Annotated in this window: 38 protein-coding genes (1 of these 38 cut by a window edge); 11 read left to right on the top strand and 27 right to left on the bottom strand. The window is 70.2% G+C overall.

What is annotated here, in order from left to right:
- The first annotated feature begins 9 nt into the window (after window positions 1-9).
- Window positions 10-969: an endonuclease domain-containing protein gene (locus U0R18_RS18900; protein ID WP_526371284.1), complete on the top strand. Its 960-nt coding sequence runs from the start codon at window positions 10-12 to the stop codon at window positions 967-969.
- 69 nt (window positions 970-1,038) lie between these two features.
- Here the strand turns inward: U0R18_RS18900 and U0R18_RS18895 are convergent, their stop codons facing one another.
- On the bottom strand, window positions 1,039-2,424 hold the full coding sequence (locus tag U0R18_RS18895) for a glycine--tRNA ligase (protein WP_526371239.1): 1,386 nt from the start codon (window positions 2,422-2,424) through the stop codon (window positions 1,039-1,041).
- 152 nt (window positions 2,425-2,576) lie between these two features.
- Window positions 2,577-3,227, bottom strand: a complete 651-nt coding sequence (locus U0R18_RS18890; RefSeq protein ID WP_526371237.1) for an SIMPL domain-containing protein — start codon at window positions 3,225-3,227, stop codon at window positions 2,577-2,579.
- 53 nt (window positions 3,228-3,280) lie between these two features.
- On the opposite strand from U0R18_RS18890, the gene U0R18_RS18885 reads away from it, so the two are divergent.
- A complete protein-coding gene (locus U0R18_RS18885) occupies window positions 3,281-3,631 on the top strand; it encodes an ArsR/SmtB family transcription factor (protein ID WP_526371282.1) in 351 nt (116 codons plus the stop codon).
- A complete protein-coding gene (locus tag U0R18_RS18880) occupies window positions 3,628-4,020 on the top strand; it encodes a Fur family transcriptional regulator (RefSeq protein ID WP_526371235.1) in 393 nt (130 codons plus the stop codon). The genes U0R18_RS18885 and U0R18_RS18880 overlap by 4 nt, the downstream gene beginning before the upstream one ends.
- 1 nt (window position 4,021) lies before the next feature.
- Here U0R18_RS18880 and U0R18_RS18875 read toward each other — a convergent pair whose 3' ends face one another.
- The 3 genes from U0R18_RS18875 to recO all read right to left on the bottom strand — a co-directional run bounded on the left by U0R18_RS18875 (window position 4,022) and on the right by recO (window position 6,107).
- Complete coding sequence (locus tag U0R18_RS18875; RefSeq protein WP_526371233.1) at window positions 4,022-4,408, bottom strand: hypothetical protein; 387 nt, start codon at window positions 4,406-4,408, stop codon at window positions 4,022-4,024.
- Window positions 4,408-5,292 carry a decaprenyl diphosphate synthase gene (locus U0R18_RS18870; RefSeq protein WP_526371231.1) on the bottom strand — a complete coding sequence of 295 codons (885 nt, stop codon included), beginning with the start codon at window positions 5,290-5,292 and terminating at the stop codon, window positions 4,408-4,410. Before U0R18_RS18870 ends, U0R18_RS18875 begins: the two co-directional genes overlap by 1 nt.
- A 62-nt stretch (window positions 5,293-5,354) precedes the next feature.
- The gene (recO, locus tag U0R18_RS18865; protein WP_526371229.1) at window positions 5,355-6,107 is read right to left on the bottom strand and encodes a DNA repair protein RecO; all 753 of its coding nucleotides are present in this window, start codon (window positions 6,105-6,107) and stop codon (window positions 5,355-5,357) included.
- A gap of 210 nt (window positions 6,108-6,317) precedes the next feature.
- Between recO and U0R18_RS18860 the strand changes: the two genes are divergently transcribed.
- Window positions 6,318-6,746 carry a CAP domain-containing protein gene (locus U0R18_RS18860; protein ID WP_526371280.1) on the top strand — a complete coding sequence of 143 codons (429 nt, stop codon included), beginning with the start codon at window positions 6,318-6,320 and terminating at the stop codon, window positions 6,744-6,746.
- A 51-nt stretch (window positions 6,747-6,797) separates the two neighbouring features.
- Window positions 6,798-7,370 (top strand): CAP domain-containing protein, encoded by a 573-nt coding sequence (locus tag U0R18_RS18855; RefSeq protein ID WP_526371226.1) that lies wholly within the window; start codon window positions 6,798-6,800, stop codon window positions 7,368-7,370.
- A 182-nt stretch (window positions 7,371-7,552) separates the two neighbouring features.
- On the opposite strand, the gene era is transcribed toward U0R18_RS18855, so the two are convergent.
- The 10 genes from era to hrcA form a co-directional block, all read right to left on the bottom strand.
- The gene (era, locus tag U0R18_RS18850) at window positions 7,553-8,461 is read right to left on the bottom strand and encodes a GTPase Era (RefSeq protein ID WP_526371224.1); all 909 of its coding nucleotides are present in this window, start codon (window positions 8,459-8,461) and stop codon (window positions 7,553-7,555) included.
- Window positions 8,462-8,536: 75 nt separating this feature from the next.
- Window positions 8,537-9,847 (bottom strand): CNNM domain-containing protein, encoded by a 1,311-nt coding sequence (locus U0R18_RS18845; RefSeq protein ID WP_526371222.1) that lies wholly within the window; start codon window positions 9,845-9,847, stop codon window positions 8,537-8,539.
- Window positions 9,844-10,389 (bottom strand): rRNA maturation RNase YbeY, encoded by a 546-nt coding sequence (gene ybeY, locus U0R18_RS18840; protein WP_526371220.1) that lies wholly within the window; start codon window positions 10,387-10,389, stop codon window positions 9,844-9,846. The genes U0R18_RS18845 and ybeY overlap by 4 nt, the downstream gene beginning before the upstream one ends.
- Window positions 10,386-11,420 carry a PhoH family protein gene (locus U0R18_RS18835; protein ID WP_526371218.1) on the bottom strand — a complete coding sequence of 345 codons (1,035 nt, stop codon included), beginning with the start codon at window positions 11,418-11,420 and terminating at the stop codon, window positions 10,386-10,388. The genes ybeY and U0R18_RS18835 overlap by 4 nt, the downstream gene beginning before the upstream one ends.
- A 73-nt stretch (window positions 11,421-11,493) precedes the next feature.
- Complete coding sequence (locus tag U0R18_RS18830; protein WP_526371216.1) at window positions 11,494-13,218, bottom strand: ICP22 family protein; 1,725 nt, start codon at window positions 13,216-13,218, stop codon at window positions 11,494-11,496.
- 192 nt (window positions 13,219-13,410) lie between these two features.
- Entirely contained in the window at window positions 13,411-15,096 is a 1,686-nt protein-coding gene (locus U0R18_RS18825) for a hypothetical protein (RefSeq protein WP_526371214.1), read from the bottom strand.
- Window positions 15,097-15,114: 18 nt separating this feature from the next.
- Window positions 15,115-15,849 (bottom strand): 16S rRNA (uracil(1498)-N(3))-methyltransferase, encoded by a 735-nt coding sequence (locus tag U0R18_RS18820; protein ID WP_526371278.1) that lies wholly within the window; start codon window positions 15,847-15,849, stop codon window positions 15,115-15,117.
- Window positions 15,850-15,851: 2 nt separating this feature from the next.
- Complete coding sequence (locus U0R18_RS18815; RefSeq protein WP_526371212.1) at window positions 15,852-16,094, bottom strand: DUF6868 family protein; 243 nt, start codon at window positions 16,092-16,094, stop codon at window positions 15,852-15,854.
- A 10-nt stretch (window positions 16,095-16,104) separates the two neighbouring features.
- Window positions 16,105-17,259 carry a molecular chaperone DnaJ gene (dnaJ, locus tag U0R18_RS18810; RefSeq protein WP_526371210.1) on the bottom strand — a complete coding sequence of 385 codons (1,155 nt, stop codon included), beginning with the start codon at window positions 17,257-17,259 and terminating at the stop codon, window positions 16,105-16,107.
- 27 nt (window positions 17,260-17,286) lie between these two features.
- Window positions 17,287-18,342, bottom strand: coding sequence for a heat-inducible transcriptional repressor HrcA (hrcA, locus tag U0R18_RS18805; RefSeq protein WP_526371208.1), 1,056 nt, complete (start codon window positions 18,340-18,342; stop codon window positions 17,287-17,289).
- A 154-nt stretch (window positions 18,343-18,496) separates the two neighbouring features.
- Between hrcA and U0R18_RS18800 the strand changes: the two genes are divergently transcribed.
- Entirely contained in the window at window positions 18,497-18,796 is a 300-nt protein-coding gene (locus U0R18_RS18800; protein ID WP_526371206.1) for a type II toxin-antitoxin system VapB family antitoxin, read from the top strand.
- A gap of 77 nt (window positions 18,797-18,873) precedes the next feature.
- Here the strand turns inward: U0R18_RS18800 and U0R18_RS18795 are convergent, their stop codons facing one another.
- Genes U0R18_RS18795 through U0R18_RS18760 form a run of 8 tightly spaced genes read right to left on the bottom strand, consistent with a single transcriptional unit; the run spans window position 18,874 to window position 38,444 of the window.
- Window positions 18,874-19,083: an MbtH family protein gene (locus U0R18_RS18795; RefSeq protein WP_526371204.1), complete on the bottom strand. Its 210-nt coding sequence runs from the start codon at window positions 19,081-19,083 to the stop codon at window positions 18,874-18,876.
- A complete protein-coding gene (gene mbtG / locus U0R18_RS18790; RefSeq protein WP_526371202.1) occupies window positions 19,061-20,359 on the bottom strand; it encodes an NADPH-dependent L-lysine N(6)-monooxygenase MbtG in 1,299 nt (432 codons plus the stop codon). The genes U0R18_RS18795 and mbtG overlap by 23 nt, the downstream gene beginning before the upstream one ends.
- The gene (locus U0R18_RS18785; RefSeq protein WP_526371200.1) at window positions 20,356-24,786 is read right to left on the bottom strand and encodes an amino acid adenylation domain-containing protein; all 4,431 of its coding nucleotides are present in this window, start codon (window positions 24,784-24,786) and stop codon (window positions 20,356-20,358) included. Before U0R18_RS18785 ends, mbtG begins: the two co-directional genes overlap by 4 nt.
- Complete coding sequence (locus tag U0R18_RS18780) at window positions 24,783-29,996, bottom strand: amino acid adenylation domain-containing protein (RefSeq protein ID WP_526371198.1); 5,214 nt, start codon at window positions 29,994-29,996, stop codon at window positions 24,783-24,785. The genes U0R18_RS18785 and U0R18_RS18780 overlap by 4 nt, the downstream gene beginning before the upstream one ends.
- Window positions 29,993-32,878 carry a mycobactin polyketide synthase MbtD gene (gene mbtD / locus U0R18_RS18775; RefSeq protein WP_526371196.1) on the bottom strand — a complete coding sequence of 962 codons (2,886 nt, stop codon included), beginning with the start codon at window positions 32,876-32,878 and terminating at the stop codon, window positions 29,993-29,995. Before mbtD ends, U0R18_RS18780 begins: the two co-directional genes overlap by 4 nt.
- Window positions 32,878-34,203 carry a beta-ketoacyl [acyl carrier protein] synthase domain-containing protein gene (locus tag U0R18_RS18770; protein WP_526371194.1) on the bottom strand — a complete coding sequence of 442 codons (1,326 nt, stop codon included), beginning with the start codon at window positions 34,201-34,203 and terminating at the stop codon, window positions 32,878-32,880. Before U0R18_RS18770 ends, mbtD begins: the two co-directional genes overlap by 1 nt.
- A gap of 12 nt (window positions 34,204-34,215) precedes the next feature.
- Window positions 34,216-34,965 carry a thioesterase II family protein gene (locus tag U0R18_RS18765; protein WP_526371192.1) on the bottom strand — a complete coding sequence of 250 codons (750 nt, stop codon included), beginning with the start codon at window positions 34,963-34,965 and terminating at the stop codon, window positions 34,216-34,218.
- Complete coding sequence (locus U0R18_RS18760; protein ID WP_526371190.1) at window positions 34,962-38,444, bottom strand: non-ribosomal peptide synthetase; 3,483 nt, start codon at window positions 38,442-38,444, stop codon at window positions 34,962-34,964. The genes U0R18_RS18765 and U0R18_RS18760 overlap by 4 nt, the downstream gene beginning before the upstream one ends.
- A gap of 101 nt (window positions 38,445-38,545) precedes the next feature.
- Here U0R18_RS18760 and U0R18_RS18755 point away from each other — a divergent pair, with 101 nt between their 5' ends.
- Window positions 38,546-40,201, top strand: a complete 1,656-nt coding sequence (locus U0R18_RS18755; protein WP_526371188.1) for a (2,3-dihydroxybenzoyl)adenylate synthase — start codon at window positions 38,546-38,548, stop codon at window positions 40,199-40,201.
- Here U0R18_RS18755 and U0R18_RS18750 read toward each other — a convergent pair.
- From U0R18_RS18750 to hemW, 4 genes are read right to left on the bottom strand one after another with little or no spacing between them, the layout of a single operon-like run.
- Window positions 40,188-41,936 (bottom strand): ABC transporter ATP-binding protein, encoded by a 1,749-nt coding sequence (locus U0R18_RS18750; protein ID WP_526371186.1) that lies wholly within the window; start codon window positions 41,934-41,936, stop codon window positions 40,188-40,190. The two genes, U0R18_RS18755 and U0R18_RS18750, sit on opposite strands and share 14 nt — an antisense overlap.
- Window positions 41,933-44,485, bottom strand: coding sequence for an ABC transporter ATP-binding protein/permease (locus tag U0R18_RS18745; protein WP_526371184.1), 2,553 nt, complete (start codon window positions 44,483-44,485; stop codon window positions 41,933-41,935). The genes U0R18_RS18750 and U0R18_RS18745 overlap by 4 nt, the downstream gene beginning before the upstream one ends.
- Window positions 44,485-45,825, bottom strand: a complete 1,341-nt coding sequence (locus U0R18_RS18740) for a salicylate synthase (RefSeq protein WP_526371182.1) — start codon at window positions 45,823-45,825, stop codon at window positions 44,485-44,487. Before U0R18_RS18740 ends, U0R18_RS18745 begins: the two co-directional genes overlap by 1 nt.
- A 39-nt stretch (window positions 45,826-45,864) precedes the next feature.
- Entirely contained in the window at window positions 45,865-47,013 is a 1,149-nt protein-coding gene (gene hemW, locus U0R18_RS18735; protein WP_526371180.1) for a radical SAM family heme chaperone HemW, read from the bottom strand.
- On the opposite strand from hemW, the gene U0R18_RS18730 reads away from it, so the two are divergent.
- The 4 genes from U0R18_RS18730 to U0R18_RS18715 form a co-directional block, all read left to right on the top strand.
- The gene (locus tag U0R18_RS18730) at window positions 46,970-47,227 is read left to right on the top strand and encodes an Ms4527A family Cys-rich leader peptide (RefSeq protein ID WP_526371178.1); all 258 of its coding nucleotides are present in this window, start codon (window positions 46,970-46,972) and stop codon (window positions 47,225-47,227) included. The two genes, hemW and U0R18_RS18730, sit on opposite strands and share 44 nt — an antisense overlap.
- 116 nt (window positions 47,228-47,343) lie before the next feature.
- Complete coding sequence (locus U0R18_RS18725; RefSeq protein WP_526371176.1) at window positions 47,344-49,023, top strand: nitrite/sulfite reductase; 1,680 nt, start codon at window positions 47,344-47,346, stop codon at window positions 49,021-49,023.
- A gap of 5 nt (window positions 49,024-49,028) precedes the next feature.
- Window positions 49,029-49,724, top strand: a complete 696-nt coding sequence (locus U0R18_RS18720) for a phosphoadenylyl-sulfate reductase (protein WP_526371174.1) — start codon at window positions 49,029-49,031, stop codon at window positions 49,722-49,724.
- Window positions 49,724-50,403, top strand: the 5' portion of a protein-coding gene (locus U0R18_RS18715; protein WP_526371276.1) for a sirohydrochlorin chelatase. Its footprint extends 37 nt past the window's final position; 680 of the gene's 717 nt are visible here — the first part of the coding sequence; it begins with the start codon at window positions 49,724-49,726; the stop codon falls past the right edge of the window. The genes U0R18_RS18720 and U0R18_RS18715 overlap by 1 nt, the downstream gene beginning before the upstream one ends.

Here is a 50,403-nt window from a genome sequence, read left to right as displayed (position 1 = left end):
CCGTGGCGCGTGTACAAACCCGGACGCTCGGCATTCATCCACAGGGGTGACTACCGCGGCGTCGTCATCCGGCCCACGATGCCGGTCATGGTCGAGCTGGAACGTCTGCTGAACGAACAGGGCGGGGTGGCGACATCGGGCCAACTACTGGCAGTTCTGAGCCGCCGCGGCCTGCAGTCGCGTCTGCGCACCGGTGAACTGATCAAACTGTGGCCTGGCATCTACGGCGTCGGCGAGCCCGATCTGGAGCTGCGGCTGCGGGGTCTCGATCTGCGCGCCGGTGAGCCCATCGCCATCTGCTTGACCACCGCGGCAGCCGCCTTCGGGTTCGACACCGAAGGGGACAGCACCGTGCATATTCTCGACACCGGTGCTCACCTACGAGGCTGCGACGGTCTCGAAGTGCACCGGCGGGACGGCGCACCACTGATCACAGAGCGTGGGCGGTTGACAACCTCGGCACCGTGGACCGCCATCGAAGTCGCGCGGGCACTGCCACGGCCCCGTGCACTGGCACACCTGGACGCCGCACTGCGCAGCGGCACTTGCACCCGGCAGCAACTCGCGCTCGCAGCCGACGCACAACACGGCCGCCGCGGGATTGTGACGGTCCGTGATGAGTTGATCGGTCTCGCACGACCCGAGGCCGAGTCACCGATGGAAAGCGAAGTGCGCCTGGCGATGTACGACGCCGGACTTCCGCCGCCTCAGCTGCAGTTCGAAATCGTCGATCGCTCCGGCAGAATGTGGCGGCTCGACTTCGCCTGGCCCGATCAGCGGGTGGCGGTCGAGTACGACGGATTCGAGTGGCACAGCTCGCCGGAGGCTCTCCAACGCGATCGCCAGAAGCGTGCCGCGTTGACGGAAATGGGTTGGCGATTGTTGTCGATCGTCAGCGACGACGTCCGCCGCCGAACCTGGGAGATGAACCGCCGCATCGGGTTCGAACTCGGCCATCAAGCTGCGTGAGCGTCCGCATTTGTACAGCTGCACCGGCGCGTCGCTGTACAGACACGGCCGCTCGCGGGAAACAAAGAGTCAGCTGCCCTTGAGGCGGGTCGCCAGGTAGTTGGACACCTCGGCGATGGCCACGCGTTCCTGGCCCATCGAATCGCGCTCGCGAATGGTGACGGCCTGATCCTCGAGCGAGTCGAAGTCCAGCGTCACGCAGAACGGCGTGCCGATCTCGTCCTGACGGCGGTAGCGCCGGCCGATCGCACCGGCATCATCGAACTCGATGTTCCAGGACTGCCGCAGCTCGGCCGCCAGATCCCTTGCCGCGGGCGACAAGTCGGCATGCCGCGACAGCGGCAGCACCGCGGCCTTGACCGGCGCCAGGCGCGGATCCAGCCGGAGCACGGTGCGCTTGTCCACGCCGCCCTTGGCGTTGGGGGCCTCGTCCTCGTGGTAGGAGTCGACCAGGAACGCCATGAACGAACGCGTCAGGCCGGCCGCCGGCTCGATGACGTAGGGGGTGTAGCGGGTCTCGGTGGCCTGGTCGTAGTAGGTCAGATCGGCGCCGGAATGCTTTGCGTGCGTGGACAAGTCGAAGTCGGTCCGGTTGGCGATACCCTCGAGCTCACCCCACGGGTTGCCGGTGAACCCGAACTTGTACTCGATGTCGGTGGTGCCGGCGCTGTAGTGCGACAGCTTCTCCAGCGGATGTTCGTACAAACGCAGGTTATCCGGGTTGATGCCGAGGTCGACGTACCACTTCAACCGGGTGTCGATCCAGTACTTGTGCCACTCCGGTGCGGTCGACGGCTCGACGAAGAATTCCATCTCCATCTGCTCGAATTCACGCGTGCGGAAGATGAAGTTGCCCGGCGTGATCTCGTTGCGGAAGCTCTTGCCGATCTGGCCGATGCCGAACGGCGGCTTCTTGCGCGACGTGGTCACGATGTTGGCGAAGTTGACGAAGATGCCCTGCGCGGTCTCCGGGCGCAGATAGTGCAGGCCCTCCTCCGTCTCGATCGGGCCGAGGTAGGTCTTGAGCATCATGTTGAAGTCGCGCGGCTCGGTCCACTGGCCCTTGGTGCCGCAGTCCGGGCAGACGATCTCGCTCATCGGCACCGTATCGGGGTCGTCCAGACCCTTCTTCAGGGCGAAGGCCTCCTGCATATGGTCCTGCCGATGCCGCTTGTGGCAGTTCAGGCATTCGACCAGCGGATCGTTGAAGACGTCGACGTGGCCGGAGGCCACCCACACCTCACGCGGCAGGATGATCGCGGAGTCCAGGCCGACGACATCGTCGCGGCCGGTGACCATCGCGCGCCACCACTGCTTCTTGACGTTCTCCTTGAGTTCCACACCCAGTGGCCCGTAGTCCCACGCCGAGCGGGTGCCGCCGTAGATCTCCCCGGACTGGTAGACCAGGCCCCGCCGCTTGGCGAGATTGACGACGGTGTCGATGACGGACGCCACGAGACGGGACTCCTGTGCTGGGGGGATAGTGACCGGGACAGCCTATCGGGCGCGGTCACGCTCACCGAACTCCCGGCCAGCGTCCGCATTTGTACACCCGCAGCGGCGTGTCGCTGTACAGACACGGCCGCTCGCGGAGAAGGAGGGAGGGGCTATTCGGCGACGAAGCGCGCCTCGACGGCGACCTCGAGGACGATGTCGTCGGGTCGCAGTTCCAGCGCCGGCGGGGCGGGCATGGGCGCGTCGGCCATCCGGGCGAGCATGGGCCGGGCCGCGGGCCGGTCGTCGGTCAGCATGCCCGGGTCGGCCAGCTGCACGGCGGTCACGGCTCCGCGTCCGGCGGCGGTGGCGTACGCCTGGGCCTTGGCGGTGGCGTCGGCGACGGCCTCGGCCCGCAGCGTTCCCTCGTAGCGGCGGCGGTTGTCCTCGCCGACGTCCCAGGTGGTGGCCCCCACCTCGACGCCGTCCCGGGCGGCCCAGCGGTCCAGGAACGCCGAGAGCTGCTCGAAGTCGGTGAACTCGGCCTCGACCTTGATCGCCACCCGGTACATCAGCGGCCGGTTGCCCTTGGCCGAATACGGCCGGTAGCTGAACACCCGCAGCTGATCCGAGGACCACCGGCTGACCGCGTCGGGGTGCAGACCCGTGAGATCGGCCGCCAACGGCTCCTGCAGTTCGACGGCACGCCGGTACACGCTCTCCCGGTCGGTGCCCTCGACGTCGGCGGACAACGAGACGGTGGCCCGTTCGGCGGGATAGCGACTGCGGGCCTGACCTCGAACCGTGATCTCCAGTGGCGTCATGATGCCCAAGCTAATCGAACCTTTGACATGCGTGTTCACGCATGGAAAAGTTACTGAAAACCATTTCCAATAACTGCGAGGTCGCGTTGCCCAGCCCGGTTCGGTCCGACGAGGCGCCCCCGCGCGAGATCCTCGAGGGCGCGGGCGACCTGCTGCGGGCGCTGGCCGCCCCGGTCCGCATTGCCATCGTGCTGCAGCTGCAGTCGTCGTCGCGGTGCGTGCACGAACTGGTCGACGCCCTGGCCCTGCCCCAGCCGCTGGTCAGCCAGCACCTGCGCATCCTCAAGGCCGCCGGCGTGGTGGCCGGCGAGCGCTGCGGCCGCGAGGTGCACTACCGCCTGGTCGACCAGCACCTGGCCCACATCGTGCTCGACGCGGTGGCCCACGCCGGCGAGGACCGGTGACCGGCGCCGGGGTGCGCGCCACTCGGCAGCGCGCCGCCATCACCCAGCTGCTGGACAGCCTCGGCGAATTCCGCTCGGCCCAGGAACTGCACGACGAGCTGCGCCGCCGCGGCGAGAACATCGGCCTGACCACCGTCTACCGCACCCTGCAGGCGATGTCGGCGGCCAACGTCGTGGACACCCTGCGCACCGACACCGGCGAATCGGTCTACCGGCGCTGCTCGGGGTCGCATCACCACCATCATCTGGTGTGTCGCTCCTGCGGCGCGACGGTGGAGGTGGCCGGCCGCGAGGTCGAGACCTGGGCTTCCGAAGTCGCTGCCGCACATGGCTTTTCCAACGTCAGTCACACCATCGAGATCTTCGGGACCTGCCCGGCCTGCGGCTAGATCAGGACCGCAGCGCGTCGCGGGCGTCGTCGCCGCCGGCGAGCACCATCAGGATCAGGGTGCGCAACGCATCGTCGGACATTCCGGCCGCGGGAAAGTTGTACCGCAGCAGGACGTCGGCCTTCTTGCTGTCGGGCTTCTCCACCAGCGCCACGGTGCCCAGCAGCGTGCGGACCGTCTGCTCGGCCACCCGGGCCCGAATCCTGCTGGTGACCAACACATCCCACGCCAATAGCTGCGTGAGCGAGATCAACTCGAGGTCGTCGTCGATCGGCACCACCCGCAGCGAGGCCACCGATCCGCCGTGGGTGACGGTCAGCGCGCCGTCGGCCTCCTCGACCACATCGGCGACGTCCCCCAGGACACCGGCCAACCGGGAGACCAACATCAGGCCCGCCCGAACCGGCGGTTGCGCGACACGTACTCCTCGCACGCCGCCCACAGATCGCGCCGGTCGTAGTCGGGCCACAACTTGTCCTGGAACACGTACTCGGCGTAGGCCGATTGCCACAGCATGAAATTGCTGGCCCGCTGCTCGCCCGAGGTCCGGATGAACAGGTCGACGTCGGGGATGTCCGGACGGTGCAGATACCGTTCCAGGGTGGCCTCGCTGATCCGGTCCGGGCTGAGCCTACCGTCGGCGGCCAACTGCGCGATCTGCCTTGTGGCCTCGACGATTTCGGTCCGGCCACCGTAGTTCACGCAGTAGTTGACGGTGATGACGTCGTTGCCCACCGTCATCTCCTCGGCGATGTCGAATTCCTTGATGACACTGCGCCACATCTTGGGCCGCGAACCGACCCAGCGCATGTTGACACCCATCAGGTCGAGGGCTTCGCGGCGACGCCGGACCACCTCACGGTTGAACCCCATCAGGAAGCGCACCTCCTCGGCGCTGCGCTTCCAGTTCTCGGTGGAGAACGCGTACACCGACAGGTGCTTGATGCCGAGTTCGATGGCCCCGCAGGTGATGTCGATGAGCACCGCCTCGCCCATCTTGTGGCCCTCGGTGCGGGCCAGGCCGCGCTGCTTGGCCCAGCGCCCGTTGCCGTCCATCACCACGGCCACGTGGTTGGGCAGTTGATCGGCCGGGATCCGCGGGGCCACCGCGTGCGAGGTGTGCTGTGGCGGGCGGGCGAAGCGTCCGTTGGTGCCGCGTGGAATGTCGGGGAACGCCACCGGCCAGGTCGACGTGTCCGGGAAGGCCGGATAGTCGTCGGATGCCGGCGGCAGCTGCGGGAAGGTCTCTCCCTTCTTACCTCGCAATGCCATGCGAACATCCTGCCTGACCGAGGGGCCGCGGGCGCAACCCGCACCCCGACGCGTGTCGGGATTCAGTCCGAGACCGCCACCGGCAGCCCACGCTCGACCAGGGGCAGCGTCCGCAACTGCCGTTCCAGATGCCACTGCAGGTGCGCGGCCACCAACCCGCTGGCCTGGCTGCGGTACGACGCCGGAGCCGTCTCGGCGTGCGCCCAGTCACCGTCGTGCAGGGCGGCCATCAGATCCAGCACCCCCTGCGGCGGCGTGGCCGACCCGGAGGGCCGGCAGTGCACGCACACGCTGCCACCCGCGGCGATGTGGAAGGCCCGGTGCGGGCCGGGGGCCGAGCAGCGGGCGCATTCGGTCAGCGCCGGCGCCCAGCCGGCGATGCCCATGGCCCGCAGCAGATAGGCGTCGAGCACGAGTTCGCGGGCGCGGGTGCCGTCGGCCACCGCGCGCAACGCGCCGATGGTGAGCCGGTGCAGGTCGGGCACCGGGGCACGTTCCTCACCCGCGAGGCGCTCGGCGGTCTCGAGGATGGCGCAGGCGCTGGTGTAGCGGCCGTAGTCGTTGACGATGTCGGCGGCGAACGCGTCGATGGACACCACCTGGGTGACGATGTCGAGGTTGCGGCCCGGGTACAGCTGGACGTCGATGTGGGCGAACGGCTCGAGCCGCGACCCGAACTTGCTGCGGGTGCGGCGCACGCCCTTGGCCACGGCGCGGACCAGGCCGTGCTCGCGGGTCAGCAGCGTGACGATGCGGTCGGCCTCGCCGAGCTTGTGCTGGCGAACCACCACCGCCCGGTCCCGATACAGCCGCATCCGGCCAGTCTGGCATCGCCCGGGGACATCGGCGGGGACGCGCGCCGGGTCCGATCGCCGGCAAAGCCGGGTAAGGTCACACTCATGAGGATTGCGCTCGCACTGGCCGCGGCGCCGACGTTGCTGGCCGGGGTCCTGAGCACCGCGCCCACCGCCGCCGCCAACAACGATCGGCTCAACGAGAGCATCGTGGCCGACATCCACAACGCGATGATGATGTCCGGCTGCGCCGACGACTACAAGATCGAACCCATGGTCAGGGTCAACCCCAAGCTGCGCCTGGCCGCCGAATGGCAGGCCAACGACGTGCTGAACAACCGCGCCCTGGACGGCGACATCGGCTCCAACGGATCCACGGTGGCCGACCGGGCGCGCGCCGCCGGCTATGCCGGTGAGGTTGCCGAGACCGTTGCGATCAACCCGGCGCTGGCCATCAATGGCATCGACATCATGAACCAATGGTTCAGCCGGCCCGACTACAAGGCCACGATGGAGAACTGCGGAAACATGGACATCGGGGTGTGGTCGGTGAACGACCTGGACCGCAGCGTGCTGGTTGCCGTCTACGGCCGAGGCGACGCCGCGCCACCGGTGCCCGCCGGCGGCCGGCAGTTCGGCTCGCCGTCGTCACCGCCGTAATGCTTTCCGAATATCTGTGCTTTCTCTGACACGGGCGTAGAGTCCCGGTGCATGTTGGGGAAGCGGTTCGGTGTGCTCTGTGCTGGGCTCGGCCTGATCACCGGGCTGGCCGTTCCGTCCGTCGCGCACGCCGACAATCGCCGCCTCAATGACGGTGTGGTCGCCAACGTCTACACCATCCAGAAGCGGGCCGGCTGCAACGGCACCTACGGAACGCCCAACGCCGGGATCAAGATCAATCCGAAGCTGCGCCTGGCCGCCCAGTGGCACACGGACGACGTGCTGAACAACCGCGCGCTCGACGGGGACATCGGTTCCGACGGGTCCACGGTTGCCGACCGAGCCCGCGCCGCCGGGTATGCGGGAGTCGTCGAGGAGACCGTCGCGATCAACCCGGCGCTGGCCATCAGCGGCGTGGAGATCCTGCAGCAGTGGATGGGCCGGCCCGACTACATGGCGATCATGTCCGACTGCGGCAACATCGACATCGGGGTGTGGTCGGAGAACCTGGTACCCGACCGCAGCGTTGTCGTCGCGGTCTACGGCAAGGGTGATTCGGCGGCGCCGGTGCCGGCTCCCCCGCGCCAGTTCGGCCAGCGTCCGCCGAACCAGCCCAACTTCTAGCCACCCACCACGCCGAAACGTACCAACGGGCGGGAAAGTTCGAGTAGCCGCCGCCATTTCGTCGGATTCGGCGCACCGCGGATCCGCGCCGACCACGGATACACCGACCCAGATCGACGAAATGGCGGCCCCGTCTCGACAATCTTCGCCGAAACGTACGTTTCGGCGTATGAGGGTCCGGGTTAGAAGCCGAGGCGGCCCAGCTGTTTTGGGTCACGCTGCCAGTTCTTGGCAACCTTGACCCGCAGATCCAGGAAAACCTTTGTGCCCAACAGCTTTTCGATCTGAGTGCGGGCCGCGGTGCCGACCTCGCGCAGGCGCGCACCACCCTTGCCGATCACGATGCCCTTCTGGCTGTCCCGCTCGACGTAGATGATCGCGTGCACGTCGACCAAGTCGTCACGCTGCGCTCGTTTCTCCACGTCCTCGATGACGACCGCCAGCGAGTGCGGCAGCTCGTCGCGAACCCCCTCGAGGGCGGCCTCCCGGATCAGCTCGGCCATCAGCGTTTCCTCGGGCTCGTCGGTCAGCTCCCCGTCGGGATAGAACGCCGGACCCGGCGGCAGCTGCGCGGCCAGCACCTCGGTGAGCACCTCGAGCTGCTCCCCGGTGCTCGCCGACACCGGCACGATTTCCTTGGCATGCTCACCGAATTCTTCACTGACAGCGACCAATTGGGCCACCACCCGGTCGCGGGCCACCTTGTCGGCCTTGGTCACGATGACGATCAGCGTGGTGCGCGGCGCGACGTCCTGGATCTGCTGGTAGATCCAGCGGTCACCCGGGCCGATCGGTTCGTCGGCGGGAATGCACAGTCCGATGACGTCGACCTCGGAGTAGGTGTCGCGGACCAGGTCGTTGAGTCGCTTGCCGAGCAGCGTGCGGGGCCGGTGCAGACCGGGGGTGTCCACCAGGATGATCTGGAAGTCGTCGCGGTGCACGATGCCGCGGATGGTGTGCCGGGTGGTCTGCGGCCGGTTCGACGTGATCGCCACCTTGGCGCCGACCAGCGCATTGGTCAGCGTCGACTTTCCGGTGTTGGGCCGGCCCACGAAACATACGAAGCCGGAACGGAATTCAGATTCGGTCATTCGACGCCGCCGAATGTGAAACGTACGCGAGAAATCGCGCCGTTTGTCGCCGAAGATTCACACTCGACGACGACGTCAGTCGTCACGGTCGCCATCCTGCCCCTCCTCGGGTTCGACGGTACTGACCAGCACCGTGCCGATGCGCACCCGGCCCCGGTGGTCGTGGCCACCCTCGGCGCGCAACCGCAGCCCGTGCGTCACCACCTCGGCGCCGGGCAGCGGCACCCGGCCCAGCTCGAGCGCCATCAGGCCGCCGACGGTGTCGACGTCCAGGTCGTCGTCGAACTCCACGTCATAGAGTTCGCCGAGATCCTCGATGGGAAGCCGAGACGACACCCGGAAGAACCCTTCTCCCAAATCTGCAAGCTTCTGGACGGGGGCGATCTCGTCGGCGTCGTACTCGTCGGCGATCTCCCCCACGATCTCCTCGAGCACATCCTCGATACTCACCAGTCCGGCGATGGCGCCGTACTCGTCGACCAGCAGTGCCATGTGATTGCGGGTGCGTTGCATCTCGCGCAGCAGATCGTCGAGTGGTTTGGAGTCCGGCACGAATACCGCCGGGCGCATCAGCTCGCCGACCAGGGTGTCGCGGCCGCCGTTGGTCGAGTAGTACGTCCGGCCGACCAGGTCCTTCAGATAGACCACGCCGACGATATCGTCGACGTTCTCGCCGATCACCGGGATCCGGGAATGCCCGCTGCGCACCGCCAGCGAGGTGGCCTGGCCGGCGTTCTTGTCGGCCTCGATCCAGACCATCTCGGTGCGCGGCACCATCACCTCGCGCGCCGGGGTGTCGCCCAGTTCGAAGACGGACTGGATCATCCGGCGCTCGTCGTCGGCCACCACGCCGCGCTGCTGGGCCAGGTCGACCACTTCGCGCAGCTCGATCTCGGAGGCGAACGGCCCGTTGCGGAAACCGCGGCCCGGCGTCAGCGCATTGCCGAGCAGGATCAGCAGCCGGCTGATGGGCGTCAACAGCACCGAAATGGCATGCAGCGGAAGGGCTGCGGCCAACGAGATGGAGTAGGCGTTCTGCCGGCCCAGGGTGCGCGGGCCCACGCCGATGACCACGAAACTGGTCACCACCATGATCGCCGCCGCGGCGATCAGGCCGCGGTCCAGTCCCATCCGTTCGGTCAGGTACGCCGCGAGCAGCACGGTGGCGGTGGTCTCGCAGGCGATCCGCAGCAGCACCACCAGGTTGATGTAGCGGGGCCGCTCCTCGACCATCTGCGCCAGCCGGCCCGCACCCGGGCGTTCGTCGCGGACCAGCTCCTCCACCCGCGCGATCGACGCGGTGCTGACGGCGGCATCGATCGCGGCGAACACGCCGGCCAGCACCACCAGGGCGAGCGCGCCGAGTAGCGGCGCCAGACCCGTCACGACTCGTCTGGATGCAGGAAGCGGCTGGTGTTGTCCAGCAGATGCCGGTCCCGCTCGCTCTGCCGTGTCCTGCGGTACAGCTGCGCCTGGTCGGCGTACCAGTCCTCGAGGAGACGGCGCTGCAGGTCGAACATCTCCTTCTCCTCGTCCGGTTCCGCGTGGTCGTACCCGAGCAGGTGCAGCACCCCGTGGACGGTGAGCAGCGCCAGCTCGTGTTCGAGTTCGTGTCCGGCCGCGGCGGCCTGCTCGGCGGCGAACTGCGGGCACAACACGATGTCACCGAGCATCGACGGCCCGGGCTCGGCGGCATCCGGCCGCCCACCCGGCTCGAGCTCGTCCATCGGGAAACTCATCACGTCCGTCGGCCCGGGCAGGTCCATCCAGCGCATGTGCAGATCCGCCATGGCCGCGGTGTCGAGCAGCACCATCGACAGTTCCGCACCGGGATTGACCTGCATCTGTGCGATGACGAAGCGTGCGACGCTGATCAACTCGGCCTCCGAGACGTCGATCCCGGATTCGTTGGAGACCTCGATACTCACCGAGTGCTCCCCCGACGTCGCTGCGCCCGATTACCACCGAGTTCACTTGCACCCGAAGCCTTTTCGTACGCGTCGACGATCTCGGAGACCAGCCGGTGGCGCACCACGTCGGCGCTGGTGAGTTCGGCCACGGCGATGTCGTCGATGCCGTGCAGGATGTCGACGGCCGCCCGCAGCCCCGAGCGCTGCCCGTTGGGCAGGTCGACCTGCGTGATGTCGCCCGTCACAACGATCTTCGAGCCGAACCCCAGCCGGGTCAGGAACATCTTCATCTGCTCGGGCGTGGTGTTCTGCGCCTCGTCGAGAATGATGAACGCGTCGTTGAGCGAGCGGCCCCTCATGAACGCCAGCGGCGCCACCTCGATCACCCCGGCCGCCAACAGGTTCGGGATCGCGTTGGGGTCCATCATGTCGTGCAGCGCGTCGTACAGCGGCCGCAGGTACGGGTCGATCTTCTCGGTGAGCGTGCCGGGCAGGAAACCCAGTCGCTCGCCGGCCTCCACCGCGGGACGGGTCAGGATGATCCGGGTGACCTCTTTGGTCTGCAGGGCCTTGACCGCCTTGGCCATGGCCAGATACGTCTTGCCGGTTCCGGCCGGGCCGATCCCGAAGACGATGGTGTTCGCGTCGATCGCGTCGACGTAGCGCTTCTGGTTGAGCGTCTTGGGCCGGATGGTCCGACCGCGCCGGCTCAGGATGTCCAGCGTCAGCACCTCGGCCGGTGACTCCCCCCCGGCCCCGGTCAGCATTGACACGCTGCGGCGCACCGCGTCGGGGGTCAGCGCCTGACCGCCGGCGGCGATGGCGATCAGCTCGGTGACGGCGCGTTCGGCCAGGGCGACGTCGGCGGGCGAACCCGACAGGGTCACGGTGTTGCCGCGTACGTGCAGGTCGGCGGCCAGACCGCGCTCGAGTTCGCGCAGGTTCTCGTCTGCCGAGCCCAGCAGACCGACGACGATGTCGGGCGGGATGTCGATGCTGCTTTTCGCGGTGTGGGCGGCCGGAGCGGCGGTTGTCTCGCGGGGCGTCACGGTGGGTGTTCGAGCCTGCTTTCCAGGACGGGGAGCGGTGTTGCCGCCCAAGTTTACCGTCGTGCCGGTGGCGTCACACCGCGATCGCGTCGTCGTCGACCCGGTTGGGCGTCACCGCGGCCGGCAGGACCCCGAGCACGGTGGCCGTGATGGGACCGCCCGGAGTGGGGATGACGATCGTCGTACCCGCGTCCTCGATGTACGCGATATCGCTGTGGCCGGCGTACCACCCGTTCACCGTATCGTCGGCGAACTGCTGAAGGGCCAGGATCGCGCGCTGTGAGATGTTGCCCACCAGCCAGCTGATGATGCTCTGGACCGCAGGACTGCCGGACTGTACGGAGTCGGTATGCGCTCCACCGCTGATGATCACACCGTTGAAGTGGTTCGGCCGCGCGGCCGCCAGGGCCTGGTGGATATTGCTGGGCCTGTTCCAGTCGTTCGGCGGCGCGCTGATCTCTTGCAGCGGGATATAACGTCCGGTGGCCTGCTCGTAGTCGGCGAGCCGGGCCAACCCGTCGGCGGCGGTGGAACCGGACGTGACGGCATCGAACAGGAGCAGGCCCGTCAGCTCGTCCAGGGTGTCGTTGTCCAGATGCGTGATGGCGCCGAGCAGCAGCGCCGCTCCCGTGGAATGACCGCTGAGCACGAACTCCCGCGGCAACTCGGCCAGCGCGGGATCCAGGCCGTACAGCTTGGCGTAGCCGGCGGCCAGTGCACTGGCGTTCAGTGCCGCGCGGTCGCCGTCGAAGAGGTCCGCGATGACCGGTTGCATCTGGGGCCCGCCGATCCAGAGCCCTTCGGGCGCATAGGGATTCCAGCTCATGGTGGGAACGACGACAATGCTGCCGGTTTTCTCGGCCAACTGGGCGGCGGTGTAGCTGTACATGGCGCCGACGGTGAACATGCCGTGCGACAGGAAGATCACGTGCTGGGGCGCCTGACCGGGTTCGGTGGGCTCCGGGAAGTACCAGTCCGCCGGCACCGCGAGGGAGTCCGTCAGTTGCAGTGACGAACTTCGCAGGGAGACAGTGCTTCCCGACGGCACCGATGGCGTGCCTGCGGCCGACTGAACCACCGACGTCATCATGCCCCAGAAGAGCGAGAGCAGCACGTCCAGGATCGTCATGCTGGTGGTGGCAGCCTTGGCCGGTTCGGCCCCGGCGGCGCTCAGAGGGGCCGTCGCGGTGGGTGCCTCCGGCGCCCCGTCGCCCGATGCCGAATCCGTGGAGCTCTCGGAAAAACTCAGCACCGCAACATCTTTGCGGGTTGCGACGGTCTCGTCCGCCGGTCGCGCCGACGTGCTCGGCACGTCGGGCGTCTCTGATTCGCTCGGCTCGGCCTTCACCGGATCGACGGATTGCGCCACCGTCTCGGGAGCCGCCGTCGGGTCCGCGGTCTCACGAACCGCGTGACCGTCGCGCACCGCCGGATGTTCGTCGAGGCTCGGCGCGATGTTCTCGTCGGTGGTCGCGTCGGTGTCGACCTCCTCGGCGGGCGACTCCTGGTCGATCGTGTCGGCCGGATCGGATTTGCCGGGGTCGGGATCGGCGGCGGACTCCGACGCTCCACCGCTGTCCGCATCCGGTGATTGCGGATCGGCGGATTCGGCCCCACTCGGCGTCCCACCGGTCGGATCTGCGGACTGCGTGCGACCCGGTGCCTCACCGGCCGCGGTCTGCCCGCCCGAATCGGTCGCGGGGTCCTGTTCGGCCAGGGCGACCGCCGCTCCGGACAGCAGGTTGATCGACAACCCCGCCGTGACCACGCCCGCCCCGAGCCACCGATGTCGAGCCATGGGACATCCCCTGTCGTCCACGCGCCGCACCCCTGACATGGACCACCGAGACGACCTCCGTGACCCCTGTACGGCGGTGACTGATGATAAGCCCGCAAACTACCCGTCCGTCAGTGAAATGGTCAGATCGTAACGATATCGGGCCACCGAAGCTCGGTCAGCAACAGGTCCCGACTTGGCTGGGAGGAACGCTCAGACAGCCAGGGCGACGGTTTCGCGGCGGCCGGCCACGTCCGCGGCGGGCGGGGTTCCGATCACCGTGGCGGTGGCGGGGCCCGCGGCGGTGCTGATGGTGAAGATGGAACCCGGCACCAGATCGTCGTCGGCGTCGGTCACGCCGGCGAACCACTGGGACAGCCAGGCGCCGGCCAGATCCGCCAGCGCCTGCTCGTTCTGCGGGAGCGACACGCCGACCAGCACGTCCATCACGGCGTTGATCAGTTCACCGCCGCCCTGGATCGAATCGGCGTGGGTGCCGCCGGCCAGGACGACCCCGGTGAAGTGGCCGGTGCGGCCCGTCGACAGCGCGGTGTTCACGTTGCTGGGGAAGTTCCACAGGTTGAAGGGCGAGCCGATCTCGCGGACCGGGATGAAGCGGCCCGTTCCGTCCAGCGTGGCCAGCGCATCGGCCACGGTGTCACCGGTGGTGACGGCGTCGAACAGCAGCACGCCCGCCAGATCGTCGAGCGCGTCCGCGGTCAGGTGAGCGACGGCCCCGGTGACCAGGGATCCACCGGCCGAGTGACCCGCCAGCGCGAAGGTGTGCGGCAGCTCCGCGTCGGCGGCCAGTCCGTACAGCTGGGCGTACCCGGCGGCCAGCGCACTGGCCGTCAGCGCCGCACGGTTCCCCGCGAACAGGTCCGCCACCACCGACTGCATACCCGCCCCGTTGATCCAAAGGCCTTCGGCGGCAAAGGGATTCGAGGTGATGGTGGGGACGACGACGATGCTGCCGGTGCGCTCGGCCAGCCGCGCCGCGGTGTAGCTGTACATCGCGCCGACACCGAAGAACCCGTGCGCGAGGAAGATGACCTGCTGCGGCGCCTGCCCGGGCGTGGTGGCCTCCGGGAAGTACCAGTCGGCGGGCACGCTGAGGGTGTCGGTGAGTTGCAGCGACGACGTGCGGACCGACACGTTGCTGCCCGCGGGTGCCGACGGCGGCCCGGCGGCCCACTGCTCGAGGGCGGTGAGCACGCTGAACACGACGCCGATGATGGTGCCGACGATGTCGAACGACGCGCCGCTGGCCGTGCTGCTGGCGACCGACGCCGTCATGACCGTGGCGCTGGCGGTCCGGCTCCGGTCCGTCCCGGTGTCCTCGCGCGCCACCTCCTGCACCTCCAGCACCGACGAGGCGGGCGCGGTGGAGGCAGCGCCCGACGGCTCGGGTGGTGCCACGGACTCGGCGACTTCGGCGGGCGCGGCATCGGCCGGCTGATCCTGCGCGGCAGCGGGCGCGGGGAGCGGCCGCGCTTCCGGCGCGGGAGACGCGGCCGCTGGGCGGTCCCGCTTGGTGTCGGCCTTGTCCGCGGCGGTCGGTTCGGGATCAGCGCTGGGTTCGGGATCCGCACTCGGCTCCGGGTCGGCCCTGGGCTCGGATTCGGCGCTGGGTTCGGGGTCGGCGGCCGGCTCAGGGTCCGTCTTGAACTTCGAATCCGGCTCTTCCGCAACATCTTTGGTCTCAGTGAGCTCGGTCGCCGCGGCCTTCTGGGGCGCTTCGGACGCCTTGGGTTCCGGGGCCGCGGCGGCCGACGGGCCGTCGGCGGTGTCGTCGGAGGCCCACGCCATCGCGGGTCCGGTCAGCACCTGCAGTGCGAGTCCCGCGCCGAGCGCACCGACGCCCAGCAAGCGTGTCGCAGAGCCGTTCCAGATGGCCATCCGCGCCACCCCTTTCGATCAGTCCTGCCACCGCCGGGTCAGGGCGCCGAGCGCACCCAACGCCACCGCCGCGGCCGTCGAGGTTCGCAACACCGTCGGCCCGAGTCGCACCGCGTGCGCACCGGCGTCCGTCAGCGCCCCGACCTCCTCATCCGACAGGCCGCCCTCCGGCCCGACCACAAGGGTGACCGATGATACGTCCGCAAACTCCAGTTCCGTCAATTTCGTCGTCGCGACCTCATGCAACGCCAGCGTCAGAGAGCCGGGAACCCGGGCCAGCAACTCCGGCGTGGACAACACGCCGTCGACGTCGGGGATGAACGCGCGCCGGGACTGCCGCGCCGCCGACCGGGCCACCGCACGCCAGCGCCGCAGCCCCTTGTCCGCCCTGGGCCCGTCCCAGCGCGCCACGCACCGGGCGGCCTGCCAGGCCAGGAAGGTGTCGGCGCCGGCCTCGGTGGCCAATTCGATCGCCAGCTCGGACCGCTCGGATTTCGGAATGGCCTGCACGACGGTGACCGCCGGCACCGGCCGCTGCGCACTGCGGCGCGCCAGAACGGTGGCGGTCAGGTCGCGCTTGCCGGTGGCCGCGACCTCGCAGTCGGCCAGCTCGCCGTTCCCGTCACCCAGCACGATGCGCTCGCCGACGCGCAGCCGGCGCACCGTGGCCGCGTGGAATCCCTCGTCGCCGTCCAGCACGGCCAGGCCGCCGACGCCGGGCAACTGTTCGGCATAGAACAACGGGTCGGACACGCTCAGCGGACCACCCACAGCGCGATCAGCGGCCCCAGGTTGAACAGCACGATGGCGAGCTTGTAGAAGGCCATCCCGCCGTAGTGGATGGCGTCGAAGGTGTTGTCCGACAACCGGAACCATCGGCCATGCAGGCGCTGGATGCGGTCCCGGCCGACGGCGAACGCGACGAACCAGACGATCAGGACGGCGTAGTTGACGACGAGTGACCACAACAGCACACGGATCAGCAGCACGGTATCCATGCCGCTGAATCTAGCGACCGGAGAACGTCTCGCGCAGGCGACTGAACAGTCCCCCGTTGTTCCCCGCGTGCACGTTGGCGTGGGCGGACCGCACGGCCGCGATATCGCGGTGCCGGTTGGCCTTGATCTCGCGCAACAATTCGGCGTCCTTGGGCTCCAGCTTGGCCGGGACCACCACGTCGACGTGCGCGTGCAGATTGCCCCGGGCCTCCGAACGCAGGTGCGGCATGCCGTGCCCGCGCAGGGTCAGCACCGCCCCGGGCTGGGTGCCCGGCGGCACGGTCAGTTCGATCGGGCCGTCGAGAATGCCGTCCACCCCGATGGCGGTGCCCAGCGCGGCGTCGACCATCGGCACCTCGATGGTGCAGTGCAGGTCGTCGCCGTCCCGCAGGAAGATGTCGTGGGGCTGCTCATGGACCTCGACGTAGAGGTCGCCGGCCGGCCCCCCGCCGGGACCGACCTCGCCCTGGGCGGCCAGCCGGACCCGCATCCCGTCGCCGACACCCGCGGGGATCTTCACACTGATCTCGCGCCGGGAACGGACCCGCCCGTCGCCGCCACAGCGGTGGCAGGGATCGGGAATGACCTCGCCGACACCCCGGCAGGTGGGACAGGGGCGGGCCGTCATGACCTGCCCGAGCAGCGAGCGTTGCACGGACTGCACCTCGCCGCGCCCGCCGCAGGTGTCGCACGACACCGGCCGCGAATCGCCGTTGGTGCCCTTGCCCTGGCAGCGATCGCACAATACGGCGGTGTCGACGGTGACCTGCTTGGTGACGCCGGTGGCGCACTCGGTCAGATCGAGCCGCATTCGCAACAGCGAATCCGAACCGGGCCGCACCCGGCCGGTGGGCCCGCGGGAGGCGGTGCCGCCGCCGAAGAACGCCTCGAACACATCGCCCAAGCCACCAAAGCCCGCGAAGCCGCCGCCACCGCCCAGGCCGGAGTTCTCCAACGGATCGCCGCCGAGGTCGACGATGCGCCGCTTCTCCGGGTCGGTCAGCACCTCGTAGGCGACCGAGATCTCCTTGAACCGGGCCTGCGCCGTCTCGTCGGGGTTGACGTCGGGGTGCAGTTCGCGGGCCAGCTTGCGGTAGGCGCGCTTGATCTCGGCGTCGCCGGCGCCCTGGCTGACCCCGAGCAGACCGTAGTAATCCCGTGCCACTTCGTTCTCTTTCCCTGCCGGACCCCGCTAGCGGGTGCCCAGAACTTCACTGATGTAGAGGGCGACCGCGGCGACGCTGGAGATTGTTCCCGGATAGTCCATCCGGGTGGGCCCGAGGACCCCCATGCCGCCATAGACCGTATCCATTGTGCCGTAGGTGGTGGTGACCACTGACGTCCCGGCCATCTGCTCGGCGCCGGAGGCGATCTCGGCCTCGTGCCCGATCCGGACGGTGACCTTGCCCGCTTCCTCCTGGGCGGCCAGCAACTTGAGGACCACCACCTGCTCCTCGAGCGCTTCCAGCACCGCTCGCAGTGAGCCGCCGAAGTCGGCGGTGTTGCGGGTCAGGTTCGCGGTGCCGCCCATCAGCAGCCGCTCCTCGCGGTGCTCGACCAATGTTTCCAGCAGGACCGTCGCGGCCCGGCCCACGGCGTCGCCGAGGCCGTCCGGCATCGGGCCGACATCGCTGAGATGGCCGGCCAGGTCCGCGACCGCGATCGAGGCGGCCGCCAGCTTCTTACCGTCCAGCGCCTGACCGAGCAGTTCGCGCAGCCGCGCCTGCTGCTGCTCGTCGAGCGGGTGGCCGAGCTCGACGATCCGCTGGTCCACCCGGCCCGAATCGGTGATGACCACTAGCAGCAGCCGGACCGGCGAGAGCACTACCACCTCGAGGTGCCGCACCGTCGACGACGACAGCGTCGGGTACTGCACGACCGCCACCTGCCGGGTCAGCTGGGCCAGCAGCCGGACCGCGCGGCGCAGCACGTCATCGAGATCGACGCCGGATTCCAGGAAGGTCAGAATGGCCCGGCGTTCCGGCGAGGACATCGGCTTGATGCCGTCGAGCCGGTCGACGAACTCGCGGTAACCCTTCTCGGTGGGAATGCGACCCGAGCTGGTGTGCGGCTGGGCGATGTACCCCTCGGCCTCGAGCACCGCCATGTCGTTGCGCACGGTGGCGCTCGAGACGCCGAGGTTGTGGCGATCCACCAGGGACTTCGACCCGATGGGTTCCTGGGTGGCCACGAAGTCGGCGACGATCGCGCGTAACACCTCGAAACGACGTTCGTCGGCGCTGCCCACGTAGCCTCCTCCGGAGCGGGTGTTGATTCGCAATGTTGAGCCTCAGCGGCTCCAGTTTACGTTGGCCTGGACGTTGCCAGCGCGGTCGGCGGCACCAGCGGTTAGCCTTTGCTGATGGTCATGTCCAGGCAGGGATGCGGGCGGTGATCCAGAGGTGATTTTCAAAGGCGTCCGCGACGGCAAGCCCTACCCCGATCACGGCCTGTCCTACCGCGACTGGTCCCGGATCCCGCCCCGCCAGATCCGGCTGGACGAACTGGTGACGACGACGACGGTGCTGGCACTGGACCGGCTGCTGTCGGAGGACTCGACGTTCTACGGTGACCTGTTCCCGCACGCGGTCAAGTGGCACGGCATCGTCTACCTCGAGGACGGGTTGCACCGGGCGGTGCGGGCCGCGCTGCGCAACCGGACCATCCTGCACGCCCGAGTGCTCGACATGGACGCCTACTAGAACTTCTTGGTGCCGAGCGTGCACCCATGTGTATTTCCGGTGCCTCAAAACACATATGGATGCACCCTCGCGCGGTACTACTGCAGCGACTCCCGCAGGCTGCGGGGCCGCAGGTCGGTCCAGTTCCGTTCGACGTACTCCAGGCACTCCGAGCGGCCGGCCGCGCCGAACACCACCCGCCAGCCCGCCGGCACCTCGGCGAACACGGGCCACAGGCTGTGCTGCTCCTCGTCGTTGACCAGGACGTAGAACGTGCCGTTCTCGTCATCGAAGGGGTTGGTGCTCATGGCTTCTCCGTTCTCGGGTGTCTTCTCGGGTGTTGTCGGTCAGCTCGGCGCCCAGCACGCGGTCGGACAGCAGGCCCAGGCAGCTCAGGTTCGGGAATCCGGGCCCCTGCTCGAGCCAGGACAGGTTGGGCAGGAACAACTTCGGTGTCAGGCCGACGACCGCCAGATCGTCGCCGATCGATTCGGCCAGTGCGTCACCGCTCAGCGGTCCGCCGAGCCCGAGCTCGAGCAGGTCCAGGGCCGCCTGGTCGAACAGGTCGGTGAACCACAGCACATCGGCGCCGGAGCCGTCGATGACGAGGTCGAAACCGTGCACCGTCTCGACGTGCTCACCCCCGCGGTTGGTCGACAGGGTCAGCCGGATCCGGCCGTCGCGGCCCACGGCGTGCGCGACCCGGCCGCGCAGGTGCCGGATGCGGTCGTCGGCCAGCAACGCGTCCTGCACGCGGGCCGAGAACACCCCGCGATCGGTGCGGGCCATCGCGTCGCGACGCTCGGCCGGTGTCAGCACCCGCCAGTCGGTCGGGTCGGAGAACAGCGCGTTCTCGAAGAAGCCCTCACCGCGAGTGAACAGCGTGACCTGGGGCGATATGACGGTGATCGTCGAAACCCGGTGTGAGAAGAGCTCATTGAGCATCGCCGCCGCGGTCTCACCCCCGCCGATCACCGCGACGCGGTCCGCGGCGATCCGCTCGTGCTGGGCGGCCCGGTGCCAGAACTGGGCGATCGAGAGCACCCGCGGATTGCCCGGCAGCAGCGATCGTTCCGCTTGTCCGGGGCCGGTGATCAGCAGACCGTCCGCGGCGATGTCGGCCTCCCCGGTGCGCAGCGTCCAGCGCCCGTCGGCGACCGTGATCCGCTCGACCTCGCCCCGGACCACCGTCATCCCGACGGTGTCGGCCACCCATTGCAGGTACTGCGCCCACCGGCGGTGCGCGGGTGCGGGCCGGCCGCGGTCGATCCACTGCGCGAACTGGCCCGTGGCGATCAGATAGGACTGCCAGCTGTGCCGCATCATCGCGGTGTCGAGTTCGGCGTTGCGCCGCGGCACCAGCGCCGAGCGGTACGGGAAGCCGACGTCCTTCTCCGGACTGGTGCCCAGCCGGTGCTCGCCGTCGGTCCAGCCGCCCGCGGCCGTCCAGTTGGCGCCGACGCCGGTCCGCTCCACGACGACGACGTCGGGCGCAGGCACTCCCATCGCCCGCAACTCGGCCGATTTCGCGGCCACGGCAACGGCTTTCGGGCCCGCGCCCAGGACGGCCAGGGTCGGCGTCATGCCAGCACCTCCGACAATGCGTTCTGCCACAACGACTGCAGGGCGGCGACGTCGTCGGCGGTCAGGATCGCCGGCAGGGTGCGCCACTGGGTCACCAGCACCGGGCCGTCGGCACCCTCGACGACGGCTGCGGCCAGGGTGATCTCGTGGCGCACGGCAAGATTCGGCTCCGGAAGACCGGATACCCCGGCCAGCAGCGCCCGGTCCGGCAACAGGCTGGGCGACGCGCCGGCGGCCGACGCGTGGATCCGGCCCAGGAAGTTCAGCAACACCTGCGGTTCGGGATGGGCCCGCAGCGTCGCGGCGGTGTCGTCGCGCAGATAGCGCAGCAACCCGTAGTCCACCCCGGTCGCCGGATCGATCGCCACGCCGCGCGCGCCCGGGTCGACCCGCACCGGGTAGATGGCGCTGAGCAGCCCGACGGTGTCCCCGGTGTCGACGTCACCGCCCAGGGTTGCGTCGGCGCGGCCGTGGGTCTCGAGCGCCAACAGTGGTGTCGGGGTGGGCTGTCCGCGGCGCTGCCGCCATGCCGTCACGGTGCGGGCCGCGGCGACGGCCAGCAGATCGGTGGCCGGCGTCGCGCCGCTCAGCAGCCGGGCCGTCAGTTCGGCGGAGGTGGCCGAGAACGTGATCGACACGTCGGCGGCCGTGTCGGTGTCCGGGTCCAGCCGGCGCGCGCCTATTGCGGGGTCGTCGCCGGCGAGTTGCCCCGACCAGAAGTCGACGGTGTCCAGTGCCGCGGCACGCTGCCGCAGGCGCTGCGACCACTGCCGGTAGCTGGTCTGCTCGCGGGGCGGTGCGGGGTCACGACCGGCCGCCACGGCATGCCAGCCGGCGTCGAGTTCACCGAGCGCGATGCGCCACGACGCTGGGTCCATCGCCAGCACGTGCGCGGTGAGCAGCAGCACGCCGGGTCCCGCCGACGGCCGCAGCCACGTGGCCGCCAGCAACCGGCCCCGTTGTGGGTCAAGGCTTTCCACGCCGCGGCGGGTGTGTTCGGCGACCGCCGCGACGAGCTCGCCGGTGATGTGCACCTCGATGACCTCGACACCGGGGTTCTCGTGGGCTACCAGGGTCATGGTGTCGCGGTCGAATCGGGCACGCAGCACCTCATGGCCGGCCACCAGTGCGTTGACCACCGCGCGCAACCGTTCGGCGGTCACGCCGTCGGGCAAACGGAGCGCCTCGGTCTGGGCCAGCCGCCGCGGGTCGCCGTGCCCGTAGAGCCAATGCACGTTCGGCAGCACGGGGATCGGGCCGCCGGTGGGCCGGCCGCCGGTGTCTGTTTCGGTTCCGGACCGGGCCTCGGCGTCCAGCGCCGCGGCCAGCTCTCGGATGGTCACGCAGTCGCGCAGCAATCGGGCCCGCAGCGGCAGACCGCGCCGGCGGGCGAGCTGCACGAGCGACAACGCGACGATGCTGTCCAGGCCCAGTTCCAGGAAGTCGGCGTCGATGTCGGGAGACTCGGTGCCCAGCAGCTCGGCCAGCGCCGCGGCCAGTTCGGCCTCCGTGGGCGTCTCCGGAGCGGCGGCCGCCGACCCGTCCGAATCCAGATCCGCAGCGGCCAAGGCGTTTTCGTCGATCTTCCCGTGACCGGTCAACGGCAGCGCGGGCACGGTCACCACTCGGTGCGGAATCAGATAGCGCGGCAGCCGCTCGACCAGCCCGGCCCGCAGCTCGGGTACCGTGGGCGCGCCATCGCCGGTGCCGACCGCCGCGAACGCCGTCAGCCGGGGTCCCCGCGGGCCGCGCCGCACCGTCACGTGCGCGCCGTGCACCCCCGGGCGGGCCGCCAGCACCGCGGCGATCTCGCCGGGCTCGACCCGGAAGCCCCGGATCTTCACTTGGTCGTCGGATCGACCGAGGAACTCATGACCGCCGTCGCGATTGCGGCGCACGACATCACCGGTGCGGTACATCCGCTGCCCGCCGGGAGCGGCGACGAACCGGCCCGCCGTCTCCCCCGGCCGGCCCAGATAACCGCGGGTCAACTGGTCCCCGGTCAGGTAAAGCTCGCCGGCCACTCCGGCGGGTACGGGCCGCAGCCAGGAGTCGAGCACCAGCGCGACGGTCGAATCCGTCGGGGTGCCGATCGACGGCCGGGCATACTCGGTCAACGGGGCGACCAGCGCCTCCACCGTGGTCTCGGTGGGCCCGTAGCAGTTGTACGCCGTCATGGAGGTGGCTCCGCAGATCTCTCGGATCTGTTGCCAGGTAGATGATTTCACCGCTTCGCCGCCCATCGCGAGGACGGTCAGCGGCACTTCGGTGAGCAGCCCGGCGTGGTGCAGCTGGGCGAACATCGACGGCGTGGTGTCGATCATGTCGATCCCGGCTCGCCGGATCATCCCGACCAGCGCCTCGGCATCGCGCTGTGCGTCGTCGCCCACGATGTGCACGCAATGCCCTTCGAACAGGGCGATCAACGGCTGCCAGGCCGCGTCGAAGGTGAAGGACCAGGCGTGCGCGACACGCAGCCGCCGGCCCAGCCGCTCGGCGGCCGGGCCCAGTACGTGCCGGATGTGGTCATCGCCGTAGGCCAGCACCGCCCGGTGCGTACCCACGACGCCCTTGGGGCGACCGGTGGTGCCCGAGGTGAACACCGCGTAGGCGGCCTGCCCGGGCGCGATCGGAACGGGCCGGAATGCGTCTCCCGCAGCCCCTTTCGCTGCCTCCGCCTGGAACACGATCGCGTCGTCGACGACCATCGGATCCCCGGTCTGCGCGAGGATGTCGGCGATCCGGTCAGCGGGCATGGTCGGGTCCAGCGGCACGATCATCCCGCCGGCCGCGAGCACCGCCAGCATGGCCACCACGTAGCGCGGTCCCCGTGGCAGTTGGATCGCCACCGGGTCTTCGGCCCGAATTCCCCGTTCGGTCAGCAGCGCGGCCAGCTGCCCGGCAGCCTGAGTCAGTTCGAGATAGCTGAATTGGCCGCCGTCCCAACTCAATGCGGGTGCATCAGGCTGCCCGGAGGCGACCGCGGCGATACGCGCGGTGATGCCCTCCTGATCTGTTCCGCGCTCACAGCGTGATCTTCTCGCACTTTCGCGCACTGGCGGCAGAACAGATCCAGTGACGTCCTCCTCGTCGAGCAGGATCGAGACCTCGCGCAGCGGCCGATCCCAGCCCTCGATGAGACGCTGCGCCACGGCGATCACCCGCCGGCCCAGCTCGGCGGGATCCAGCTCGCCCAGCGCGCCGTCGAGTACCTCGACCAGCACGACCAGTTCGCCGGCGGACAGGTGCGCGGCGATGGTCACCGGGAAGTGCGACAGACTCTCCAGCGCCGTGGGGCGGAAGGTCGCGCCGTTGGCGCGGAAGCCGTCGGCGCCCACCACCGCTCCGGCGGGGAAGTTCTCGTAGACCAGCAGGGTGTCGAAGAGCTCGCCGACTCCCGCCAGCGCACGAAGCTCCGCGTGCGGCAGGTAACTGTGCTCGCGCAGCGCGGCGGCGCTGTGCTGCAGCCGGACACACTGCGTGCCGGCGGGTTCCATCGGGCTCAGCCGGACCCGGAGCGGAATGGTGTTGACGAACAATCCGACCATGGTCTCGACGCCGGAGAGTTGTTCGGGTCGGCCCGACACCGTCACCCCGAAGGTGACGTCGTCGCGGTCGGTCAGGACGGAAAGAATTGTCGCCCAAGCGAGTTGGACCACCGCGTTGAGCGTCACGCCGCGCACCCGGGCGGCCTCGGCCAACTCCGCGGTCGGGGCGGCCGGTAGCCGGATCTCGGTGCGCTGCGGCAGCCCCGGCGCCGGCGCCGTGCCGGTCAGGGCCGGCACGAGCAGCGTGGGTCCGTCCACATTGGCCAGGTGTTCGCGCCACATTCCGCGCCCGTCGTCCGCGTTGCGGCCGGCCAGCCAGCCGATGTAGTCGCGGTAGGGCCGCGGCGCCGGCGGCAGTGCGGCGGGGTCGCCGGCGGCGTCGTAGAGCGTGATCAGCTCGGCGATCAACAGCGGCAGCGACCAGCCGTCGATCACGATGTGGTGCGCAACGATCACCAGATGCCAGGCAGCGTCGGGCAGTTCGATCAACAGGAACCGGATCAACGGCCCGCGCGCCACGTCGAAGGGCCGGCGGCGTTCGGCCGCTTCGATGGCCGCGACTTGCCCGGTGGTGGCAGTGACGGTGCGCCACGGCACCTCGACGCGGTCCGGGATGACCTGGACCGGCTTGCTGAGGTTGCCATGCAGGAAGCTGGCCCGCAGATTGGGATGGCGATCGAACATGGCTGCGGCGCAACGCCGCAACAGTTCCGCGTCGAGTGAACCGCTGATGTCGGCGGCCATCGCGATGACGTACGGGTTGTCGGCGTCCGGGTCGCCCAGCGTTGCCATGGAGTACAGGCCCTGCTGCAACGGGCTGAGCGCGAGGACGTCCTCGATCACCGCCTTCGCCACCGGAGCCGTGGGTGACGCGGTCACGGCGAATCCCAGGACGCGGTCAGCTCGGCCAGCTCGCCGGCCGACAGCCCGGATGCGGCCATCGGCGCGACCGCGGTGTCCGTCTCGGCCGAGGATTCGGCGCTGGCCGAGATATCAATGGCGGCGGCCAGTTCGGCCAGCACCGGGTGCTCGAACACCATCCGCGCGGTCAGCTTCAGGCCGGCGTCCTTGGCCCGGGCCGCCACCTGGACCGCCAGGATACTGTCGCCACCCAGCTCGAAGAAGTCGTCGTGCCGGCCGATCCGCCCGTCCGGCGGCGCACCGACGTCGCTTCCCGCCAGCACCGCGACAAGGATGCCGGCCAGCGTCTGTTCGGTGCCGGTGGCCGGCGCCTCGTCCGACCGGACCGACCGGGCGGCAATAGCTTCCACGATCGCGGCGCGGGCCACCAGCTCGAGCTGCCCGTCGTCGTCCCAGCGAGCCTGCTCCCCCGTCCGGAACAGCCGTGAACCGGGTTGTGCGCCGGCCGGATCGGGCACGAACCGGACCGCGTTGTCCGGGGCGCCCGGCAGCCGGGCCCCCGCCAGTGCGCCGTCGAGATACACCTCGCCGACCACACCGACGGGCACCGGCCGCAGATCGGGCCCCAGCACCCGGACACCGCCGCGACGGCTCCAGTCCGCGATCCGGGCACGTTCGGCCGGATCGGCGACGTCGAGGTCGGCCAGCCGCAGATCGGGGTGGTACGCCAACGCCTCGAGGACACGGCGCAGCCAGCCGACGAACCGGTCCGCGGTCTCGGGACGGTAGAGCTCGGTCCGGTAGATGGCGTGACCCCGGTAGCCGGCCGGCCCGGCGAAGAAGTTCACCGACAAATCCGCATGCGCGGCGTCGAACGTGGGTTCCAGTGCGGTGAAGGTGATCTCGCCGTCCGGGGTGGCGTCGATCACCTGATCGGCCGGCAGCTCATCCCGGACGTGGACGACGACCCCGAACAGCGGGTTGCGCGACAGCGAACGCACCGGGCCGACGGCGTCGACCACCTGATCGAACGGCAGGTCCTGGTTCGCGTAGGCGCCCAGGGCGGTGTCGCGGCCGCGCAGCAGCACCTCGCGCAGCGTCGGATCGCCGCGCAGGTCGTTGCGCAGCGTGAGGATGTTGATGAAGAACCCGATCAGATCGTCGAGTTCGGCGACGGTACGTCCGGCGACCGGGGTGCCGATCGGCACGTCGGCTCCGGCACCGGCCTTGTGCAGGGCCACCGCGACAGCGCTCTGCAGCAACATGAACTCGGTGACGCCGAGGTCCCGCGCCAGCGCGGCCAACTGGTCGCGCAGCCCGGCGTCGAGGTGGAACTCGGTCGCACCCGCAGCGCCGCCGAGCACCGCCGGGCGTGGGAAGTCCGGCCGCAGACCGGCTTCGGTGGCCGAGCCCGCCAGCTGGTTCCGCCAGTACTCCCGCTGCGGCTCGGCCAGACCCGCGTCACCGGCCAGTAGCGCGGTCTGCCACGCCGCGAAGTCGGCGTACTGCACCGGCAGCGGCGCCCAGTCCGGCGCGATGCCGCGGCGCCGCGCCCGGTATGCGGTGGCCAGATCGGTGAACAACACCCCGGCCGACCAGTGGTCGCCGGCGATGTGGTGCAGCACCAGGGAGAGCACGTGCTTGTCGGGTGTGCTGAACGCCGCCGCCCGGATGGGCCAGTCCTGCTCGAGGTCCAGGACCTGGGTGCGTTCGCGATCCAGCTCACTCGTCAGCCAGGCATCGACGTCGCCGCCGTGCGGGGCAGTGGCCCGGCGCACCGGGACCGCGGCCGGCGAGTGCACGATCTGGTGTGGCACACCGTCGATCTCGCGGTAGGTGGTCCGGAGGATCTCATGCCGGGTCACAACGTCGGAGATGGCCGCCAGGGCGGCGTCGATGTCCCAGGGGCCACGCAGTTCGGCCGCGAACGGGATATTGGTGACCGCACTCGGGCCGTCCACCCGGTAGGCGAACCAGCTGCGCAACTGGGCCGACGACAGCGGCGCCGGGCCCCGTGCCCCGTCCCCGGTGGGTGCCGCGGTCAGGGGCGGCCGGACCCGCCGGGCGTCCGGGCCGTCGAGGTGGGCGGCCAGCATCGCCACGGTGGACAGCTCGAAGACCTCCCTGACGCCGATGTCCAGACCGAAGGTTCTCCGCACCGCCGCAACGAGTTTCGTGGCGAGCAGGGAGTGTCCACCCAGTTCGAAGAACGAGTCGTCCGCGCCCACCCGGTCACGTCCGAGCAGTTCTCCGAACAGCTCGGCCAGCCGGCGTTCGGTGTCACCGGACGGTTCGCGGAACGGTGTGCCGACGGCGATCTCGGGCTCCGGCAATGCCGACCGATCGATCTTGCCGTGCGCGGTGATCGGGATCTCGGGGAGCACGACGTACCCGGCCGGCACCATGTACTCGGGCAAAGCGGCCGCCACCCTGGCCCGGATCCGTTCTACATCAACACTTTCCGATGGTTCTCCGGCCGTCGGCGTGAGATACCCGACCAGGCTGCGGCCCAGTCCGGGCAACTCGCTGACCACCACGACGGCCTGGCCCACACTGGGGTCGACGGAGATCGCGGCGGCCACGTCGCCGAGTTCGATGCGGAAGCCGCGGATCTTGACCTGTTCGTCGGCGCGGCCGACGAACTCGATGTCGCCGTGCGCGTTGCGCCGCGCAAGATCCCCCGAGCGGTACATCCGGGCGCCGGGGGCGAACGGGTCCGCGACGAATCGTTCCGCGGTCAGGCCGGGACGGCGGTGGTAGCCACGTGCCACATGCGTTCCGCCGATGTAGATCTCGCCGATCACTCCCACCGGCACCGGCTGCAGGGCGTCGTCGAGCAGGTACATGGTGGTGTTGATCTTGGGTGTGCCGATCGGCACGATGCGGGTGCCCTGCTTGCCCTCGACCTTGAACCGGCTGGCGTTGACCACCGTTTCGGTGGGGCCGTAGAAGTTGTGCAACAACGCGTCGAAGGTGGCGTGGAACTTGTCGGCGACCTCACCGGGCAGCGGTTCGCCGCCGATCGGCACCCGTTGCAGGGTGCGCCACTGGTTGACACCGGGTAGCGACAGGAACAGCCCGAGCAGTGACGGCACGAAATGCATTGCGGTGATGCCCTCGTCGCGCAGCAGGTCGGTCAGGTAGCCGATGTCGGACAGTCCACCGGGGCGGTGCACGACGACACGGGCCCCGCAGGCCAGGGTGCCGAACACCTCGGCGATGGAGACGTCGAAGCTCGGCGAGGCCACCTGCAGCAGCCGGTCGTCGGCGTCCACCCCGTAGTCGCCCCGGAACCAGACGAAGTATTCGGCGATGGGCCGGTGCGGCACCGGGACGCCCTTGGGCTGGCCCGTCGTACCCGAGGTGTAGATCAGGTAGGCGGTGCTGTCGGGCGTCAGCGGCCGGACCCGGTCGGCGTCGGTCGGATTGTCCGACCGCTCGCCGTCCAGATCGGTCATCGGCTCCCGCACCACGCATTTCGCGTCACAGTCGCCCAGGATGAAGTCGAGCCGCTCGGCCGGGTAGGTCGGATCGACGGGCAGGTACACCGCACCGGCCTTCGCCACTCCCAGGGCCGTCACGATCAGCTCGACCGACTTGTCCAGCAGCACCGCGACCCGGTCCTCGGCACCGATCCCCCTCGCGATCAGCCGATGGGCCACCCGGTTGGCGGCGGCGTTGATCTCGGCGTAGGTGTGCCGGTGGCCCTCGTAGACGACGGCCACCGCATCGGGTGTGCGGGCCACCTGGGCCTCGATCAGGCCGGCCAGGGTGGCGGGCTCGGTGTCGAAGCGCTCCCCGGCCGACACCTCGTGCAGCCAGCGCAGTCCCGCCGGGTCGATGAGCTCGAGCCGGCACAGCGGGGTATCCGGTTGCGCCAGTGCGGATTCCAATAGCACGACGAAGTGGTCCAGCAGCTGGGTGACCAGAGCGGGATCGAGGATCTCGACGAGGTGTTCGGCCTCGACCACCGCTCCGTCGGCGGTGAACTCGACCATGAAGCCCAGGGGCAGCTGCGTGAGATGGCCGCGCAGATCGGCCCGCTCGCAGCGCACTCCCGGCGGCTGGAATCCCCCGCCATCGGCTTCGCGGAACCCGAAGCTGATCCGGGTCATCCGTTCGGCGCCGTGCCGGCGGTCCGGATTGAGCTCCCGGACCACCCGGTCGAGATCGATGCGCTGGTGGGCGAAGGCGCCCAGGGCGGTCTCGCGGGTATCGGCGAGCAGTTCGCCGAACGTCGTTTCGGCCCGCATCCGCATCCGCATCGCCACGGTGTTGCCGAAGTAGCCGATCGTGTCCTCGGCGCTCGCGCCGCGGTTGACCACCGGGGTCGCGACGAGGAAGTCGCCGGTGTGGGTGTAGCGGAACACGGTCGCGCCGAACGCCGCCAGGAGCACCATGTACGGCGTGGCTCCGGTCGCGCGGGCCAGCTCGGCGACCCGCGCGGTGGTCCGAGCCGAGAGGTGCCGCGTCGTGGTCGCCGAGCGCCAGGTGGTCGGCACCAGCGATCCGCTGGGACCCGGGAGTTCCAGCGGCTCGGGCGGATCGGTCATCATGTCCCGCCAGTAGGACAGGTCCGCATCGCGTTGGGTGTCGCTCCGGTGGTCTTCGGCGGGCTGGGTCGGGGGCCCGAGTGGCGCATCGGTGTAGGCGCGGGTCAGATCGGTGAAGAACACCGCCCACGACCCGTCGTCCCAGGCGATGTGATGGGCGACCAGCAGCATGATCAGTTCGTCGGCGGCGGTGCGCAACAGCGTGATCCGTAGCGGCGCGTCCGAGGTCAGGTCGAACGGGGCGCCGAACTCCCGCTGGGCCAGCACCTCCAGCCGAAGTCGCTGCGCCGGCGTCCCGGCCAGGTCGGTCAGGTCGTGTACCGCCCAACCGACGGCCAACTCGTCGTGCACGACCGGTTGCGGGTCGCCGTTGTCGTCGGTCCGGTAGGTGGTCCGCAGTGCGGCGTGCCGGCGCGCGACGGCACCGACTGCTGCGCGCAGCCGGTCGACGTCGACGGGACCGGTGATCCGGTACGACACAGCGACGTTGAGTATGGCTCCGCTGGGGTCGGCCTGGGCGACGAACCACATTCGGCGCTGCCCGGCGGACAGTCCGGCGGGCTCGGGCGCAGCGGCCGCCGGCGACGCGGCGAGTCCGCGTTCGGCCAGGCGCCGACGCATCAGCTCGCGCCGGCCGGCGTCGATCCGGTTGTCCATGTCGGTCACGTCCGTCACGCGTGGTCCACCTTCTGTTGTTCGAGCTCGCTGACGATCTGATTGCCGGTGACCCCGCTGAGCAGGGTGGCCAGGGCCACCGTGCGGCCCAGCCGGCCTTTCAGGCGTTTTCGCAGATCCAGCGCCAGCAGTGAATCGACACCCAGGTCGAAGAGGGATTCGCCGAGGTCGACGGTCCCCGCACCGAGATTGAGCACCGCGGCCAGTTCGGTCCGCACCACGCTGGCGGCGTCGGTGGCCGGCTGGGCTGGGTTCTCCACCTGTTGCCGGTCCAGGAACAGTCCGAGGCGCCGGGCGTCGGCGGCGTAGATCAACGGGTCGCCGGGCCGGCCGCCGAGCATGGCGTCGACCGCCGAGCCGGGGTCCATGGGCCGCAGTCCCGATCGGGTGATGTTGGCGGCCTCGGTCTCGTCCACGATCGCCGACGGCGCGTCCCACAGTCCGAAACGCAGGGCCGAGCAGTCACGACCGGTGGCGCGCAGCTGGGCGGCCAGCACGTCCAGCACCCGGTTCGCCGCGCCGTAGGCGGCGTGCCCGCTCCCGCCCCACAGCCCGGATACCGAGGAGCACAACAGGATTCGGGTGTCGTCGCGCAGCGGCCAGTGCCGGGTGAGGTTCGCCAGGCCCAGGACCTTCGCGCCGAAGGTATCGGCGACGGTTGCCGCATCGAGCGCCGCGGCGCAGCGGAATTCGGCGGTGCCGGCGGCGTGGATGATCAGGGTGGCGCCGGCGGCACCGTACCGGTCCGCCGCGGCGGCCACGGCGGTTTCGTCCCGGATGTCGCACGCCACCGACACCAGTTCGGTCGGCTGCCCACCGCTCAGCGCGGCCAGGGTCGCCGGGTCGATCGGGCGCCGGCTGAGCAGCACGATGCGCCGGGCGCCGCGGGCGACCAGTGCCCGCACGCAGTGGATCGCGATGCCGCCGGACCCACCGGTGATGACGACGTCGTCGAGGTTCGGCTCCCGTCGGGCTGGTTCGGCGGCCTCGATGAAGCTGCGGTGCCACAGGATCGATCGCTCACCCGTGGCGCGCAACGCCCGCGTCCCCGACGAACCCAGCAGCGCATCGAGCACCCGAACCGGATCGGCGTCCGCCGACGGCAGATCCAGTTGGTCGAAGGCCACACCGGGATGCTCGAGACCGACGCTACGGTGCATGGCGGCCAGCGCGGCGTGACCGGGGCCGGCGGGTGGATCGCCGGCGTCGACCTGTTCACCCCGAACGGTGACCAGACACACTGTGCGACAGCTATTTCCGATGTCCTCGGCATAACCCAGCAGCCCGGCCCCGGTCAGCGCCGCCAATGCCGCGGTGGTTCGCACCGGGTCCGGGTCGTCGAGCCCGTCGGGCGCGACGACGATCAGCAGCTCCGCATGCTCGGACGGCACGATCCGGGCAACCGGGTGTTGTTGCAGGGCCGATTGCACGGCGGCGCCCACCATCCCGGGCCCCAGCGCGACGACGGCCACACCGATGCGCGAGAGGTGCTGCGCGGGTTCGATTTCGGTCCACCGCTCCACCGTGGTGGTCAGGTCGGGTGCGGCGAGCGGTTCCCGCTCGGGCGCCAGCCAGAAGTGCTCGGCGCGCATCACGGCGCCCGGGAAGTCCCGCAATGCCCCAGCCGGCCGGCGTGCGCGCCACCCCTGGGTGGGGTCGGCGGCAGCCACGGCCGCCAGGCCGGCCGACAGCTCGTCGGGCAGGGCCGCATCGCGGCGGCCGGACCCCACCAGTACCGCCGGGCGGTCACCGACAACCTGAGCGGTGGCGAACAGCAGCGCCGGATGGGCCGACATCTCCACGAAGATCCCGGCACCGTGGCCGATGGCCGATTCGACGGCGCGGTCGAAGCGCACCATGTCACGCAGGTTTCGGTACCAGTACTCGGCGAACGGCGTGCCTGCGGTCACCACGGCTCCCGTCGCACCGCCGATGAATTGCACTGCGGTGTCGGTGAATCCACCCGCCGGCCAGAGCGGGTGCAGCTCGTCGCGCAGCGGTTCCAGGACGCTGGTGTGGACGGGGAAGTTGACGGTGATCTCGCGAGCCAATCCACCACGGCTGCGAACCGCCTCGACCAGAGCCCGCACCGCCGCGCGCTCACCGGACACGGCGACGGCGTTCTCGGCGTTCACCACGGACAGTTCCAGCCAGCCCGGCGTCGCCTCGACCAGTTCCTGCGCGGCGGCCGCACCGATGCCCAGCGCGGCGACGGCGTGGTCACCGGTGAGCCGGTCCACGACACTGGCGCGGGTCGCCACGATGCGGACCGCATCGGCCAGGCTCAGCGCACCCGCGACGTGCGCGGCGGCCACCTCGCCGAGACTGTGGCCGATGGTGAGGTCCGGCAGCACCCCGCAGGCGCGCCACACCGAGGCCAGCGCGACGTGGTGGATGAACTGTGCGCCCTCGATCTCGATCTCGGCGAAGGCCGTCCCGTCGTGGCCGGTGAGGTAGCGCACGGGGGTGGGCAGATCGGCGGCGGTGAACGCGGCCCCGCACTCCTCGGCGGCTGCCCGGTAGTCCGGCAGCGCGGTGTAGGCGTCGCGACCCATGCCGGGCCACTGATTGCCCTGGCCGGGGAAGACGAAAGCCACCCGGGCCCTGGGTAATTCGGTGCCGCGAACGACCAGCGGGTGGTCAGCGCCGGCGGCGACGGCATTCAGTCCGGCCCGCAGTTCGGCGGGGTCAGCGGCGCGGATCACCGCGCGGTGCCGCCGGATCCGGCGGGTGGCCTGCAGGTGTGCGGCCACCGCGGGTGGGTCGGCGGGCCTGCGGTCCAGGTAACCGGCCAGGGCCTCGGCGTCGGCGGCCAGCAGATCCGGGGCATGACTGGTCAACAGAACCGGTGTGCGGCCATCGGGCCAGGAGCGCGCGTCCATCAGGCCACCGACCGATCCGGCATCTCTACCGGCATCTCGACGACGAGATGCGCATTGGTGCCGCTCATCCCGAACGCCGACACCGCCGCGATCCGGCGGCCGTCCCGGGCCGGCCACGGGGTCAGTTTGTCGGCCAGCCGCAGCCCCTGGGTGTCCCAGTCGATTTCGCGGCTCGGCTGATCGGCGTGCAGGGTCGGGGGGATGAAGCCGCGGTCGGCGGCGATCAGCACCTTGGCCAGGCCCAGCGCCCCGGCGGCCGCCTGGGTGTGGCCGATGTTCGACTTCACCGATCCCAGCAGGGCGCCCCGGCCCGGCGCGGTCGCCCCGTAGGTGCCGGCAAGTGCCCTCAGTTCGGTCCGGTCACCCAGGCCGGTGCCGGTGCCGTGGCCCTCGACCAGGTCGACGTCCTCGGGCCGGAGGCCGGCGGCCGCGATGGCCTTCCCGAACAGCCGCGCCTGCGCGTCACCGCTGGGCGCGGTCAGCCCCACGCTGCGGCCGTCGGAGTTGAGCCGGCTGGCCCGGACCGCGGCCAGGATGCGGCGGCCGTCCCGTTCGGCGCGGGAGCGCCGCTGCAACAGGAACATCGCCGCCCCTTCGGCCCAGACGGTTCCGGAGGCGTGCGCACTGTAGGGCCGGCAGTGCCCGTCGTCGGAAAGTGCGTGCTGGCGCGAGAATTCGACGAAATATCCCGGCGCGCCCATCACGCAGACCCCACCCGCCAGGGCCAGGTCGCAGTCGCCGGCGTGCAGTGCGCCCGCCGCGGTGTGCAGCGCCGTCAATCCCGACGAACACGACGTGTCGACCGTCAGCGCCGGACCCGCCAGGTCCAGGGTGTAGGCGATCCGGCCGGAGATCACCCCCAGCGAGGTGCCGGTGATCAGATGGCCGCTGTGCTCGGAGTACCGGGACAGCGGCGGACCGTACTCCAGCGCCGACGCACCGACGTAGCAGCCGACGTCGTGGCCGGCCAGGTCGTCGGGATTGATGCCGGCCTGCTCGATCGCGCGCCACGCCAACCGCAGCGCCACCCGTTGCTGGGGATCCATCGCGGCCGCTTCCCGCGGGGAGATGCCGAAGAACTCCGGGTCGAACGATGCTGCGCCGGTGAGGAATCCGCCCAGGTCGTGGATCGGCTTGTAGCCGTCGCGGCGGGATCCCGCGAACAGGTCCTGCAGCGCCCAGCCCCGGTCGGTCGGGAACGGGCCGAGTGCTTCGCGCTGTTCGGCGAGCAGCGACCAGAATCCGTGGGCGTCCTCGATCCCACCGGGCGCCTCCAACGCCATCCCGACGATCACCACGGGATCGTCGGGTCGATCAGCCGACATCATCACTCGGGGTCACTCGCAGTCGCTGACGAGTCGCGCGACGTCGGCCAGGTGCCCGTCGAGGTAGAAGTGCCCGCCGTCGAACTCGGTGTGGGTGAAGGCGCCACGGGTGTGAGTTGCCCAGGCCCGCAACAGCTCCGGTGTCACCCGATGATCATCGGGTCCACCGATCGCATGGATGTCGGCGTCGATGCGGACCTCCGGACCGCAGCGGTATCCGTCGAGGGCGCGGTAGTCGGCCTGCAACGCCAGGACCAGGAGCTCGATGAAGTCCTCGTCGTCGAGCAGGCGCGGATCGGTGCCGCCGAGATCCACCAGATCGGCGATCAGGCCGGGCTGTGTGGTGGGCAGCGGCGCCGAGTCGGCGATCGTGACCGGCGCCTGCCCGGCCGAGGCGAACAGCCGCCGGACGGGTGTGCCGTCGGCCTCGGCGAGGCACGCGAACTCGAACGCCACTGTGGCGCCCATGCAGTGCCCGAACAGGTGCAGTGGCGCGACGGAACGCCAATCGCCGGCGCCGTAGAGCTGGGCCGCCAGTTCCGCGATCGACGGCGCGGCCGGATGGGCCAGCCGGTCGGCCCGGCACGGGTACTGCAGCAGGTAGGTGTCGACGCCGTTGGCGGACAATTCTTTCGCCAGCTTGCGGTAGGCCGCGGCGGCGCCACCGGCGTGCGGGAACACCAGCGCAGCGCCCTTGGCAGCCCCGGCGCCGGTGGCGGCTTCGGGGCCGATTCTCTTGATCCAGGGCGCGAATTCGGTCATGACGCTCCGAGGGCCGAGATCACCTCGGCGCCATCCATTTCGGCCACCTCGAGGTAGACCTCCGCGACGGCGGTGAGCCGATCGGGGTCGCTCTCGTGGTCACGCAGCAGCGCTGCCAGGGTGGCGACGGTGCGGGTGGCGAAGATGTCGGCAACCATCACGGCTGGTGCGTGCAGCCACTGCCGGATCTGTCCGACGGCGGCGGTGGCCAGGACCGAATCGCCTCCGAGAGAAAAGAAGTCGTCGTCGGCGCCGATGTCGCGCCGGCCCAGCAGTGTGCTCAGGATGTCGGCCAGCGCCCGCTCGACCGGACCGTCGGGTGCGCGGTGTTCGGCAGTATCGGGTTCGGTCGATCCGGCCAGCAGTGCGGTCACGGCGGCCCGGTCGATCTTGCCGCCGACCGTGAACGGGATCTGTTCGACGAACACGAGGTGGCCCGGAACCATGTGCGCCGGAACGAATTTCCGCAGCTGCGCGGTGATACCGGCCGCGGTCTGGCCCGGGTCGCCGAGGCGCACCACGGCGGCCAGCCGGTCGCTGGCACCGGGCCGGTCGCCGGCCGCCGGTAGCACCGCGGCCACCGCACCGTCCACCCCGGCGATCCGCGTCAGGGCCTTCTCCACGTCGCCGAGTTCGACGCGGTAGCCGCTGATCTTGACCCGGTGGTCGGTGCGGCCGACGAACTCGATCAGGCCGTCGGGCAGGTAGCGCACCAGATCGCCGGTGCGGTACCAGGTTCGACCGTCATGCTCGACGAACCGTTCGGCCGTCAGATCCGGCCGGCCGCGGTAGCCGCGGGCGATGCCACGGCCGGCCACCCAGAACTCGCCGGGCACCCAGTCGGGACAGTCGGTCCCGTCGCCGGCCACCACTCGGCAGGCGTTGTTGGGCAGCGGACGGCCCAGTGGCACCGACATCCAGGCCGGCGGGATGTCGCCGGGCTCGCAGATGGTGTTGTGGGTCGCGGTTTCGGTGGCCCCGCCCAGTCCGGCGAACCGGACCGAGGGTGCCAGTGCCCGCCACGCCCGGACCAGTTCCGGTCGGACCCAGTCGCCGCCGGTCGGTATCACCCGGACCGAATCGAGTTGTCCGGCAGCGACTTCGGCGAGCATCTCCAGCCAGCCGGGCATGAAGTGCAGCACGCTCACCCCGTGCCGGCGGATCAGCTCGGCCCAGCTGTCCGGGTTGCGCCGGTGCTCCTCGTCGACCACCACGATCGAACCGCCGGCGCGCAGGGTGCCGAAGATGTCGAGCACTGACAGGTCGCACTCCAGGGTGGACAGTGCCAGGCAGCGGGCCGCCGGGCCCAGCCCGAAGTGGGAGTTGATGAATTCGACGGTGTTCATCGCCGCCGCGTGGGTGACCTCGACGGCCTTGGGTTCACCCGTCGACCCGGAGGTCGACAGGATGTAGGCCACCTGCGCGGGATCGATTGCGGCGGGCGTGGTTTCGCCGACCCGGGGCGCTCCGTCCCGCAGCGTTTCGGCCACCGTGCTCGACGGCACCGGCAACGCCAGGTTCTGCGGCCCGCAGACCAGGCCACACCGCACACCCGCGGTGACCAGGATCCGCTCCGCGCGTTCGGCGGGCTGATCGGGACCAATGGGCAGGTAGACCGCGCCGGCGCTGTGGATCCCCAGCAACGCCGGGATCTGTTCGGCCGTCTTGGGTCCCATGACGGCGACGACGTCACCGGGTCGCACTCCGCTCCGACGCAGGGCCGCGGCCACCGCGAGCACCTGATCGCGCAGTTCACGGTAGGTCCACGAGCCAAAACTGCTGAGCACCGCCGTGGCATCGGGGGTGCGGGCCGCGGTGGCGAAGAACCCGTCGTGCAGGGCGTCGGGGCACGGCGGCGTCGTGACCGAGTTCAGCGCATCGCGCCGGGCGCGCTGCACGTCGGTGACCGCGGGCGGGTCGTCGGCGTCCCAGGCTGCGGCACCGGCGGCCAGGCGGTTCAGCTCGGCGACGTGGTGGGCGAACATCGCGTCGATCACTCCGGGCCGGAAGGCGTCCTCGCGGACATCCCAGTTCACCAGGACCCCGCCGTCGAATTCGGTGACCTGGGCGTCGAGGAGCACCTGCGGGCCCTGCGAGATGATCCAGACCGGTGTCCCGAAGGTGTCGGTGACCTCGGCGCCGAACAACTCGCCCAGACCCAGCGCGCTGGTGAACACCACCGGCGCCAACACCTGGTGCCCGCGGGCCCGGCCCAGGTCGCGCAGCACCGACAGGCCCGGGTAGCCCGCGTGTCCCGCGGCCCGGCGCATCGAGTCCTGCACGGCGACGGCCCGATCGGCGGCGGTGCGGGTATCGGTCAGGTCGACGTCGAGCAGCAGTGAGGACGTGAAGTCGCCGACCAGCTTGTCGACGTCGGCATGCCACGGCTCGCGGCCGAACAGCGGCACGTTGAGCAGGAACCGGGGTGTGTCGGCCCAGCGCCGCAGCGTGCCGGCGAACGAAGCGGCCACGGCCATCGCGGGGGTGATGCGACGCCGACGGGCGTTGTCGTACAGCGAATCTCGGGTATCCCGGTCAAGTAGATGCCAGCGCCGGGTGGTGCGCTGCGGGTCGGCCTGCTCGGGCTCGGGTACCTGTGGGAGGGCCGGCGCGCCGGGCAGTTCGGCCAGCCGGTCGGCCCACCACTGCCGGTCGGCCTCGCTCGGTTGCGGGCCGGAGCGGCCGGTCATCGCGGTGCGGTATTCGCGGTAGGTGTAACCCAGGTCGTCGAGATGCGCGCCGCGGTAGAGCCCGGCCAGGTCACTCATCAAGGTGCGGTAACTGACGGCGTCGGCGGCCTGCATGTCGAGATCGACGTGCAGGCGGGTCCGATCGCCGGGTAGTTGTGTCAGCGTCAGCTGCAGCACCTCGCCGTCGAGACGCTGATGTGACTTGGTCTCGCGGAGCTGCCGCAGCCGTTCGTCGGCGCCGGCCGCGTCGAGCTCCCGCAGGTCCCCGACCGTCACCGGCAACCCGCGCTGGCCGATCCGCTGCGTGCCGTCCGGCAGGAACTCGACCCGCAGCATGGGGTGCCGACGGGCCAGGGCCGCCGCGGCGGTCCGCAGCCGCTGCGGGTCGACACCGATCCCGTCGAACTCGACGTAGAGATGTCCCGCGACGCCCCCGAGTTGCTGATTGTCGTTGCGGCCCACCCACATTGCGTGCTGCATCGGGGCCAGCGCGAACGGGGCACCCGGGTCGGTATCGGCGTCCACATGGGCGGCCGGTGTGCCGGGGTCTACCGGTTCGGTGCTGCCGAGCAGGGCGGCCCATGCGCTGACGGTGGGTTCGGCGGCCAGCCGCTGGAAGTCGATCAAGAGGCCCTGCCGGCGCCACCGCCCGGACAGCGTCATCATCCGGATCGAGTCGAGCCCTTGGCCGATCAGGTCGTCGTCGGGCGCCACGGACTCCGGGGCGACTCCGAGGAGTTCGGCGACCTCAGCACGGATGGCCTGCGCACTCACCGCAGGGGCACTCACCGGATCTCCCAACTATTAGTAAAGGCTGGCCTAACTTTGTGGAGGCTACCCTATATTCGATCCAACCTCATGGCCTACCCACGGGAAGGGGTGACGCGGCGATGACCACGCAAATCGGGGTCCCGGCTGGGTTCGTGCCGTACCCGCCGGATCGGGCGGCCGCATACCGCGCGGCCGGCTACTGGACGGGTCGGCCGCTCGATTCGATCCTGCGCGACGCCGCAGCGGCCTGGCCGGACCGGACGGCCGTCATCGACGCTCGCGGGGCTCTCACGTTCGCCGAACTCGACGTGGCCGCGGACCGGGGCGCCGCCGGCCTGCGCGGGCTGGGCATCGCCGCAGGCGACCGAGTGCTACTGCAACTGCCCAACACCAACACGTTCGCGGTGGCCCTGTTCGCACTGCTGCGCGCCAGGGCGCTACCGGTGATGTGTCTGCCCGGTCACCGCGGCGCGGAACTGGGCCACTTCACCGCGGTCGGCGACGCCGTCGCGCTGGTGATCCCCGACCGCGCCAGCGGCTTCGACCACCGGACCATGGCGGCCGAACTGCAGCAGACGTATCCGGGCCTGCGGCACGTCCTGGTCGACGGCGACCCCGGGCCCTTCACCGCGTGGTCCGATATCGCCGAGTGTGCACAGAAGTCCGCCGGCAGCGGCGTGTCGGCGGACCGACACGCACGCTCGCGGGAAGAGGTGACCGATCGGCCGGCCGTGCTGCTGGTCTCCGGCGGCACCACCGGCTTCCCGAAACTCATCCCCCGCACGCACGACGACTATGTCTACAACGCCACCGCCAGCGCGCGGCTGTGCGGGCTGAGCGCCGACGACGTCTACCTCGTCGCGCTGCCGGCCGCCCACAACTTCCCGCTGGCCTGCCCGGGTCTACTGGGCGCGCTGAGCGTCGGCGCCACCACGGTGTTCACCACCGATCCGAGCCCGGAATCGGCCTTCGCGACCATCAACCGACACGGCGTCACGGTGACCGCCCTGGTACCCGCGCTGGCCAAGCTGTGGGCCCAGGCCTGCCAGTGGGAACCCCAGGTGCCGACCACGCTGCGACTGCTCCAGGTCGGCGGGGCGAAGCTGACCGCCGAGGACTCCGCGGCCGTGCGTGAAGCCCTGACCCCGGGCGTGCAGCAGGTGTTCGGAATGGCCGAGGGCCTGCTGAACTACACCCGGCCGGGCGATCCGATCGACATCGTCGACCACACCCAGGGCCGCCCGCTGTGCGCGGATGACGAACTGCGGGTGGTGGACGACGCCGGGGCCGACGTCGCGCCCGGCGCCGAGGGTGAGCTGCTGGTACGCGGGCCCTACACACTCAACGGCTACTTCAATGCCGACGCCGTCAACGAACGCGCCTTCACCCCGGACGGCTTCTACCGCAGCGGCGACAAGGTCCGTCGCCGGCCCGACGGCTACCTCGAGGTCACCGGCCGCGTGAAGGACGTCATCCATCGCGGTGGCGAGACGGTTTCGGCACTCGATCTCGAGGAGCACCTGCTGAGCCATCCGGCTGTCTGGTCGGTGGCCGCCATCCCGCTGCCCGACGAGTACCTCGGCGAAAAAGTCTGTGCGGCGGTTGTTTTCCGCGACGAACCGGTCACACTGGCTGAGCTGAACCGCTACCTGACCGACCGCGGGGTGTCCACGCACGCGCGGCCGGACATGCTGGTGCCGCTGCCGGCCCTGCCCACCACTCCGGTCGGCAAGGTCGACAAGCGCGCGCTGGTCGCGGCGATCAGCGGCGGGTGATCTCGCGGCGGCCGATCTCCCACTGGGCAACGCCCTGCTGGTGGCGCCAGAATTCGGCGAATCGCCCTGCCGCAGCGAGTAGTTCGTCCACCGGACCGTCCTCGACCACCGCGCCATCGGAGATGAACAGCACCCGGTCGGCATGCCGGATACTGGCCGGCCGGTGCGCCACGATCACCCGGGTCCGCGGCTGCGGGTCGATGCTGAGCGCATCCACCACCGCGGCCTCGTTCTCGTTGTCGAGCGCACTGGTGGCCTCGTCGACCAACAGGATCGGCGCCGGCTTCAACATGGCCCGGGCGATGCTGACCCGCTGGCGCTCCCCGCCGGACAGCGCCGCGCCGGCCTCCCCCACCCGGGTGGCCGCACCATCGGGTAACCGCCGGACCAGTTCGTCGACCCGGGCCAGCCGGGTGGCGGCCGCCACCCGTTCGGGGCCGGCGGACGGGTCGCCCGCCAGGATGTTGTCCTCGATGGAGCCGTCGAACAGATACGGATGCTGGAATACCACGGTGGTCGCGGCGCGCCGGGCGTCGCGATCCAGCGTTGTGACATCGACGCCGTCGAGCAGCACCCGGCCCGCGGTCGGTTCGAGCAGCCCGGCGATCAGCGCCAGGATGGTGCTCTTGCCCGACCCGGACGGACCGACCACCGCCGTCGTGCTGCCCGGCCCGAGGACGAAGCTCAGTTCGCGCAACACCGGGCTGTCGCCGTAACCGAAACTGACACGGTCGAATTCGATGCGGGAGCCAGCGCCGGTCACCGCCGGCGAATCCGTGCCCGCTGCGCTCACCGGTGCGTCCAGCACGGTCCGGATACGCGCCAGGGTGGCCCGGGTGGATTCGATCGCCGGGGCCAGTTCACTCAGCGCGGTGAACGGCTCCAGGTAGCGGGCGATCACCACGATCAGTGCGATCGCGGCGGGAACCTCGAGGCTGCCGCGCATCGTCAGCACCGTCACGACGGCCGCCAGCAGGACCAGCGCGAGCTGGCTGGCGAGGCTGAACAGCAGCTGCCCGGGAACCTGCATGCCCAGGAGTCGCATCGTCGCGCCGTGCTGCGCCCGCAGCGCGGTACCCACCTGGCTGCGGGCCGGTTCCACCCGGCGCGCGGCGCGCAGTGCCTGCTGGGTCCGGGCGAATTCGATGATGCGTTCGGTCAGAGCCGTGTTGGTTCGTTCGGCCAACGCGTCCGCGCCGCGGCCGAGCCGGCCCGAGGCCCACATGGCCGCCAGCAGGGCGGCCACCCCGAGCAGTGCCGCGAGTCCCACCGGTACCGAGATGCTCAGCAGTGCAACAGAAATCGCGATCGGCAATAACACCGCGCCGATCAGCGGAGTGAGCAGGTTGACCACCAGGCCGACCAGCTCCGGTCCGGTGGACGCGATCGCCTGCCGCACCGTGGCGGTGTGCTCGGCGGTGAGCCAGTCCAGCCGGACGGCCGGCAGCCGGTCAGCCATCTCGTGCTGACTGCGATCGAGCAGCGCGAAGCCCAGGCCGAAGGCGATCCGGGCGGTCGCGGTGTCGATCACCCAACCGGCCGCCGTCGCCGCCGTCAGCCAGCCCAGCCACGGCCAGGCCTCTGCCGGCGTTCCGCCGAACAGTGCGGTCACCAGCGGAACCAGCAGCACGGTGCCGACCGCGCGGATCGCCACCGACAACACCGCCAACGTGGCGTACAGCGTGAGGCGGCCGCGCTGCTGGGCGGGCACCAGGGCGATCAGGGTGCGGATCATCGGGCTGCCCCCGTCGCGACCGTGGCCGAACCGATTCTCGTTGCGTCCCAGAGCTTTCGGTAGCGTCCGTTGGCCGCCAACAGTTCCTCGTGGGTGCCGCATTCGGCGAGCTCCCCGTCATCGAGGACCACGATCTGGTCGGCGTGGGTGACGGTGTGCAGCCGGTGGGCGATCACCAGGACGGTGCGGCCCTCGGTGAGCCGCGTGATGGCTTGCTGCACAAGATATTCCGATTCCGGATCGGCGAACGCGGTGGCCTCGTCCAGGATCAGCACCGGGGTGTCGGCGAGGATCGCCCGGGCGATGGTCAGACGCTGGCGCTCACCACCGGAGAGCCCGGAGCCGGCACCCAGCACGGTGTCGTAGCCCTGCGGCAACCGTTGGATCCGCTCGTCGATCTGGGCTGCACGCGCGGCCCCGCGCACCCGTTCGGGTTCCGCGTCCGGGTCGGCCAGGGCGATGTTGTCGGTCACCGTGCCGTGCACGAGCTGTGTTTCCTGCAGCACGAATCCGACCCGGCGGTACAGCTCGTCGGCACTCAGCGTACGGACGTCGGCGCCGTCCACCCGGATGGCCCCGGCGTCGACGTCGTGGAAGCGGGCCAGCAGCGCGGCCAGGGTGGACTTGCCCGAACCCGACGGCCCCACCAGCGCGGTGACGGTGCCGGGCCGCAGGGTCAGCGACACATTCTTGATGACCGGCAGATCGGGCCGGTAGCCGAAGGTCACCTGATCGAACTGGACCGCGGCGTCCGTGACAGCGGGGCTGCCCGCCCCGACCTCGAGTTCGGGCTCGTCCAGGGTGGTCTGCAGCCGGCGGGCGGCCAGCAGGCCGCCGCGGATGCCGCCCAGCCCGTAGCCGATGCCGAGCAGTCGCACGCCGAAAGTGGTGCCCAGCAACAGGAATGGCATCAGATCAACGGGATCCAGCCGCCCGCCGACCACCAGCGGAACGCCCACCACCGCAATGAGCCACAGGAAGGTCGCGGGCCGGGTGACCAGGTCCATCATCGTCTTCTTGCCCGTGAACGGGCGCTGCCAGCCGACCAGGAAGGCGATGTACTCATCCAGGCTGCGCCGGAAGCTGGACCCGGTGGATCCGCCGAATGTCCGGATGACGGGCTGGCCCTCCAGGTAGGCGCCGGCCTCGCCCGCCATGCGGTCGGCCCACCGCTGCGACTGCGCGATCTTCGGTCCGGACTGCACCATCATCAGCCACATGGTCACGATGTAGACCAGCACCGGGATGAACAGCAACGCGGCCAGGCGCCAATCCACGACGAACAGGTAGATCAGCACCGCCACCGGTGCGACCACCGCGTTGACGGCATCGGGAATGGCGTGGGTCACCAGGTAGTGCAGTGCCAGCGTGTCATCGGTGACCAGTTGCTTGACCGAGCCGGAACTGCGGGCGGTGAACCAGCCCAGCGGCAGGCGGGCGAGTTTGGTGAGCAGCCGGGTGCGCAGATCGCGCGCGAACCGGGCGTCGATCACGTGCAGCCACAGGGTCAGCGCGGCGCCCAGGACGGTACCCAGCCCCAGCAGGCCGACCGCGGTCAGCCCGAGGGACAACAGCTCGTCGCGGCCGGCGCCGGACGACAACGACCGGACCAGTTCCACCAGCAGCACGAACGGCGCCAGCTGGACCAGGGTGATGACGGCCTGCAGCAGTCCCGAGACGATCAGCGGGGTGCGTAGCGGACCCAACAGCCGCCCGGCCGCCTGGGCACGCCAGCGTCCGGGCGCGGCAGTCACCGCGGGCGCCGCGGCGACCGGGGCCGGCGGTGCGGCGGAATGCTCGTCGGGGCCGCGCCGCGTGCCCATCGCCCGCCCCTGCGTCCAGTAGGCCTGGGCGTGAATCTCGGTCTTGGGGAAGCCGAATTCGTCGCGCAGCCGGGTCCGCAGGTTCTTCAGCGACGCGGCTTCCGGGGTCACCCAGCAGTACCAGTTCGACCAGTCCCGGGCCTCGATCGCGCTCGCCAGCGAGGAAGCGTCGTGTCGGCTCACTCGGTGCAGCCGCAACCGGGGATGCTCGGCGATGGGAATCAGGGCGTCGGCGTTGTCGTGCTGCTCGAGGTAGACCTCGATCGGGATGTCCGCGGGGACGGCGCCGATGATGCCGTTGATGGCCGGCGTCGAGGCCGCGTCGCCGATCAGCAGATAACCCGACGGCGGCTCGTCGGCCACCCGGAATCCGGCCGACCCCAACGTCATCACCGGGATGGTGGCACCGGCCACCACGGTGCGCGCCCATTTCGAAGCCGGGCCGGCCGGCTCGTGCAGCACGACGTCCACGGCGAACCGACCGGATTCGGGGTCGGCCTCGGTCAGGGTGTAGGCCCGCTGGAACTGTGTGCTGCCGCCGTCGGGGTCCGGGAACCAGAACCGCAGCCACGCCGTCGGCTCGGCAACGACGTCCTCGAACAGGGTCGGTGACACCATCCTGATGCGCACGAAATGCGGTGCCAGTTTTACGGTTTCGAGCACCGTCGCCTGGTGGTCGCGGGCGCCGAAGCCGCGCAGCACGATGCCCTGGAAGCCGCGCGACATCAGCTGCCCGCCCCGCCGGCGCGGGGCACCAGGAACGGCGCCAGCGTGCTGAGCTTCTCGCAGGTCTCCTCGAATTCGCGGTCCGGCGTCGAGCCGGCGATGATGCCCGCGCCGGCACGCAGCCAGGTCCGCCCCTCGCGCTCGTAGGCGGCCCGCAGCACCAGCGCGGCGTCCATGCCGCCGTCGGACGAGAACTTCACCACCGCACCGGAATACAGCCCCCGGGGGTTCTCGTCGAGGCGCATGATCGCGTCGATGCCTCGCGCTTTCGGGATGCCCGATGCGGTGACGGCCGGGAAGAGCGCTTCGAGGGCGTCCATCCGGTTGCGCTCGGGGCCGAGTGTGCCGGCCACCGTCGAGCCCAGGTGCTGCACGCTGCCGCGTTCGCGGATGGTCATGAAGTCGCGCACCACGGCGCTGCCGGGCTCGGCGACCTCCCCGATCTCCTGCAGCGACGTCCGCACCGAGATGACGTGCTCGACGATCTCCTTGGTGTCCGTCTCGAGCTCGGTGCGGGCCCGGCGGTCATGCTCGGCACCGCGTCCGAACGCCCGTGTCCCGGCCAACGGTTCGGTGATGACGGCGCCGTCGCCGGTGACCGCCGCCACGAGTTCGGGGCTGAAGCCCAGCGCCCGGATTCCGGCCAGGTGCAACAGGAATGAGCGCGCCGGCGTGTTGCCCAACCGGCCGCGGCGATACGTCGCGGGGAAGTCGACCGCAAACGGCACGTCGTAGCGTCGCGACAGGATCACCTTGTCGTAGTGCCCGGCGGCAATCTCACCGACCGCGCGTGCGACCCGGTCCCGGTACTGCGCGGTATCGACCCGCACGTCCACCGGCCGGGCGGCGCCCGCGGCGGGGATCGTCCCGGCGAGCATCTCCTCCACCAGTCGAATCTGCTCGGGCGTCGCACCGGAGTAGTGAATCTCATTGTCGCAGATCCGGATTCGTGTGCTCGGCCAGAACAGCCGGGCCAGTGGGGCGCCCGCCGCCAGCCGGCCCTGCAAGCCGTGCCGGTAGGTGCCGAACTCGAAGGCGATCCAGCCGAACAGCTGCTCGGCCTCGAGCAGCAGCAGGTCCACCACCTCGCCGAGGGCAGCTCCCGGGCCGCCGGACCACGCCCGGCGGACGGTCACGCCGTCGCGGGTCACCCGCAGTTCGCCCGCGTCGAGCTCGATCAGCGCGGCCACGCCGAACGCGAGCGTCCACTCGCCGGAATGTTCGTAGACCAGGTATTGCTCACCGCTCGCCTCGGGCAGCAGCCGGACGAGTTCGGCGATCAGCTCTGCCGGGTGGACGTCGGTCGGCAGGGCGACGACCGGACTGACCTTCGAGGACACGGAGGTAAATGTAGCCTAACCTTGCTTTCGGGTGGCGGGTCAGCCCAGCAACGACCGCACCACGCCGTCGGCCAGCAGCCGGCCGGCGTCGGTCAGGACCAGCCGATCGTCGGAAACCCGCAGCAGACCCTCCGCGACCGCCGTCTCCGATCTGGCCAGTTCGGCGCCATCGAGCACCGCGGTCGGCAGCCCGTCGCGCAGCCGGATGCCCAGCAGCACCTCCTCGACGTGCCGGTCATCGGGGTCGAGGACCTCGGACCCGGCCACCGGCAGCCGGCCCTCGGCCAGCGCGTAGGCGTAGGCGGCCGGCAGTTTGAGGTTCCACCACCGGGTGTCGCCGGCGAAGGAGTGCGCCCCCGGACCAGCGCCCCACCACTGCCCGCCGTTCCAATAGCCCAGGTTGTGCCGGCATTCGCCGCCCGGGCGGCTCCAGTTCGACACCTCGTACCAGTCCAGCCCGGCCGCCGCAAGCCAGCCGTCGAGCAGTTCGTAGCGCCGCGCCAGCACGTCGTCGTCCACCGGAGTGATCTCACCGCGGCGCACCCGGCGCGCGAGCGCGGTGCCGTCCTCGACCACCAGCGCGTAGGCCGAGATGTGGTCCACCCCGGATTCCAGCGCCGCATCCAGCGAGCGGTGCAGGTCGTCGTCGGTCTCCCCCGGCGTCCCGTAGATGAGGTCGATGTTGACGTGCGAGAGGCCCGCAGCCAGCGCTTCCCGGGCCGCCGCCGGCGCTCGGCCGGGCGAGTGCACCCGATCCAGGATCTGCAGGACCCCCGGAGCCACCGACTGCATCCCCAGCGACACCCGGGTGTACCCGGCCGTGCGTAACTGCGCGAAGAATTCCGGGGACGTCGACTCCGGGTTGGCCTCCGTGGTGATCTCTGCGTTCCAGCCCAGCGTGAACGCGTCCCGCACGGCGTCGAGGACATCGGCCAGCCCGCGGCCGCCCAGCAGCGACGGTGTCCCGCCCCCGACGAACACCGTGTCCACCGTGCGTCCCGGCAGTGTTTCGGCCGCCAGCGCGAGTTCGGTCCGCAGCGCCGCGAGCCAGCCGGCCGGGGTCGCGCCCCCGAGCTCACCGGGGGTGTAGGTGTTGAAGTCGCAGTAGCCGCAGCGCGTCGCGCAGAACGGCACGTGGATGTAGATGCCGAACTGCCCGCCGGACGTCAGCGTGAGGTCGGGCAGCATGGTTCCCATTCAACACCGACGGGTTCGGCGAGCCGTGCGGTCCGGCGAGCACGAGGCGTTCCGCTCACCTCGAGCCGAAATTCGGCCAAATTGGGGCGGCGGGGCCCTCCGTGGCAGAATGACCAGCGTGATCGCCGTCCCCGCCCCGCTCATCCTGGTGGTGCGTCGGCACGTCGACTTCAAGCGCGTCTGTAGCTGTTGCTGTCTGCCTTGATGCCGTAGAGACCTGCCCACCCAGTTCCACAGCTGGCCGCCGGATCTGCGCCGCCGGATCAGCCACCCCGGTGAATCAGTGCGCTCCGAACGGTCGGTTCCTCACAAGGAGCACGAATGACCGACACCGCAGAGAAAGCGGCCCGCCCCGCCAAGACACGCGACGAGGGCCAATGGGCCCTGGGCAGCCGCGAACCGCTGAACCACAACGAGGTGTTCAAGCAGGAGGACGACGCCCTCAACGTCCGGGCCCGCATCATCGACGTGTACTCCAAGCAGGGTTTCGACAGCATCACCAAGGACGATCTGCGTGGCCGGTTCCGCTGGATGGGCCTCTACACCCAGCGCACCGAGGGCTACGACGGCACCTTCACCGGTGACGACAACGCCGACCTGCTCGAAGCGCCGTACTTCATGATGCGGGTACGCACCGACGGCAAGGCGCTGTCCGCGCAGGCCGTCCGCACCCTGGGTCAGATTTCGGTCGACTTCGCCCGCGATAGCGCCGACATCACCGACCGGGAGAACCTGCAGTACCACTGGCTCCGGGTGGAGGACGTGCCCGAGATCTGGCGTCGCCTGGACGACGTCGGCCTGCAGACCATGGAGGCCTGCGGCGACTGCCCGCGCGGCATGCTGGGGTCCCCGCTGGCCGGCGACTCGCTGGCGGAGGTCCTCGACCCGACCTCGGCGCTGAAGGAGATCGAGCAGCGCTACATCGGCAGCCCGGAGTTCTCCAACCTGCCGCGCAAGTTCAAGACGGCGGTCTCCGGTCTGCAGGACGTCGCCCACGAAATCAACGACGTGTCCTTCATCGGGGTCGACCACCCCGAGCATGGTCCGGGCCTCGACGTATGGGTCGGTGGCGGCCTGTCCACCAACCCGATGCTGGCGCAACGCCTGGGCGTGTGGGTGCCGCTGGAAGAGGTCGCGGAGGTCTGGGCCGGCATCGTCGGGATCTTCCGCGACTACGGCTACCGCCGCCTGCGGTCCAAGGCCAGGCTGAAATTCCTGGTCAAGGACTGGGGTACCGAGAAGTTCCGCGAGGTACTCGAAACGGAATACCTCCAGCGTCCGCTGCACGACGGGCCGGCACCGGAGCAGGTGCCGCACACCGTCGACCACGTCGGGGTGCAGAAGATCCGCAACGGCCTCAATGCCGTCGGCGTCACGGCGATCGCGGGCCGGGTGTCGGGCACCATCCTGACCCAGGTGGCCGATCTGATGGAGGCCGCCGGCGCCGATCGCGCCCGGCTGACCGCGTACCAGAAACTGATCATCCTCGACGTGCCCGATGAGAAGGTGGACGAGCTCGTCGATGGACTCGATGCGCTGGGTCTTTCCGCCCGGCCGTCGCGCTGGCGCCAGAACCTGATGGCCTGCACCGGCATCGAGTACTGCAAGCTGAGCTTCGCCGACACCCGTGGCCGCGCGCAGGTGCTGGTGCCGGAACTCGAGGACCGTCTCGCCGACCTCAATGCGACGCTCGACGTGCCGGTGACCGTCAACATCAACGGCTGCCCCAACTCGTGCGCCCGCATCCAGGTCGCCGACATCGGCTTCAAGGGCCAGATGGTGGACGACGGTGACGGACCCGAGGAGGGATTCCAGGTTCACCTGGGCGGCAGCTTGGGCCTCGACAGCGGGTTCGGCCGCAAACTGCGCCAGCACAAGGTGCTGTCCACCGAGCTCGGCGACTACATCGAGCGGCTTGTGCGCAAGTTCGTGAAACAACGCGAGGATGGCGAGCGTTTCGCCCAGTGGGCCATTCGGGCCGACGAAGCCGACTTGAGGTGAACGCATTGAGCACACAGACCGATCTGCGGGAACTAGCCGAGCGTGGCGCCGCCGATCTGGCGGACGCCTCCGCCGAGGATCTGCTGCGCTGGACCGACGAGAACTTCGGCGGCGCCTATGTCGTCGCGTCGAACATGCAGGACGCGGTCCTGGTCGAGATGGCCGCCAAGGTGCGCCCGGGCGTCGACATCCTGTTCCTGGACACCGGCTACCACTTCGCCGAGACCATCGGCACCCGTGATGCGGTCGAGGCCGTCTACGACGTGCATGTGGTCAATGTCACGCCGGAACTCACCGTCCCCGCACAGGACGAGGCGCACGGCAAGGATCTGTTCGCCCGTGACCCGGCCTCCTGCTGCCGGATGCGCAAGGTCGAACCGCTGTCGAAGGCCCTGGCCGGCTACCGCGCATGGGTGACCGGAATCCGCCGCGTCGAGGCCCCGACGCGGGCCAACGCGCCCCTCATCTCGTTCGACGAGGCGTTCGGCCTGGTGAAGATCAACCCGCTGGCAACGTGGTCCGACGAGCAGATGCAGGACTACATCAACACCAACGGCATCCTGGTGAACCCGCTGGTCGACGAGGGCTATCCGTCGATCGGCTGCAAGCCGTGCACCGTCAAGCCCGAACCGGGCTCCGACCCGCGCAGCGGTCGCTGGCAGGGACTGGCCAAGACCGAATGCGGGCTGCACGCCTCATGATGCCCGCGCTCGTGCTGACCGCGCACGGCAGCGCCGACCCGCGCTCTGCCGCGGTTGCGCACGCCGTGGCCGGCCGGATTCGGCGACTGCGGCCCGAACTCGATGTGCGGGCGGCGTTCCTGGAGCGAAACACCCCGAACCTGCGTGACGTCCTGCGTTCGGTCGAGGCGCCGGTGGTGACGCCCATGCTGCTGGCCGACGCCTATCACGCCCGGGTCGACATCCCCGAGATCATCGCGTCATGTCGGCCGGATGCCCGCCAGGCCATCCTGCAGGCCGACGTCCTGGGCGAAGACCCGGTCCTGGTGCACGTGCTGCGTCAGCGGCTGGCCGAGGCCGGGGTCAGCGCCGACGACCCCGACACTGGCGTCATCGTCGCGGCCGTCGGATCCTCGAGCCGCAGCGCCAACGCCCGCACGACGTCGGTCGCAACGGCTCTGGCGTCCGGTACCCGGTGGGCCGGCACACGGATCGCTTTCGCCACCGGGCCCCGCCCCACGCTGACCGACGCCACCCTGCGGCTGCGGGCCGGCGGTGCGCGGCGGATCGTCGTCGCGCCGTGGTTCCTGGCACATGGCCGGATCACCGATCGGGTAGCCGAATATGCTCGGGCCCAAGGACTTTCGATGACGGAGCCGCTGGGCTCACACAACCTGGTGGCCGCCACCGTGCTGGACCG

It is taken from the genome of Mycobacterium sp., assembly GCF_046330795.1.
GTDB lineage: Bacteria > Actinomycetota > Actinomycetes > Mycobacteriales > Mycobacteriaceae > Mycobacterium.
Note: the sequence above shows the minus strand (reverse complement) of the source record. Positions and strands in the feature narration are given on the sequence as shown.

Coding starts and splice junctions, on each gene's coding strand:
- U0R18_RS18890 (WP_526371237.1), bottom strand. CDS start 3,227: ATGACGCCACTGGAGATCACGGTTCGAGGTCAGGCCCGCAGTCGCTAT.
- U0R18_RS18875 (WP_526371233.1), bottom strand. CDS start 4,408: ATGTTGGTCTCCCGGTTGGCCGGTGTCCTGGGGGACGTCGCCGATGTG.
- U0R18_RS18870 (WP_526371231.1), bottom strand. CDS start 5,292: ATGGCATTGCGAGGTAAGAAGGGAGAGACCTTCCCGCAGCTGCCGCCG.
- recO (WP_526371229.1), bottom strand. CDS start 6,107: ATGCGGCTGTATCGGGACCGGGCGGTGGTGGTTCGCCAGCACAAGCTC.
- U0R18_RS18860 (WP_526371280.1), top strand. CDS start 6,318: ATGATGATGTCCGGCTGCGCCGACGACTACAAGATCGAACCCATGGTC.
- U0R18_RS18855 (WP_526371226.1), top strand. CDS start 6,798: ATGTTGGGGAAGCGGTTCGGTGTGCTCTGTGCTGGGCTCGGCCTGATC.
- era (WP_526371224.1), bottom strand. CDS start 8,461: ATGACCGAATCTGAATTCCGTTCCGGCTTCGTATGTTTCGTGGGCCGG.
- U0R18_RS18830 (WP_526371216.1), bottom strand. CDS start 13,218: ATGGCTCGACATCGGTGGCTCGGGGCGGGCGTGGTCACGGCGGGGTTG.
- U0R18_RS18825 (WP_526371214.1), bottom strand. CDS start 15,096: ATGGCCATCTGGAACGGCTCTGCGACACGCTTGCTGGGCGTCGGTGCG.
- U0R18_RS18815 (WP_526371212.1), bottom strand. CDS start 16,094: ATGGATACCGTGCTGCTGATCCGTGTGCTGTTGTGGTCACTCGTCGTC.
- U0R18_RS18795 (WP_526371204.1), bottom strand. CDS start 19,083: ATGAGCACCAACCCCTTCGATGACGAGAACGGCACGTTCTACGTCCTG.
- mbtG (WP_526371202.1), bottom strand. CDS start 20,359: ATGACGCCGACCCTGGCCGTCCTGGGCGCGGGCCCGAAAGCCGTTGCC.
- mbtD (WP_526371196.1), bottom strand. CDS start 32,878: ATGGACGCGCGCTCCTGGCCCGATGGCCGCACACCGGTTCTGTTGACC.
- U0R18_RS18770 (WP_526371194.1), bottom strand. CDS start 34,203: ATGTCGGCTGATCGACCCGACGATCCCGTGGTGATCGTCGGGATGGCG.
- U0R18_RS18765 (WP_526371192.1), bottom strand. CDS start 34,965: ATGACCGAATTCGCGCCCTGGATCAAGAGAATCGGCCCCGAAGCCGCC.
- U0R18_RS18755 (WP_526371188.1), top strand. CDS start 38,546: ATGACCACGCAAATCGGGGTCCCGGCTGGGTTCGTGCCGTACCCGCCG.
- U0R18_RS18750 (WP_526371186.1), bottom strand. CDS start 41,936: ATGATCCGCACCCTGATCGCCCTGGTGCCCGCCCAGCAGCGCGGCCGC.
- U0R18_RS18745 (WP_526371184.1), bottom strand. CDS start 44,485: ATGTCGCGCGGCTTCCAGGGCATCGTGCTGCGCGGCTTCGGCGCCCGC.
- U0R18_RS18730 (WP_526371178.1), top strand. CDS start 46,970: ATGCCGAACTGCCCGCCGGACGTCAGCGTGAGGTCGGGCAGCATGGTT.
- hemW (WP_526371180.1), bottom strand. CDS start 47,013: ATGCTGCCCGACCTCACGCTGACGTCCGGCGGGCAGTTCGGCATCTAC.
- U0R18_RS18725 (WP_526371176.1), top strand. CDS start 47,344: ATGACCGACACCGCAGAGAAAGCGGCCCGCCCCGCCAAGACACGCGAC.